This is a genomic window from Nonomuraea sp. NPDC047529 (genome assembly GCF_040642995.1).
Classification (GTDB): domain Bacteria; phylum Actinomycetota; class Actinomycetes; order Streptosporangiales; family Streptosporangiaceae; genus Nonomuraea.
In genome coordinates this window covers 1-54,811 of record NZ_JBEYTJ010000025.1, presented here as the reverse complement: position 1 = coordinate 54,811, position 54,811 = coordinate 1, and the positions used below count along the sequence as shown (strand labels likewise).

Annotated in this window: 58 protein-coding genes and 1 pseudogene; 39 read left to right on the top strand and 20 right to left on the bottom strand. The window is 73.0% G+C overall.

What is annotated here, in order from left to right:
- Positions 1–21 precede the first annotated feature (21 nt).
- Positions 22–957: a GNAT family N-acetyltransferase gene (locus ABZ815_RS32670; RefSeq protein WP_357704740.1), complete on the bottom strand. Its 936-nt coding sequence runs from the start codon at positions 955–957 to the stop codon at positions 22–24.
- A gap of 241 nt (positions 958–1,198) precedes the next feature.
- Between ABZ815_RS32670 and ABZ815_RS32665 the strand changes: the two genes are divergently transcribed.
- Together ABZ815_RS32665 and ABZ815_RS32660 are read left to right on the top strand one after the other, a co-directional pair.
- Positions 1,199–2,224: a hypothetical protein gene (locus ABZ815_RS32665; protein WP_357704738.1), complete on the top strand. Its 1,026-nt coding sequence runs from the start codon at positions 1,199–1,201 to the stop codon at positions 2,222–2,224.
- A gap of 50 nt (positions 2,225–2,274) precedes the next feature.
- Positions 2,275–2,790 (top strand): hypothetical protein, encoded by a 516-nt coding sequence (locus tag ABZ815_RS32660; protein ID WP_357704736.1) that lies wholly within the window; start codon positions 2,275–2,277, stop codon positions 2,788–2,790.
- Between the two features lie 33 nt (positions 2,791–2,823).
- Here the strand turns inward: ABZ815_RS32660 and ABZ815_RS32655 are convergent, their stop codons facing one another.
- Positions 2,824–3,618, bottom strand: a complete 795-nt coding sequence (locus ABZ815_RS32655) for a methyltransferase domain-containing protein (RefSeq protein WP_357704734.1) — start codon at positions 3,616–3,618, stop codon at positions 2,824–2,826.
- A gap of 153 nt (positions 3,619–3,771) precedes the next feature.
- On the opposite strand from ABZ815_RS32655, the gene def reads away from it, so the two are divergent.
- The 5 genes from def (at position 3,772) to ABZ815_RS32630 (ending at position 7,267) form a co-directional block, all read left to right on the top strand.
- Positions 3,772–4,311, top strand: a complete 540-nt coding sequence (def, locus tag ABZ815_RS32650) for a peptide deformylase (RefSeq protein WP_357704732.1) — start codon at positions 3,772–3,774, stop codon at positions 4,309–4,311.
- 7 nt (positions 4,312–4,318) lie between these two features.
- Entirely contained in the window at positions 4,319–4,954 is a 636-nt protein-coding gene (locus tag ABZ815_RS32645; RefSeq protein ID WP_357704730.1) for an XRE family transcriptional regulator, read from the top strand.
- Positions 4,947–6,359 carry an aminotransferase class V-fold PLP-dependent enzyme gene (locus tag ABZ815_RS32640; RefSeq protein WP_357704728.1) on the top strand — a complete coding sequence of 471 codons (1,413 nt, stop codon included), beginning with the start codon at positions 4,947–4,949 and terminating at the stop codon, positions 6,357–6,359. The genes ABZ815_RS32645 and ABZ815_RS32640 overlap by 8 nt, the downstream gene beginning before the upstream one ends.
- 131 nt (positions 6,360–6,490) lie before the next feature.
- Entirely contained in the window at positions 6,491–6,907 is a 417-nt protein-coding gene (locus ABZ815_RS32635; protein WP_357704726.1) for a CBS domain-containing protein, read from the top strand.
- A 9-nt stretch (positions 6,908–6,916) separates the two neighbouring features.
- Entirely contained in the window at positions 6,917–7,267 is a 351-nt protein-coding gene (locus ABZ815_RS32630; protein ID WP_357704724.1) for an MmcQ/YjbR family DNA-binding protein, read from the top strand.
- Between the two features lie 103 nt (positions 7,268–7,370).
- Here the strand turns inward: ABZ815_RS32630 and ABZ815_RS32625 are convergent, their stop codons facing one another.
- A complete protein-coding gene (locus ABZ815_RS32625) occupies positions 7,371–8,225 on the bottom strand; it encodes a hypothetical protein (protein WP_357704722.1) in 855 nt (284 codons plus the stop codon).
- A gap of 108 nt (positions 8,226–8,333) precedes the next feature.
- On the opposite strand from ABZ815_RS32625, the gene ABZ815_RS32620 reads away from it, so the two are divergent.
- From ABZ815_RS32620 to ptsP, 8 genes are read left to right on the top strand one after another with little or no spacing between them, the layout of a single operon-like run.
- A complete protein-coding gene (locus ABZ815_RS32620) occupies positions 8,334–9,095 on the top strand; it encodes a DeoR/GlpR family DNA-binding transcription regulator (RefSeq protein ID WP_357704720.1) in 762 nt (253 codons plus the stop codon).
- Entirely contained in the window at positions 9,092–10,087 is a 996-nt protein-coding gene (pfkB, locus tag ABZ815_RS32615) for a 1-phosphofructokinase (RefSeq protein WP_357704718.1), read from the top strand. Before ABZ815_RS32620 ends, pfkB begins: the two co-directional genes overlap by 4 nt.
- A gap of 32 nt (positions 10,088–10,119) precedes the next feature.
- Positions 10,120–11,313 (top strand): PTS mannitol transporter subunit IICB, encoded by a 1,194-nt coding sequence (locus ABZ815_RS32610; protein ID WP_357704716.1) that lies wholly within the window; start codon positions 10,120–10,122, stop codon positions 11,311–11,313.
- Positions 11,314–11,316: 3 nt separating this feature from the next.
- Positions 11,317–11,625 carry a PTS lactose transporter subunit IIB gene (locus tag ABZ815_RS32605; protein WP_357704714.1) on the top strand — a complete coding sequence of 103 codons (309 nt, stop codon included), beginning with the start codon at positions 11,317–11,319 and terminating at the stop codon, positions 11,623–11,625.
- The gene (locus ABZ815_RS32600; protein ID WP_357704712.1) at positions 11,618–12,043 is read left to right on the top strand and encodes a PTS sugar transporter subunit IIA; all 426 of its coding nucleotides are present in this window, start codon (positions 11,618–11,620) and stop codon (positions 12,041–12,043) included. The genes ABZ815_RS32605 and ABZ815_RS32600 overlap by 8 nt, the downstream gene beginning before the upstream one ends.
- Positions 12,040–13,044 (top strand): zinc-dependent dehydrogenase, encoded by a 1,005-nt coding sequence (locus ABZ815_RS32595; RefSeq protein ID WP_357704710.1) that lies wholly within the window; start codon positions 12,040–12,042, stop codon positions 13,042–13,044. The genes ABZ815_RS32600 and ABZ815_RS32595 overlap by 4 nt, the downstream gene beginning before the upstream one ends.
- 11 nt (positions 13,045–13,055) lie before the next feature.
- Entirely contained in the window at positions 13,056–13,379 is a 324-nt protein-coding gene (locus tag ABZ815_RS32590) for an HPr family phosphocarrier protein (protein ID WP_357704708.1), read from the top strand.
- Entirely contained in the window at positions 13,372–14,961 is a 1,590-nt protein-coding gene (gene ptsP / locus ABZ815_RS32585; protein ID WP_357704706.1) for a phosphoenolpyruvate--protein phosphotransferase, read from the top strand. The genes ABZ815_RS32590 and ptsP overlap by 8 nt, the downstream gene beginning before the upstream one ends.
- 18 nt (positions 14,962–14,979) lie before the next feature.
- On the opposite strand, the gene ABZ815_RS32580 is transcribed toward ptsP, so the two are convergent.
- Together ABZ815_RS32580 and ABZ815_RS32575 are read right to left on the bottom strand one after the other, a co-directional pair.
- Positions 14,980–17,484: an ATP-dependent Clp protease ATP-binding subunit gene (locus tag ABZ815_RS32580; RefSeq protein ID WP_357704704.1), complete on the bottom strand. Its 2,505-nt coding sequence runs from the start codon at positions 17,482–17,484 to the stop codon at positions 14,980–14,982.
- 81 nt (positions 17,485–17,565) lie between these two features.
- Positions 17,566–18,210, bottom strand: coding sequence for an SDR family oxidoreductase (locus ABZ815_RS32575; RefSeq protein WP_357704702.1), 645 nt, complete (start codon positions 18,208–18,210; stop codon positions 17,566–17,568).
- 24 nt (positions 18,211–18,234) lie between these two features.
- Between ABZ815_RS32575 and ABZ815_RS32570 the strand changes: the two genes are divergently transcribed.
- Together ABZ815_RS32570 and gndA are read left to right on the top strand one after the other, a co-directional pair.
- On the top strand, positions 18,235–18,927 hold the full coding sequence (locus ABZ815_RS32570) for an HAD family hydrolase (protein ID WP_357704948.1): 693 nt from the start codon (positions 18,235–18,237) through the stop codon (positions 18,925–18,927).
- Between the two features lie 68 nt (positions 18,928–18,995).
- Entirely contained in the window at positions 18,996–20,420 is a 1,425-nt protein-coding gene (gndA, locus tag ABZ815_RS32565) for an NADP-dependent phosphogluconate dehydrogenase (protein WP_357704700.1), read from the top strand.
- Between the two features lie 39 nt (positions 20,421–20,459).
- Here gndA and ABZ815_RS32560 read toward each other — a convergent pair whose 3' ends face one another.
- Positions 20,460–21,233 (bottom strand): acyl-CoA thioesterase domain-containing protein, encoded by a 774-nt coding sequence (locus ABZ815_RS32560; RefSeq protein ID WP_357704698.1) that lies wholly within the window; start codon positions 21,231–21,233, stop codon positions 20,460–20,462.
- A 7-nt stretch (positions 21,234–21,240) separates the two neighbouring features.
- Positions 21,241–22,185 carry a YafY family protein gene (locus ABZ815_RS32555; protein ID WP_357704945.1) on the bottom strand — a complete coding sequence of 315 codons (945 nt, stop codon included), beginning with the start codon at positions 22,183–22,185 and terminating at the stop codon, positions 21,241–21,243.
- A gap of 51 nt (positions 22,186–22,236) precedes the next feature.
- Here ABZ815_RS32555 and ABZ815_RS32550 point away from each other — a divergent pair, with 51 nt between their 5' ends.
- The gene (locus ABZ815_RS32550) at positions 22,237–23,313 is read left to right on the top strand and encodes an epoxide hydrolase family protein (RefSeq protein WP_357704696.1); all 1,077 of its coding nucleotides are present in this window, start codon (positions 22,237–22,239) and stop codon (positions 23,311–23,313) included.
- On the opposite strand, the gene ABZ815_RS32545 is transcribed toward ABZ815_RS32550, so the two are convergent.
- A complete protein-coding gene (locus tag ABZ815_RS32545; RefSeq protein ID WP_357704694.1) occupies positions 23,310–23,660 on the bottom strand; it encodes a VOC family protein in 351 nt (116 codons plus the stop codon). The genes ABZ815_RS32550 and ABZ815_RS32545 overlap by 4 nt on opposite strands.
- 263 nt (positions 23,661–23,923) lie before the next feature.
- Here ABZ815_RS32545 and ABZ815_RS32540 point away from each other — a divergent pair, with 263 nt between their 5' ends.
- The 4 genes from ABZ815_RS32540 (at position 23,924) to ABZ815_RS32525 (ending at position 27,700) form a co-directional block, all read left to right on the top strand.
- A complete protein-coding gene (locus ABZ815_RS32540) occupies positions 23,924–24,793 on the top strand; it encodes a helix-turn-helix transcriptional regulator (RefSeq protein ID WP_357704692.1) in 870 nt (289 codons plus the stop codon).
- A 43-nt stretch (positions 24,794–24,836) separates the two neighbouring features.
- Positions 24,837–25,265 carry a type II toxin-antitoxin system PemK/MazF family toxin gene (locus ABZ815_RS32535; RefSeq protein WP_357704690.1) on the top strand — a complete coding sequence of 143 codons (429 nt, stop codon included), beginning with the start codon at positions 24,837–24,839 and terminating at the stop codon, positions 25,263–25,265.
- 109 nt (positions 25,266–25,374) lie between these two features.
- Positions 25,375–26,781 carry an FAD-dependent oxidoreductase gene (locus ABZ815_RS32530; protein ID WP_357704688.1) on the top strand — a complete coding sequence of 469 codons (1,407 nt, stop codon included), beginning with the start codon at positions 25,375–25,377 and terminating at the stop codon, positions 26,779–26,781.
- Between the two features lie 184 nt (positions 26,782–26,965).
- Entirely contained in the window at positions 26,966–27,700 is a 735-nt protein-coding gene (locus ABZ815_RS32525; protein WP_357704686.1) for a DUF3152 domain-containing protein, read from the top strand.
- A 132-nt stretch (positions 27,701–27,832) separates the two neighbouring features.
- Here the strand turns inward: ABZ815_RS32525 and ABZ815_RS32520 are convergent, their stop codons facing one another.
- Positions 27,833–28,525, bottom strand: coding sequence for a helix-turn-helix domain-containing protein (locus ABZ815_RS32520; RefSeq protein WP_357704684.1), 693 nt, complete (start codon positions 28,523–28,525; stop codon positions 27,833–27,835).
- Between the two features lie 105 nt (positions 28,526–28,630).
- Here ABZ815_RS32520 and ABZ815_RS32515 point away from each other — a divergent pair, with 105 nt between their 5' ends.
- The 3 genes from ABZ815_RS32515 to ABZ815_RS32505 all read left to right on the top strand — a co-directional run bounded on the left by ABZ815_RS32515 (position 28,631) and on the right by ABZ815_RS32505 (position 31,619).
- A complete protein-coding gene (locus ABZ815_RS32515; protein WP_357704682.1) occupies positions 28,631–29,419 on the top strand; it encodes an SDR family oxidoreductase in 789 nt (262 codons plus the stop codon).
- A gap of 87 nt (positions 29,420–29,506) precedes the next feature.
- On the top strand, positions 29,507–30,628 hold the full coding sequence (locus tag ABZ815_RS32510; protein ID WP_357704680.1) for an MBL fold metallo-hydrolase: 1,122 nt from the start codon (positions 29,507–29,509) through the stop codon (positions 30,626–30,628).
- 55 nt (positions 30,629–30,683) lie between these two features.
- Entirely contained in the window at positions 30,684–31,619 is a 936-nt protein-coding gene (locus ABZ815_RS32505; RefSeq protein ID WP_357704943.1) for a pirin family protein, read from the top strand.
- A 58-nt stretch (positions 31,620–31,677) separates the two neighbouring features.
- Here the strand turns inward: ABZ815_RS32505 and ABZ815_RS32500 are convergent, their stop codons facing one another.
- Both ABZ815_RS32500 and ABZ815_RS32495 read right to left on the bottom strand, forming a co-directional pair.
- Positions 31,678–32,673 (bottom strand): hypothetical protein, encoded by a 996-nt coding sequence (locus ABZ815_RS32500; RefSeq protein ID WP_357704678.1) that lies wholly within the window; start codon positions 32,671–32,673, stop codon positions 31,678–31,680.
- 111 nt (positions 32,674–32,784) lie between these two features.
- Positions 32,785–34,518, bottom strand: a complete 1,734-nt coding sequence (locus ABZ815_RS32495) for a protein kinase (RefSeq protein WP_357704676.1) — start codon at positions 34,516–34,518, stop codon at positions 32,785–32,787.
- A 136-nt stretch (positions 34,519–34,654) separates the two neighbouring features.
- Here ABZ815_RS32495 and ABZ815_RS32490 point away from each other — a divergent pair, with 136 nt between their 5' ends.
- Positions 34,655–35,293, top strand: coding sequence for a GNAT family N-acetyltransferase (locus ABZ815_RS32490; protein WP_357704674.1), 639 nt, complete (start codon positions 34,655–34,657; stop codon positions 35,291–35,293).
- Between the two features lie 84 nt (positions 35,294–35,377).
- Here the strand turns inward: ABZ815_RS32490 and ABZ815_RS32485 are convergent, their stop codons facing one another.
- The 4 genes from ABZ815_RS32485 to ABZ815_RS32470 are packed head-to-tail and all read right to left on the bottom strand — an operon-like array spanning position 35,378 to position 38,839.
- Positions 35,378–36,442 carry an FAD-dependent oxidoreductase gene (locus tag ABZ815_RS32485; RefSeq protein WP_357704672.1) on the bottom strand — a complete coding sequence of 355 codons (1,065 nt, stop codon included), beginning with the start codon at positions 36,440–36,442 and terminating at the stop codon, positions 35,378–35,380.
- Between the two features lie 59 nt (positions 36,443–36,501).
- Positions 36,502–37,296 carry an aminoglycoside phosphotransferase family protein gene (locus tag ABZ815_RS32480; RefSeq protein ID WP_357704670.1) on the bottom strand — a complete coding sequence of 265 codons (795 nt, stop codon included), beginning with the start codon at positions 37,294–37,296 and terminating at the stop codon, positions 36,502–36,504.
- Between the two features lie 44 nt (positions 37,297–37,340).
- Positions 37,341–38,069, bottom strand: coding sequence for a hypothetical protein (locus ABZ815_RS32475; RefSeq protein WP_357704668.1), 729 nt, complete (start codon positions 38,067–38,069; stop codon positions 37,341–37,343).
- 2 nt (positions 38,070–38,071) lie between these two features.
- Positions 38,072–38,839 carry a hypothetical protein gene (locus ABZ815_RS32470; RefSeq protein WP_357704666.1) on the bottom strand — a complete coding sequence of 256 codons (768 nt, stop codon included), beginning with the start codon at positions 38,837–38,839 and terminating at the stop codon, positions 38,072–38,074.
- Positions 38,840–39,096: 257 nt separating this feature from the next.
- On the opposite strand from ABZ815_RS32470, the gene ABZ815_RS32465 reads away from it, so the two are divergent.
- The gene (locus ABZ815_RS32465; RefSeq protein WP_357704664.1) at positions 39,097–39,438 is read left to right on the top strand and encodes a hypothetical protein; all 342 of its coding nucleotides are present in this window, start codon (positions 39,097–39,099) and stop codon (positions 39,436–39,438) included.
- Positions 39,439–39,462: 24 nt separating this feature from the next.
- Here ABZ815_RS32465 and ABZ815_RS32460 read toward each other — a convergent pair whose 3' ends face one another.
- On the bottom strand, positions 39,463–40,014 hold the full coding sequence (locus ABZ815_RS32460; RefSeq protein WP_357704662.1) for an Lrp/AsnC family transcriptional regulator: 552 nt from the start codon (positions 40,012–40,014) through the stop codon (positions 39,463–39,465).
- Between ABZ815_RS32460 and ABZ815_RS32455 the strand changes: the two genes are divergently transcribed.
- The 9 genes from ABZ815_RS32455 (at position 40,015) to ABZ815_RS32415 (ending at position 48,717) form a co-directional block, all read left to right on the top strand.
- Positions 40,015–40,143, top strand: coding sequence for a hypothetical protein (locus tag ABZ815_RS32455; protein ID WP_357704660.1), 129 nt, complete (start codon positions 40,015–40,017; stop codon positions 40,141–40,143). It abuts the gene before it with no gap.
- A gap of 63 nt (positions 40,144–40,206) precedes the next feature.
- Positions 40,207–41,787 carry an ABC transporter substrate-binding protein gene (locus ABZ815_RS32450; RefSeq protein ID WP_357704658.1) on the top strand — a complete coding sequence of 527 codons (1,581 nt, stop codon included), beginning with the start codon at positions 40,207–40,209 and terminating at the stop codon, positions 41,785–41,787.
- Between the two features lie 12 nt (positions 41,788–41,799).
- On the top strand, positions 41,800–42,930 hold the full coding sequence (locus ABZ815_RS32445; protein WP_357704656.1) for an ABC transporter permease: 1,131 nt from the start codon (positions 41,800–41,802) through the stop codon (positions 42,928–42,930).
- Complete coding sequence (locus tag ABZ815_RS32440; protein ID WP_352328927.1) at positions 42,927–43,787, top strand: ABC transporter permease; 861 nt, start codon at positions 42,927–42,929, stop codon at positions 43,785–43,787. Before ABZ815_RS32445 ends, ABZ815_RS32440 begins: the two co-directional genes overlap by 4 nt.
- Complete coding sequence (locus ABZ815_RS32435; RefSeq protein WP_357704654.1) at positions 43,784–44,566, top strand: ABC transporter ATP-binding protein; 783 nt, start codon at positions 43,784–43,786, stop codon at positions 44,564–44,566. The genes ABZ815_RS32440 and ABZ815_RS32435 overlap by 4 nt, the downstream gene beginning before the upstream one ends.
- The gene (locus ABZ815_RS32430; protein WP_357704652.1) at positions 44,566–45,468 is read left to right on the top strand and encodes an ABC transporter ATP-binding protein; all 903 of its coding nucleotides are present in this window, start codon (positions 44,566–44,568) and stop codon (positions 45,466–45,468) included. The genes ABZ815_RS32435 and ABZ815_RS32430 overlap by 1 nt, the downstream gene beginning before the upstream one ends.
- Positions 45,465–46,469, top strand: a complete 1,005-nt coding sequence (locus tag ABZ815_RS32425) for a M24 family metallopeptidase (RefSeq protein WP_357704650.1) — start codon at positions 45,465–45,467, stop codon at positions 46,467–46,469. The genes ABZ815_RS32430 and ABZ815_RS32425 overlap by 4 nt, the downstream gene beginning before the upstream one ends.
- Positions 46,470–46,514: 45 nt before the next feature.
- A complete protein-coding gene (locus tag ABZ815_RS32420; RefSeq protein ID WP_357704648.1) occupies positions 46,515–48,092 on the top strand; it encodes a Na+/H+ antiporter in 1,578 nt (525 codons plus the stop codon).
- Positions 48,093–48,162: 70 nt separating this feature from the next.
- Entirely contained in the window at positions 48,163–48,717 is a 555-nt protein-coding gene (locus ABZ815_RS32415) for an acyclic terpene utilization AtuA family protein (RefSeq protein WP_357704940.1), read from the top strand.
- Between the two features lie 194 nt (positions 48,718–48,911).
- On the opposite strand, the gene ABZ815_RS32410 is transcribed toward ABZ815_RS32415, so the two are convergent.
- Positions 48,912–49,292, bottom strand: coding sequence for a heavy metal-binding domain-containing protein (locus ABZ815_RS32410; RefSeq protein ID WP_357704646.1), 381 nt, complete (start codon positions 49,290–49,292; stop codon positions 48,912–48,914).
- Between the two features lie 627 nt (positions 49,293–49,919).
- Positions 49,920–50,141, bottom strand: a pseudogene (locus tag ABZ815_RS32405) (leucine-rich repeat domain-containing protein); the annotation flags it as partial.
- A gap of 71 nt (positions 50,142–50,212) precedes the next feature.
- On the opposite strand from ABZ815_RS32405, the gene ABZ815_RS32400 reads away from it, so the two are divergent.
- Positions 50,213–51,970, top strand: coding sequence for a tetratricopeptide repeat protein (locus ABZ815_RS32400; RefSeq protein ID WP_357704644.1), 1,758 nt, complete (start codon positions 50,213–50,215; stop codon positions 51,968–51,970).
- Between the two features lie 15 nt (positions 51,971–51,985).
- Here the strand turns inward: ABZ815_RS32400 and ABZ815_RS32395 are convergent, their stop codons facing one another.
- Positions 51,986–52,144, bottom strand: a complete 159-nt coding sequence (locus ABZ815_RS32395) for a hypothetical protein (RefSeq protein ID WP_357704643.1) — start codon at positions 52,142–52,144, stop codon at positions 51,986–51,988.
- Between the two features lie 463 nt (positions 52,145–52,607).
- Positions 52,608–53,531 (bottom strand): NADP-dependent oxidoreductase, encoded by a 924-nt coding sequence (locus tag ABZ815_RS32390; RefSeq protein ID WP_357704641.1) that lies wholly within the window; start codon positions 53,529–53,531, stop codon positions 52,608–52,610.
- A 92-nt stretch (positions 53,532–53,623) separates the two neighbouring features.
- Here ABZ815_RS32390 and ABZ815_RS32385 point away from each other — a divergent pair, with 92 nt between their 5' ends.
- Both ABZ815_RS32385 and ABZ815_RS32380 read left to right on the top strand, forming a co-directional pair.
- Positions 53,624–54,241, top strand: coding sequence for a TetR family transcriptional regulator (locus ABZ815_RS32385; protein WP_357704639.1), 618 nt, complete (start codon positions 53,624–53,626; stop codon positions 54,239–54,241).
- A gap of 359 nt (positions 54,242–54,600) precedes the next feature.
- The gene (locus ABZ815_RS32380) at positions 54,601–54,738 is read left to right on the top strand and encodes a hypothetical protein (protein WP_357704637.1); all 138 of its coding nucleotides are present in this window, start codon (positions 54,601–54,603) and stop codon (positions 54,736–54,738) included.
- The last annotated feature ends 73 nt before the right edge of the window (positions 54,739–54,811 follow it).

Sequence of the window (54,811 nt, the reverse complement as noted above, 5' to 3'; positions counted from 1 at the left end):
CGTCAGGGACGGGCCGGAGGGTCAGGCGGCGGCGGGATCGGCCGACAGGACGAGCCGGACCGAGACGTTCTCGTACCCGGCGCGTTCGAACGCCCGCGCCATCGGGACGTTGCCCGCGTCGGTGTCGGCCATGATGCCCGGCACGCCACGCTCGGCGTGGAAGCGGGTGATCTCGCCGAGCAGCTCGTCGACGTAGCCGCGGCCCCGGTGCGCGGGCACCACGCCGAGGTAGCCGACCACGGGCCCGGCGTCGTTGGCGGAGGGCAGCGCGACGCCGACCAGGTCGCCGCTCTTGTCGTAGGCCAGTCGCCACCAGGACCGCTCGCCCCGCATCGAGCGGTTGTCGCGGACGTCCTCGCGGGCCTGTTCCACGGGGTCCATGGTCATCAGGGCCTGGCGGGTGTGGAAGTCGAGGGTGCCCTCGGCGACCTGGCGGAAGGCGTCCACGAACACCTCGTCGTCGTCATCGCCGCGGAAGACCAGCCGGTCGGACGGCTCGGGCACCGGCGAGCCGGGCGTCCAGGCGTAGCGCAGGCGTTCCAGCTCCTCGGTCAGCCCGGCGCGGCCGGCGGCCTCCCAGCGCCAGGCGATGGCCGCCGACGCCTTCGGGTCCTCACGCCAGCCGTTGGAGACGAAGACGTGGTACTCCGGCGTCCGGCCGAACGCGGCGTGCGCGTGGCGCAGCAGCTCGGCGGCCAGGCCCACACGGTCCTCGACCGAGGGGTGGACGTAGACGCAGTCGAGGGCGAGCGGTCGCTCCTCGCCGGCGAAGCCCCACCAGACGGCGCGGGCCAGGATCTCGCCGTTCTCCTCGGCGACCCAGATGCGGTCGTAGCGGTAGTTACGGCTCTCCAGGAAAGAGAGCAGCCGGTCGGGATGGGCCCAGCTGATGGATTCGTCGACGACGCAGCTGAGCAGACGGTCGAGGTCAGCCTCGACCGCGGGACGGAAAAGCACAGTTCCTCCGAGAAATGAAAATCACACTTTCACTGCCAAACATCTCAGTGCCTCCCTTCTCCCGACATTTCGCAGCACTCTAGCCCAGCTTGCCGTCGCCCGCTCACCGTTTTCCCGGACGTGATCTTTCCCTCGTGGCCGGAGGACGACGTGAGTACGCTGGACCGCGTCCAGTTTCCGGCGTTTCGCGATCCGGCGGGACGATTCCGATCCGGCCGACGATGAGGACAGGATGGGCTCCGTGAGGTCCTACGACGACGACACGCTGCCGCTGCAACCGCCGATCCGGCTCCCCGACGCCGCCACCCTGGCCGCCGCGGTCCGCGCCGCCCCGCTCTCGGGCGAGCTGAAGGCGCTGCTCGACAGGCAAGACGAGCGCGCGGACGGGAGCGAGGGCGGGAGCGAGGGCGGGAGCGAGGGCGGGAGCGAGGGCGGGAGCGAGGGCGGGAGCGGCGACGACGCCCGGGTGCTGGAGGCGTGGGCCGAGGTGTGCCGGGCGCGGCTGGCCGCCGACCAGCGGCTGCTGCTGGAGCTCATCCGCATGTTCCTGTCCAGGGAGCCGGTCGCCGGGCGGGTGCCGCGGGCGCTGACCGATCTGGGGCTGGTCCGGCAGGCGGAGCCGTACACGCTGAGCTGGCTCGGGCTGTGGGTGGCGCGGCTGATCATCGCCGAGACCGCCGGGCAGGAGATCCCCGTCATGGGGACGCTCGCCGACGCCGACGCCGCCACGCTGCTGCACGGCCTGCGCTCCTACCCCGAGGCCGAGCGCGGCGAGGAGCTCGCGGGCTGGCTGGCCGGACGCGACCGCGAGCGGGCCGCGGCCGAGATCGCCGGGGCGCTGCCCGATGTGAGCCCGCTGAGCAGGGCGGTCGGCGTGGAGCTGCTGTCGTCGGGCCTCGGTGAGGAGGGCCGCCGGGCGCTGCGCGGGCTGCTGGAGGAACCCCGCCTGGGCGCGGTGGTCGCGGCCAGGACGGGCCGCGAGGAACGGCGTCCCTCTCCCGACGAGATCGCCTGGGTGCTGGTGGACATGGCGGCGGCGCTGCTGGAGTTCGGCGGCGGCGAGGCGGGTGAGGTGATCGAGTCGATCGCCATGGGGATGGACGCCGAGGAGCAGGCGGGCACGATCGCGATCCTGGCCTTCGGCGACCACCCGTGGACGGGACGGGTGCTGCGGGTCATCATCGACCACCACCCGGACGAACGCGTCACGGCGTCCGCCCGCAAGGCCCTGCGCCGCCTGCACGGGCTCGCCGACGTCCGTGCCTGACGGGACGCGGGCCCGCGGAAGGGGCGGCCGGGGCCGGTAGAGTCGGCTTGATGACGAAGCATACGATCTCGCCGCAGAGCGGCATGCTGGGCGACGGCTTCGGCTGCGACTGCGGCGCGGTGCTGGCCGGACGGATGGCGGCCGAGCTGCACGCCGCCGAGAACGGCCAGTGCTCGGCCTGTCTCGGCTCGGCGGTGGAGCAGGTGGCCCCGGGCCTGACGCGGGGCTGCACGGTCTGCGCGGCGACCGGGGGCCGTAAGGAGCAGATCACCTGGCAGCTCGCCCACACCGAGGCCGAGGAACTGATCACGATGACCGTGGTGCGCGGCATCGTGGCGGGCCTCGACGGGCCGTTCCACCTGTCGGAGATCGCCGACACGGTGCGGGCCGGGTTCGGGCTGCCCGCCGGGCGGCTGCCGGTGGGGCCGCGGGTGCGCGACCTGCTGCTGCAGCTCCAGGCCGCGGGCGAGATCGCCATGCTGTCGGCCCCCGACGAACTGCTGGGCACCGACCAGGTGCTCTACCGCGACCCCCAGTGGCAGCGCACCCGCACCCTCGGCCTCTGACCTGACGCCCCGCCCGGTGGCCCGTCCGGCGGGTCAGGGGCGGCAGAGGATCTCGCCGTGCAGGACCGAGAGCCAGGCGTCGTCGTCGGCGGCCCATTCCCGCCAGCCGTCGGCCATGCGCCGCAGGTCGGACTCGGTGGCCGCGCCCGTGGCGAGCGCCTGCCGCGCCATGGCCGACTCCCGGACGCGGTCGGCCCACATGCCGCCCCACCACGCGCGGTCCTCGGGGGTGGCGAAGCACCAGGTGGAGGAGGTGGCGGTGACGTCCTGGAAGCCGGCGGCGCGGGCCCAGGACAGCAGGCGCCGCCCGGCGTCCGGCTCGCCGCCGTTCTCGCGGGCGAGCCTCTGGTAGAGGGCCATCCAGTCGTCCAGGGCGGGCAGGCGGGGGTACCAGGCGAAGGCCGCGTAGTCGCTGTCCCTGACCGCGACGTACCCGCCCTGCCTGGTCACCCGGCGCATCTCGCGCAGCGCCCGCACCGGGTCGCCGACGTGCTGGAGCACCTGGTGGGCGTGGACCACGCAGAAGGTGTCGTCGGGGAAGTCGAGGGCGTGCGCGTCGGCGACGGCGAAGTCCACGTTCCCCAGCCCCCGCGCGGCGATCTCGGCCCTGGCCAGCGCCAGCGCCTCCTCGGTCACCTCCGACGCCGTCACGTGCGCCACCCGCGCGGCCAGGTCCGCGGTGATCGTGCCGGGCCCGCTGCCCACGTCGAGGACCTTCATCACGGGCTTGAGGTGCGGCAGCAGGTAAGCGGCCGAGTTCTCCGCGGTGCGCCACCGGTGCGAGCGCAGGACGGACTCGTGATGCCCATGGGTGTAGACGGCGTCCATCGAAAGACTCCTTCACGACGATGTGTACTCCGCACATTAGCGCGCATCTCATCTTTCGAGAGGATATGTCTTGTTATATGAGACTGGATCGACCGGCGCGGCGTCGCTCATAGACTGGTCGCGGCAAAGTCAGGTCAAAAGGAAGGCGTGGTCGTGGGAGAGGTCCGGCCGATCGTGCACGTGGGCGATCCGGTGCTGCACAATCCGTGCGAGCCGGTGACCCGGTTCGACGGCGAGCTGGCGGCGCTGGTCGACGACATGTTCGCGAGCATGTACGCGGCCGACGGCGTGGGCCTGGCCGCCAACCAGATCGGCGTGCCGCTGCGCGTGTTCGTCTACGACTGCCCCGACGCCGAGGGCGTCCACCACAAGGGCGTCGTGGTCAACCCCGCCCTGGAGCTGCCCGCTCTCGGCGAGCGCCGTCTCGACCCCGACGAGGAGGGCTGCCTGTCGGTCCCCGGGCAGTTCGCCCCGCTCCCCCGTCCCGACCACGCCGCCGTCCACGGCTTCGACGCCGAGGGCGCGCCCGTCACGGTCGAGGGCACCGGCCTGCTGGCCCGCTGCCTCCAGCACGAGACCGACCACCTCGACGGCTACCTGTACATCGACCGCCTGTCGGCCAAACGCCGCAAGCAAGTTCTCGCAGGCTACGAGGCAATGAAGGCCGCTAAAGAGGACGTTTCTCCGCTATAGTGGAGGAATGCAAGGTGAAGGCATCCTGTCCGGCGGCCTGTCCCTGGCCGAACTGGGCGGGCGCATCCGCGCCGAGCGGCGCGGGCGCGGGCTGTCCGTCGAGCGGCTGGCCGAGCTGAGCGGCATCAGCCGGAGCATGGTCTCCGACGTCGAGCGCGGCGCCAAGTCGCCGACCGTGCTGGTGCTCGACCGCCTGGCCACGGCCCTCGGCACGTCGATCTCCCGGCTCCTCGACGAACCGGCGCACGAGGCCGTGCGCGTGCTGCGGCACGACCGGCAGCGGGTGCTGCGCGACCCGTCGGGCTGGGAGCGGCGGGTGTTGTCGCCGGTGCTGGCCGACGTGGAGTTCGAGTTCATGCGGACCACGATCGGCCCCGGCGTGGACGCGGGCGAGTTCGCGCCGCATGCCCGGGGCTCGCGCGAGTACCTGGCCGTCGAGCGCGGCACGCTACGCCTGACGATCGACGACCGCCCGTACGAGCTGGAGGCCGGCGACTCGGCCTCCTACCCCGGCGACCACCGGCACGCCTTCGCCAACGACGGGACCGCCGACTGCGTCTTCTACCTGGCCATGGAGCTGAGTGGCGGCGGCCACCACGAGACCTGGCACCACGAGACCCGGAGGGAATCCCCGCATGGATGAGCTGCGCCGCGCCGGCGTCAGGGCGGCCGAGATCGCGGCCGCTCACCTGGAGGGAGTCGCGGCCGGGCCGGTCTGGCAACCGGTGCCCGCCGCCGAACGCGCCTGGCTGGGCGAGCTGCCGCTGCCCGCCGCCGGGCGTCCGCTCGACGCGCTGCTCGACGACGTGCGCGCCCACGTGCTGCCGTACCCGATGGGCAACGGGCACCCGCGCTTCTTCGGCTGGGTGAACTCGCCGCCCTCCCCCGCCGGCGTGGTGGTCGAGCCGCTGGCCGCCGCGCTCAACCCGAGCTGCGCGGGCGGCGACCACGCGGGCCCGCTGCTGGAGCGTACGGTGGTGCGCTGGCTGGCCGAGCTGGTCGGCTTCCCCCATCCGCCCGGCGGCGGCCTGCTGACCAGCGGCGCGTCGATGGCCACCATCGTCTGCCTGGCCACGGCCCGCCAGCACGCCGCGCTCGCCGACGGCTGGGACGCCCGCGAGGACGGCCTGCACGGCCGCCCGCCCATGATCCTGTACGTCACCGAGGAGGGCCACAGCTGCCTGCACAAGGCGGCCCAGCTCCTCGGCCTCGGCGCCCGGAACGTCCGCAAGGTCCCGGTGGACGCCTCCTTCCGCATGGACGTCGGCGCCCTGCGCACGATGATCGCCGACGACCTGGCGGCGGGCCTGCGGCCGTTCTGCGTGGCGGGCAGCGCGGGCACGGTCAACTCCGGCGCGGTGGACCCGCTCGACGCCATCGCCGACGTGGCCGCCGAGCACGGGCTCTGGTTCCACGTGGACGGCGCCTACGGCGCGCTCGGCGTGCTGGACGCGGTGTCGGCGCCCGCCTACGCGGGGCTGGACCGGGCCGACTCGCTGGCCCTCGACCCGCACAAGTGGCTCGGCGTGCCGGTCGGCTGCGGCTGCGCGCTGCTGCGCGACCCGGCCGCCGCACGGGCCGCCTTCAGCCTGGTGCCGTCGTACCTGGTGGACGACAGCGCCGACGACCTGGGCTGGTTCGCCGAGTACGGGCCCGAGCAGACCCGGCCGTTCCGGGCGCTGAAGACGTGGGCGACGATGTCGTACCTGGGCAGGGAGGGCGTCACGCGGCTGGTGGAGCACACCAGCGGGCTGGCCCGCACGCTCGCCGCCATGGTCGAGGAGGCCGCGGACTTCGAGCTGCTCGCGCCGGTCGCCACCTCCATCACCGCCTTCCGGCACACGCCCACGACGACCGGGCCCGGCGGGCTCGACGCGCTCAACCGGGCCCTGCCGGGCGCGGTCCAGGCGCGCGGCAACGCCTTCCTCACCGGCACCCGTCTCGGCGGCCGGGACGCCCTGCGAGCCTGCTTCCTGCACCCGGACACCACCGAGGACGACCTCGCGATCCTGCTGGAGGAGATCCGCCTGGCGGCGAAGACGCTCTGAGGTCCGGTAAAGGGGTCCTCCACGGACGTACCGGACACGCATGGCCGGACGCCGGAATCCGACAAAACCCTGTGAATGGTTCACCGGCCGGGGTAGGTAGCCGCCGGGACGTGAGCATTCAGGAGGACCCCATGGCAGAGACCGTGGCAGACGTCATGACTTCCCACCCGGCGACGGTCGAGTGCGACCAGGCCGTTTCGGTCGCCGCGGCGCTCATGCGCGACAACGACGCGGGGGCGGTGATCGTCAACGAGAACGGGCGCATGAAGGGCATCGTCACCGACCGGGACATCACGATCCGCGTGGTGGCCGACGAGCGGGGGCCGGACACGCCGGTCAGGGAGGCGTGCAGCCCGTCGGTCGAGGCGGTCGGGCCCGACACGAGCATCGACCAGGCCGTGCAGATCATGCGGTCGCACGCGGTACGCCGCCTCCCGGTCGTCGAGGACGGGCGTCCGGTCGGCATCGTGAGCCTGGGCGACCTGGCGGTGGAGCGCGACCCGGACTCCGCTCTCGCCGACATCTCGGCCGCGGAGGGCAACCGCTAACGTGGCCGTGTGATCACCGTCGAGGACGTCCGGCGCTTCGCGCGCACCCTTCCGCGCTCGTCCGAGCATCTGATCCGGGACCGGGTCAAGTTCCGCGTGGGAAAGATCGTCTACGTGGCGTTCTCGCGGGACGAGACGCTGATGGGCTTCGGGTTCCCCAAGGAGGAACGCCAGGCCCTGGTGGCGGCCGAGCCCGGCAAGTTCCTCATGCCCGGCGAGTCCGACCTGCGCTTCAACTGGGTGGTCGCCCGCATGGACGCCCTCGACGCGGCGGAGATGCGGGAGCTGGTGCTGGAGGCGTGGCGCATGTGCGTGCCCAAGAAGGTCCGCCTGGAGCAGCAGCTCCAGACCGGCCCCTGAGCACCGGCCCCTGAGCCTCGGCCACTGAGCCTCGGCCACTGAGCACCGGCCCCCGCGGGCCGAGCCCACGCGGGCCGAGCCCACGCAGGCAGAGCCTTCGCGGCTACGACACCGAGCGGTGGAGCGCGGCCGTCAGGTCGGTGACGCGCTTGACCGAGCCGCTCCACGCGCTGCCCGCCGGGTGGGCGGTGAGCACCGCCATGACCAGGCGGTCGCCGGCGCCGGCCAGGCCCGTCGTGTGCAGCACGGGCCGCCCGTAGTCGGGCACGCCCGAACCGGTCGCCCGCTGCGCGATCCACGAGACGGGGGCGGCCACGCTCTTGGCGTCGCACTTGCCCGGCGGCGTCGTGCCGAATCCCGACCAGCCCTGCTTGACCGCCCACGGCCTCGGGACCGCGCGCGGGATGCCGAAGGTCTGGTCGAAGCCGTCGGTGCCGCACGGCGTGGAGGCGCGCAGGTGGCCGAGGACGAGGTCGCGCACCCGGGCGTCGGCGGTGTCGAGCAGGTAGCGGTAGGTCCTGACGACGTCGTACGCGCTGAGCGAGGTGTAGCCCCAGAAGCCGGGCTTGGAGGCGGGCGGCGGCGTGGTGTCGGACAGGCCGAGCCTGCGCGCCGTCCGGACGATGATCTGCCCCTTGCCGCCGCGGTCCCAGAACGCCGACGCCGCGTCGTCGTCGCTGGAGCGCAGCATGATCTTCAGCAGCCGGGCGTCGGCCGCCGGGACGCTCTTGCGCCGTTCCAGGTAGTCGATCGCGATGAGGATCTTCACGACCGACGCCGAGCGGAACTTCCGATGGGCGTTCCGGACGGCGACGATCTTGCCCGCCTTGCGGTCGAACACCACCCAGGCCGCCGTGGTGCCCGCGGGCACACGGATCGGCCGCGCGGCGGCGGCGTGGGCCGGCGTGGCCAGGGCGACGACGGGGACGACCGCCGCCACGGCGGCCAGAGGCTTCATTCGCACCCGCCTATAACTACCAGATTGTGCCGTCCCCCTCTTGACCGTCCCACGAAAGCGGGTATAAACACAGGAGAAACCAACCAGAAACGGCGGTGAACCAACATCATGTACGCCGAGGAGCGGCAGCAGGAGATCCTCCGCAGGGCGCGGAACGCGGGCCGCGTCGACGTGGTGACGCTGGCCGCCGAGCTCGACGTGACCACCGAGACGATCCGCCGCGACCTGACCGCGCTGGAGCGGGCGGGCGTGCTGCGCCGGGTGCACGGCGGCGCGATCCCCGTGGAACGGCTGGGGTTCGAGCCCGCGCTCGCCGCCCGCGACGAGGTGATGACCGCGGAGAAGGAGCGCATCGCCAAGGCGGCCCTGGCCGAGCTGCCCGAGGACGGCTCGGTCATCATCGACGCCGGCACCACCACGGGCCGCCTGGTCCAGGCGCTGCCCGCCGACCGCGAGCTCACCGTGATCGTGAACTCGCCGCCGCTGGCCACCGTCCTGGCCTCGCGGTCCAATCTGCAGGTGATCGTGCTGGGCGGGCGGCTGCGCGGCAAGACGCTGGCCACGGTCGACGACTGGGCGCTGCGCCCGCTGGCGCACCTCAACGTCGACGTCGCCTTCATGGGCGCCAACGGCTGCTCGCCCGCCCGGGGCCTGACCACGCCCGACCCGGCCGAGGCGGCGATCAAGCGGGCCATGGTCCGGGCCGCGCAGCGCAGCGTGCTGCTGGCCGACCACACCAAGTTCGGCAACACCTACCTGGCCACGTTCGCCGAGCTGGGCGAGATCGACGTGGTCATCACCGACGCCGGGCTCGACCCCGCCCTGGCCGCCGACATCGCCGCCGCCGGGCCGGAGGTGATCCGCGCGTGATCCTCACGCTGACGCTTAACCCGAGCCTCGACCGCACGATCGAGATCGCCGCCCTGGCCCGGGGAGCGGTGATCCGCGCCGCACGGGCCCGGCTCGACCCGGGCGGCAAGGGCGTCAACGTCTCGCGGGCGCTGCTGGCCAACGGCGTCGCCGCCCGCGCGGTGGTGCCCTTCGCCGGGGACGAGGGCGCGCAGCTCGTCCGCCTGCTGGCCGCCGAGGGGCTGGACATGGTCACCGTCCCCGTGGCGGGCACGACCCGGTCCAACGTCACGCTCGCCGAGCCCGACGGAACCGTCACCAAGATCAACGAGCCGGGTCCGGCGCTGTCGGCGGCCGAGCTGGACACGATCGCCGAGACCGTGCTGGCCGCGGCGCACGAGGCGAACCGGGTGGCGGACTGGGTGGTGGCCTCGGGCAGCCTGCCGCCCGGGGTGCCCGCCGACGTCTACGCCCGGCTGTGCCGCCGCTTCGCCGCCGCGGGCCTGCACGTCGCCGTGGACACCAGCGGCCCGGCCCTCGCCCGCGCGCTCGGAGCCGGTCCGGCCCTGGTCAAGCCCAACCTCGACGAGCTGGCCGCGGTGACCGGCGTGCCGCTCGTCCGGGTGGGCGACGTGGTCGAGGCGGCGGCCGAACTGCGCGCCGCGGGCGCCCGTACGGTGCTGGCCAGCCTCGGCCCCGACGGCGCCGTCCTGGTCGAGGACGGTGGCGTCTGGTACGGCGAGGCCCCGGTCACCGGGCCGCGCAGCTCCGTCGGCGCCGGCGACGCCATGCTGGCCGGATTCCTGGCCGCCGGCGGGCACGGCGTCACCGCCCTGGCCGAGGCGCTGGCCTGGGGCGCGGCGGCGGTCCGGCTGCCCGGCAGCAGGATGCCCGGCCCCGCCGACATCGACCGCGCCAGGGTGCGGACGGGAGTCCCCGACCCGGCCCGGCCGCTCACCGTCCCGCAGGCGCCGCCCGTCCCGGAGCCGGTCGCCCCCTCACCGCACGGCTGATCCACTGCTCATCCCCCCGAAGGAGCACGTCCATGGCCGACAGCTACACCCCTCCGGTCTACGGCACCGGAGTCAAGGCCACCATCCAGCGTTTAGGCGGCCACCTGGCCGGGATGATCATGCCGAACATCGGCGCGTTCATCGCCTGGGGCCTGGTCACCGCGCTGTTCATCCCCACCGGCTGGCTGCCGAACAAGGAACTGGCCGCGCTGGTCGACCCGGTCATCAAGTCCCTGCTGCCGATCCTCATCGCCTACACCGGCGGCCGCATGGTCCACGGCCAGCGCGGCGCGGTCGTCGGCGCGGTGGCGGCGATGGGCGTCGTCGTGGGCTCGGACATCCCGATGTTCCTCGGCGCGATGATCGTCGGCCCGCTCGCCGCCGTAATCCTGAAATATGTGGACAAGTTCACTGAGCAGCGGACCAGGGCCGGGTTCGAGATGCTCGTGGACAACTTCACCGCCGGCATCGTGGGCGCCGCGATGGCCGTGGCCGGGGTGCTGGGCATCGGGCCGGTCGTCCGCGTCGTCACCGACGCGGCGGGCGGCGCGGTCGAGTGGCTGATCACCAACAACCTGCTGCCGGTGGCCTCGGTGCTGATCGAGCCGGCCAAGGTGCTGTTCCTGAACAACGCGGTCAACCACGGCGTGCTGGGGCCGCTGGGGGTGGCCGAGGCGGTGCGGCAGGGCAAGTCGATCCTGTTCATGCTGGAGTCGAACCCGGGGCCGGGGCTCGGGCTGCTGGTGGCGTACCTGCTGTTCGGGCCGCGTCCGCTGCGGCCGAGCACGCCCGCCGCGATGATCATCCACTTCTTCGGCGGCATCCACGAGATCTACTTCCCGTACGTGCTGATGAAGCCGCGGCTCATCCTGGCCGTCATCGCGGGCGGGGCGGCCGGCGTCTTCACGTTCATGATCACCGGGGCGGGCCTGGTCGCCACGCCCTCGCCGGGCAGCATCTTCGCCTACCTCGCGGTGACGCCGCGCGGCGGCTGGCTCGGCTCGATCGCCGGGATCGCGGTGGCCACGGCCGTGTCGTTCGCCGTCGCCGCCGTGCTGCTCGGCTTCGGCCGGGGCGAGAAGGACGAGGAGCCGGACGCCCTCGGCCCGCAGGACACCGTCGCGGACCCGGCGGCCCCGGTCCCCGCGAGCAGCCCCGACCCCGCGACCAGTGACCCCGCGAGCAGCGAACCCGTCAGGACCGAACCCGTCAGCAAGGAGGCGTGAGCCGTGGCCGGCATCGACAGCAAGGACATCCACAAGATCGTCGTGGCCTGCGACGCGGGCATGGGCAGCAGCGTCATGCTCGCCTCCCAGCTCCGCAAGCAGCTCAAGGAGAGCGGCGTCACCGTCGAGCACACCCCGGTGAACTCCATCCCCGGCGACGCGGACGTCGTCGTGTGCCACTCCGGGCTGGCCGCCAGGGCCAGGGCCGCCGCGCCCGGCAAGCCGCTGGTGTCCTTCCAGGTCTTCCTCGGCGACCCGGCGGTGACCAGGCTGGTGAACACCATCAGGAACGGCGGCACCGTCGATGCGTGAGGGGCTGCTCGACCGGCGGGCGATCCTGCTGCACGAGAGCGCGTCCTCGCGGGAGGAGGCCGTGCGCAGGTGCGGGCAGGTTCTGGTGGACGTGGGCGCGGTCGCGCAGCCGTACGTCGAGGCGATGCTCGAACGCGAGCGCACGATCTCCACCTACGTCGGCGAGGAGGTGGCCATCCCGCACGGCACGGCCGCCTCCAAGCAGGACGTCGCGCGCGACGCGATCTGCGTCGTGCGCTTCCCCGGCGGGATCGACTGGGACGGCGAGCGGGTCACGCTGTGCGTGGGCATCGCCGCGGCCGGCGACGGGCACGTGCCGCTGCTGGCGGCGCTGGCCGAGATCCTGCTCGACCCCGACCGGGCCAGGGCGTTGCGCGAGGCGACGGACCCTGCCCAGGTGCTGAAGGAGCTCACGTGAAGGTAGCCAGGTTCCATGCCCCCGGCGACATCAGGATCGAGGACGCGCCGGAGCCGCAGGCCGGGCCGGGCGAGCTGAAGATCCGGGTGCGCAACTGCTCGACCTGCGGCACGGACGCCAAGATCTTCCGGTACGGCCACCACCACATCAGGCCGCCGCGGGTGATGGGCCACGAGATCGCCGGCGAGGTCGTGGGCACGGGCGCGCGGGTCCAGGTGATCGCCGCCATCCCGTGCGGGACGTGCGCCGAGTGCCGCCGGGGCCGCCTGACCGTCTGCGCGAACCAGGAGTCGATGGGCTACCACTACGACGGCGGCTTCGCCGAGTACCTGATCGTCCCGGCCAAGGTGCTGGCCGTGAAGGGGGTCAACACGATTCCCGACGGTGTCGGGTTCGCCGAGGCGTCGGTGGCCGAGCCGCTGGCCTGCGTGCTCAACGGCCAGTCGCTGGCCGGGGTGGGCGCGGGCGACGACGTGGTGGTGATGGGCGCGGGCCCGATCGGCTGCCTGCACGTACGGCTGGCGCGGGCGCGCGGCGCGTCCCGGGTCTTCCTCGTGGACGTCAACGCCGAGCGGCTGGCGATGGCGGCCGAGCTGGTGCGTCCCGACGCGGTGATCGACTCCGACGCCGTCGGGCAGGTGCTCAAGCTGACCGGCGGCCGCGGCGCCGACGTCGTGATCACGGCGGCGGCCTCCGGCGCGGCCCAGGAGCAGGCGGTGCGGATGGCCGCCCGGCAGGGGCGCGTGAGCTTCTTCGGCGGGCTGCCGAAGGACGACCCGGTCATCGCGCTCGACGCCAACCTGGTCCACTACCGGGAGCTGACCATCGTGGGCGCGAACGGCTCCAGCCCCGCGCACAACGCCGAGGCGCTGCGCCTGGTGGCCGAGGGCGCCGTCGTGGTGTCCGACCTGATCACGCACCGGCTGCCGCTGCCCCGGGTGCTCGACGGGATCGATCTCGTCAGCACGGGCACGGCCATCAAGGTGACGATAGAACCCTGAGGAGGTTCGGGATGGCGAGTCGAACGGTGGCCGTGGCCTCTGCCAGTGGCCTGCACGCGCGTCCGGCGAAGGTGTTCGTGCGGGAGGCGGCCCGGCTCGGGGTGCCGGTGCGGGTGCGGCTCGGGGAGAAGTCGGTGCCGGCCGGCAGCATGCTGGGGGTGCTGTCGCTGGGCGCGGTGCGAGGCACGGTGGTGACGCTGGAGGCCGACGGCGCGGGGGCCGAGGAGGCGCTCGACACGCTGGCCGCCCTCCTCTCCCGCGACCTCGACGCCCCCGACGTCCCCGACGCGGCGGGGGCGGCTGGGCCTGCGGACGGTGGGGCGCTCGATGCCTGAGGCGACGCTGAAGGGGCTGGGGGTCAGCCAGGGCCGGGCCGCCGGGCCCGTGGTGCGGATGGCGGCCCCGCCCGTGCTGCCCGCCCCCCGCCGGGTGACCGATCCCGGCGCCGAGGCGGCCGTCACCGCCGAGGCCCTGGACGCCCTGGCCGCCGACCTCGGACGCCGCGCCGCCCACGCCACCGCCGAAGGGGCCGAGATCCTGGAGGCGCTGGCCATGATGGCCGCCGACCCGGTGCTGCGTGAGCAGGCCGAGACGCACGTGCGCGACGACGGCCTGGACGCCGCCCACGCCCTGGACGCCGCCTTCACCGCGCACCGGGAGGCCCTGGCCGCGCTGGGCGGCTACCTGGCCGAACGGGCCGCCGACCTCGACGACCTCAGGTCCCGGGCGGTGGCCGCCGCCCTGGGCCTGCCCATGCCGGGCGTCCCCGACCCCGGGCATCCGTTCGTGCTGGTGGCCGAGGACCTGTCCCCCGCCGACACCGTCGGCCTGGGCCCGCGGGTGCTGGCGCTGGTCACCGAGCGCGGCGGGCCCACCAGCCACACCGCGATCCTGGCCCGCGGCCGGGGCCTGCCCGCCGTCGTGGCGTGCGCGGGCGTCCTGGACGTCCCCGACGGGACGCTGGTCGGCGTGGACGGCGTCACCGGCGAGGTCACGATCAGCCTCACCGGCGAGGAGGCCGACGGCGTACGGGAGTCCGACCGGCGCGACCGGGCCAGGCTGGCGGCGAGCACCGGTCCCGGCCGGACCGCCGACGGCCACCCGGTCAGGCTGCTGCACAACATCGGCTCGGCCGCGGACCTGCGTCCGGGTGCGGAGGGCGTGGGGCTGTTCCGCACCGAGTTCCTGTTCCTCGACCGCAGGCAGCCGCCCTCCCACGAGGAGCAGGTGGCCGCGTACGCGGAGGTGTTCGCCGCGGCGGGGCCGGTGACCGTCCGCACCCTCGACGCCGGCACCGACAAGCCGCTGCCCTTCCTCGGCCTGCCGCCCGAGCCCAACCCGGCGCTGGGCGTGCGCGGCCTGCGCGTCGACCGCGTGCTGCCCGGCGTCCTGGACGCCCAGCTCGACGCCATCGCCGAGGCCGCCCGCGCCACGGGCGCCGACGTGCTGGTGATGGCCCCGATGGTGACCACCGCGCGGGAGGCGGCCGACTTCGCCCGCCGCGTCCGCGAGCGCGGCCTCCCCCGCGCGGGCGTGATGGTCGAGGTGCCCGCCGCCGCCCTCCAGGCCGACGAGCTGCTGGCCGAGGTGGACTTCCTCAGCGTCGGCACCAACGACCTGGCCCAGTACACCTTCGCCGCCGACCGGCAGCATCACGGCCTGGCCGACCTGCTCGACCCGGCCCACCCCGCGCTGCTCCGGCTGGTCGGCATGTGCGCCGAGGCCGGGCTGCGGGCGGGCAAGCCGGTCGGGGTGTGCGGCGAGTCGGCCGGCGACCCGGCGGTCGCGCCGCTGCTGGTGGGGCTTGGGGTGTCGAGCCTGTCGATGGCCCCGGTGTGCGTGCCCGTCGTCCGCGAGGCCCTGGCGGCCCTCACCTTGGAGGAGTGCCGCGAGGCCGCCCGCCCGCCGCGGCCTTGACGGCGGGCCCTCGTGTTCTCAGCCGACCGGCTCCGGGTTGTGGGCCCTGAGCCGGAGTTCGTCGCCCTCGACGTCCACGGTGACCTTGCCGCCCTCGCCCACCTCGCCGGTCAGCAGCATCGTGGACAGGCGGTTGTCCAGTTCCCGCTGCACGGTGCGGCGCAGCGGGCGGGCGCCGAACTCGGGCTGGTAGCCGCGCCGGGCCAGCCAGTCCTTGGCCTCGTCGCTGACCTCCAGGGTGACGTCCTGGCCGCGCAGCCGCTGACGGGTGCGCTCCAGCAGCAGGTCCACGATCTGGCGGAGCTGCTCGCGCTCCAGCCGCTTGAAGACGATCACCTCGTCGATGCGGTTGAGCAGCTCGGGGCGCAGGGAGTGGCGCAGCAGGTCCATGAGCTGGTCCTGGAGCTGCGCGGAGTCGCCCTCGGCGTCCAGGATGAGCTGGGCGCCGATGTTGCTGGTCATGATGACGATGGTGTTGGTGAAGTCCACCGTGCGGCCCTGGCCGTCGGTCAGGCGGCCGTCGTCGAGCATCTGGAGCAGGATGTTCATGACGTCGGGGTGGGCCTTCTCGATCTCGTCGAGCAGGATGACGCCGTGCGGGCGGCGGCGTACGGCCTCGGTGAGCTGGCCGGCCTCCTCGTAGCCGACGTACCCGGGGGGCGCGCCGATCAGCCGAGAGACGGTGTGCCGCTCCTGGAACTCGCTCATGTCGATGCGCACCATGTGGTCCTCGCCGCCGAACAGCGCGGCGGCCAGTGCCCTGGCCAGCTCGGTCTTGCCGACGCCGGTCGGGCCGAGGAACAGGAAGCTGCCGATGGGCCGGTTCGGGTCCGACAGGCCCGCCCTGGCCCTGCGCACCGCCTCGGCGATGGCGACGACGGCCTCGTCCTGGCCGATCACCCGCTCGTGCAGGTGCTCCTCCAGCCGCATCAGGCGCTCGCGCTCCTGCTCGGTGAGCTGGGTGACGGGGATGCCGGTACGCCGGGAGACGACCTCGGCGATGTCCTCCACCATGACCTGCGGGACGGCGTCGTGGCCCTGCCGGGCGCGGTCCAGCTCGGGGCGGAGTTTGTCGATCTGGACCGTGAGCTCCTTGGCGCGGTCGAAGTCGTCGGAGGTGACCGCCTGGTCCTTGTCGCGGCGCAGCGCGTCGAGGCGTTCCTCCAGCTCGCGCACGTCGCTGCCGGGGGTGCGCGAGCGCAGCCGGACCCGGGCCGAGGCCTGGTCCATCAGGTCGATGGCCTTGTCGGGCAGGAAACGGTCGGAGATGTAGCGGGCCGAGAGGTTGGCGGCGGCGTCCAGGGCCTCGTCGGTGATGCGCACCTGGTGGTGGGCCTCGTACGCGTCGCGCAGCCCGGCCAGGATCTCCACCGTCTGCTCGACGGTGGGCTCGCTGACCAGGATCGGCTGGAAGCGGCGTTCGAGCGCGGCGTCCTTCTCGATGTTCTTGCGGTACTCGTCGATGGTGGTGGCGGCGATGACGTGCAGCTCGCCGCGGGCCAGGGCGGGCTTGAGGATGTTGGCGGCGTCCATGCCGCCCTCGGCCGAGCCGGCGCCGACCAGGGTGTGCACCTCGTCGATGAAGACGATGGTCTCGTCGGCGTGCGCGCGCACCTCGTCGATGACCTTCTTGATGCGCTCCTCGAACTCGCCCCGGTACTTCGACCCGGCGACCATGCCGGTCAGGTCCAGCGCGACGACGCGGCGGTCCTTGAGCGTGTCGGGCACGCTGCCGTTGACGATGCGCTGGGCGATGCCCTCGACGATGGCGGTCTTGCCGACGCCGGGCTCGCCGATCAGGCACGGGTTGTTCTTGGTGCGGCGCGAGAGCACCTCGATGGCCTGCTCGATCTCGTCCTCGCGGCCGACGACCGGGTCGATCCTGCCCTGCCTGGCCTCCTCGGTCAGGTCGCGGCCGTACTCGTCGAGCGCGGGGGTATCGGTGGGCTGCCGCCCGTCGCCGTGCTGCTGGCGGGAGGCGCCGGACATGATGGCCTGCTGCAGCTCGTTGGCCGAGACGCCCTGCTCCTGGAGCAGGCGGGCGGCGCCGGAGTCGGGGTTGGCGGCCACGGCGAGCAGCAGGTGCTCGGGGCCGATGTAGGACGACTGGAGGGCCCGGGAGATGCGCTGGGCGTCCAGGACGGCGCGTTTGGCCGCCGGGGAGAGCGTGGTCGGCGGCTCGGTCCCCGTGCCGGGCCCGGTCAGGGCGTCGATGCGGTCGCGCAGCCTGCCGAGGTCGATGCCCGCCGCCTGCATCAGCGGGCGGGTGGCGTCGGACTCGGTCAGCGCGTCGAGGATGTCGAGGACGTCCATGTCCTGCGCGCCGCGCTGCCCGGCCACCTCCAGCGCCCGGCTGAGCACTTCCCTCGCCGAGGCGCTGAGCAGCTTGCCCACGTCGACCCGCTGCACGCCGGGACGCGACGGCGGCCAGCCTTCCATCCCGCCGAACACCCGCCCGGTGAGCTCCTCGAACCCCCTGAACGGATCTCCCCCGAAGAACGACCTGAACGGCATGTCCGACATTTGATCTCCCCCTAGTGCATCAGGGGGACATCTAGCCGAAGAAGCCGCAAGTCATAGCCAGCAATCGGCAAAAGGGACGCATTACTCAGTGGCCACCAGATCGATGACAGGAGTTTCGCCCGAAACAAGCTCCAGCGTCCGATGCGCGGTGCCCGGATTGTCCAGGAGCGCGAGGACGACGGCGGCCACGTCGTCGCGGGGCACCGAGCCGGGCGGCACCTCGGGGGCCAGCCGGACCAGGCCCGTGCCCGGCTCGTCGGTCAGGCGGCCGGGGCGCAGGATCGTCCAGGCCAGGCCGTCGCGGGCGCGCAGGTCGTCCTCGGCGGCGGTCTTGGCCTCGATGTAGGCGGCCCAGACCGCGTCGCTGCCCGGCGCGGGCGGGCGGCCGGCGCCCATGGAGGAGATCTGGATGAAGCGCCGCGCGCCCGCACGCTCGGCGGCGTCGGCCATCAGCACGGACGCGGCCCGGTCGACGGTGTCCTTGCGGGCCGCGCCGCTGCCGGGGCCCGCGCCGGCCGCGAAGATCACGGCGTCGCCGCCGCGCAGGATCTCCGTCACCTCGTCGGCCGTGGCCCTCTCCAGGTCGCACAGCACGGCCTCGGCCCCCGTGGCCTCGACGTCGGCCACGTGCGCGGGGTTGCGCACCAGGCCGACCGCGCCGGACCCGAGCCGCTCGGCCAGCCTCAACGCGATCTTCCCGTGCCCACCCGCGATGATGATCCGCATGCCTCACATGGTGTCATGGACGTCATGAACGACTTCCCGCAGGCCCCCACGCCCGCGTTCCTGTTCGACCTGGACGGCACCCTGATCGACAGCGTCTACCAGCACGTCATCGCCTGGCGGCAGGCGCTGTCCGGGATGGGGATCGACCTGTCGGTGTGGCGCATCCACCGGCGCATCGGCATGAGCGGCGGCCTGTTCGTCAGCGCGCTGCTGCGCGAGACCGGGTTGAAGCTGACTCCGGAGCAGATCGACGAGCTGCAGGTCACCCACGCCGAGGCGTACGAGCAGCAGGTGGAGTCCGTGCGGCCGCTGCCGGGGGCCGCCGAGCTGCTCGGCGAGCTGAGCTCGCGCGGCGTGCCGTGGGCCATCGCGACCAGCGGCTACGCCCGTACGGCCCGGCTCGCGCTGGGCATGCTCGGCCTGCCGGAGGACACCCCGATGGTCACCCGCGACCTGGTGCGGCGGGCCAAGCCGGACCCGGATCTGTTCCTGGCCGGTGCGGCGCTCGTCCAGGTGGACCCGCTGCATGCGATGGTGGTGGGCGACAGCGTCTGGGACCTGCTGGCCGCCCGCCGGGCGGGCGCGCTCGGCATCGGGCTGCTGTCCGGTGGATATGGCAGGGACGAGCTCGAACGCGCCGGGGCCTTCCGCGTGTACGCCGACCCGGCGGACATGCTCGACAGGCTGGACGAGCTCGGCGTGCGCTCCCCCTCCTGAGCGACGGGGGAATATCTCGCCGAGCCTCCCAGCTTGATCGTGCGTATCCCCCACAGAGGAGCATTGAGATGGATTTGGCAGACATCGGCGTCACCGGCCTGGCCACCATGGGGCGGAACCTGGCCAGGAACCTGGCCAGGCACGGGTACGCCGTCGCCGTGCACAACCGCACGACGGCCCGTACCCAGCAGTTGGTCAGGGAGTTCGGCGGGGAGGGCACGTTCCTGCCGGCCGAGGAGCTGGCCGCGTTCGTGGCGTCGCTGAAGCGGCCGCGGCGGGCGATCATCATGGTGAAGGCCGGTCCGGGCACCGACGCGGTGATCGACCAGCTCGCCGAGCTGATGGAGCCGGGCGACATGATCGTCGACGGCGGCAACGCGCATTTCCAGGACACCCGGCGGCGTGAGGCGGCGCTGCGCGAGCGTGGCATCCATTTCGTCGGCACCGGCATCTCCGGCGGCGAGGAGGGCGCGCTGCTCGGCCCGAGCATCATGCCGGGCGGCTCGAAGGAGTCGTGGGAGGCGCTGGGCCCGATCCTGCAGGACATCTCGGCCAAGGTGGACGGGGTGCCGTGTGCGGTGCACGTCGGCCCCGACGGCGCCGGGCACTTCGTGAAGATGGTGCACAACGGCATCGAGTACTCGGACATGCAGCTCATCGCCGAGTCCTACGACCTGCTGCGCCAGGCCCTGGGCGCGACGCCGGCCGAGCTGGCCGAGGTGTTCAGGGAGTGGAACCGGGGTGAGCTGGACTCGTACCTGATCGAGATCACCGCCGAGGTGCTGGAGCAGGTGGACGCGGCCACGGGCAAGCCGTTCGTGGACGTCGTGGTGGACCAGGCCGAGCAGAAGGGCACCGGCCGCTGGACCGTGCAGAGCGCGCTCGACCTGGGCGTCCCGGTGACCGGCATCGCCGAGGCGGTCTTCGCCCGCGCGCTGTCGGGCCACCCCGAGCAGCGCGCCGCCGCCGCGTCGCTGGAGGGCCCGAAGCTGTCCGGCGTCGGCGGGCGCGAGCTGATCGAGGACGTCCGCCAGGCCCTGTACGCGTCCAAGATCGTCGCCTACGCGCAGGGCTTCGACCAGATCGCCGCCGCCTCCAAGGAGTACGGCTGGGACGTCGACCCCGGCGCCATGGCCACCATCTGGCGCGGCGGCTGCATCATCCGGGCCAAGTTCCTCGACCGCATCCGCACCGCGTACGACGCCGACCGGCAGCTCCCGACGCTGCTGGCCGACCCCACCTTCGCCGCCGCGCTGAACGCCGCGCAGGAGGCGTGGCGGCGCGTGGTGACCACGGCCGTGCGGATCGGCGTGCCGACGCCGGGCTTCTCCTCCGCGCTGGCCTACTACGACGGGCTGCGCCGCGACCGCCTGCCGGCCGCGCTGGTGCAGGGACTGCGCGACTACTTCGGCGCGCACACCTACCACCGGGTCGACCGGGAGGGCGCCTTCCACACCGACTGGTCGGGCGACCGCACCGAGAGCCCCGCCTGACCTCGCTCGCCGGGAGGTCGCCGGGTGGTCGCCGGGAGGTCAGCGGCCGGTCAGGGCGACCGGGTTGGCGACCGCCGTGACCACGCAGAACCCGATCGGGCCCGTCGTGTCGTGCAGGGTGACCTGGCCGGTCGCCACACCTTCCGCGCTGAGGTGGCCGCCGGCCTCGACGCCGATCAGCTCGCCCTCGGGCAGGCGGGCCAGCGTCAGCGTGTAGTCGGCGTTGATGAAGCTGACGCCCGCCGAGCCGACGTTGGCCAGCGGGCTGGCGAAGTCGGCGGCCAGGGCGGCGCGGGTGAGCGGCGTCAGCGGCTCGTCGTCCACCAGGGGGTGCGTCTCCCGCAGCCACACCCGGTCGCGCCCGCCCTGGCCCCAGTCGGTCAGCCGCCACAGGTCGAACGGCGGATTCCAGCCCTGCCCCTCGGCCGGGGCGCCGGCGGGCGGCGGCTCGTCCCAGGCGGGCGTGTGCGGCAGCCTGCCGCCGGGCTGCTCGCCCTGCCGGAGCAGCACGGCCGAGGCCCGGCCGATCACGCCCTGCGCGGTGGAGAGCACGGCGTCGGCGACCCGGATCCGCCGCCCGTCCCTGACCAGGGTGGTCTCCACCGTCACCGGCAGCATCGGGCTGTTGCGGAACAGGTCGACGGTCAGCCTGGCGAAGTGCAGGCCGGGCTCGGCGTGCCGCTCCTCCAGGGCGCTCGCGGCCAGGCCGCCGAGCAGACGGCCGTGGAGCATGTCGGGGGACCAGGGGCTGCGCGCGTGCGGGGCGGGCACGAACTCGCCCTCCTTGCGCGTGAAGAACGCTGACGTCGCCATCACCGAATCATATTCTAGAAGAGAGCAGCCGCCGTCCCAGTGCGCGCAGGCGCTCCTTCAGCTCGGCCGGTTCGAGCACCTCGAAGTCGACGTCGAGGAAGGCCACGGCCACGGCCATCAGGTGCAGGTCGTCGCCGCGCATGGTGAGCACGCAGCGGGCCTCGTCCATGGGCTCGACCTGGCCGGCGACGCGGCCGGCCAGGTGTGCGGCGGGCGCGTGGATGAGGAAACGGGCCTGGACCGGCCACATCTCGTGGCCGAGCCGGTGCCGCACCCAGGCGGCGACGTCGGCCTCCGGCGGCTCGCGCGGGGCGAAGCGCGGGCCGTTCGGCGTGCGCACCTCGATCCGGTCGGCCCGGTACGTGCGCCAGTCCTGGCGGTCGACGTCCCAGCCGACCAGGTACCAGCGGTTGCCCTTGCTGACCAGGCTGTGCGGCTCGGCCTTCCGCAGCGTGACGGCGCCCTCGTGGTCGGTGTAGTCGAAGCGGAGCTGCTCGCGGTCGCGGCAGGCGGCGGTGATGCGGATCAGCAGCTCGGGATCGACCGTCGGGCCCTGCCCGCCGACGCGCACGGTGTGCGTCTGCAGGGCGTTCACGCGCTGCCGCAGGCGGGCGGGCAGCACCTGTTCGAGCTTGGCCAGGGCGCGCAGCGAGGTCTCCTCGATGCCGGTCACCGTGCCGCCCGCGGCCGTGCGCAGGCCGACCGCGACGGCCACCGCCTCCTCGTCGTCGAGTAGCAGCGGCGGCAGCTCCGCGCCCGGACCGAGCCGGTAGCCGCCGGCCACCCCCGGCGTGGAGCCCACCGGGTAGCCGAGGCCGCGCAGCCGTTCGATGTCGCGGCGCAGCGTGCGCGGGGCCACGCCGAGCCGGTTCGACAGCTCCGCGCCGGGCCACTCGCGCCGGGTCTGCAGGAGGGAGAGCAGGCGCAGGAGCCGCGCCGAGGTGTCGAGCACACTGTCCATTGTGGCCCGTTCCTGACCGCAATGGTGCCTAGCGTGGGTGGCATGAACCGATTCGTCATCGACGTCCCACAGTCCGCGATCGACGACCTGCGGGCGCGGCTGGACCGTACGCGCTGGCCGGACGCCCTGGACGGGGTCGGCTGGTCCTACGGCGTGCCGCCCGAGGCCGTGCGCGAGCTGGCCGCGTACTGGCTGGACGGCTACGACTGGCGGGCGCACGAGGCGCGGCTCAACGAGCTGCCGCAGTACACGACCGAGATCGACGGCCAGCGCGTGCACTTCGCCCACGTACGCTCGCCGCGCCCGGACGCGCTGCCGCTGCTGCTGACGCACGGCTGGCCCAGCACGTTCGCCGACTTCTCCCGGGTGGCCGAGCCGCTCGCCCGGGACTTCCACCTCGTCATCCCGTCCGTGCCCGGCTTCGCCTTCTCCGGCCCCACCACCGAGACCGGCTGGGGCGTGCGCCGCGTCGCCGCCGCCTGGATCGAGCTCATGGACCGCCTCGGCTACGACCGGTACGGCCTCCAGGGCGGCGACTTCGGCTCGCTCGTCTCCCCCGCGCTGGCCCGGACGGTCCCCGACCGGGTGGTGGGCGTGCACCTGAACGCGCTCACGGCCTTCGTCTCCGACGACCTGTCCGGACTGACCGAGGCCGAGACCGAGCGCGCGCGGCGGATCGAGCGCTGGCACCGCGAGTTCTCCGGCTACGCCGCCGTCCAGGGCACCAGGCCGCAGACCCTGGCCTACGCCCTGGCCGACTCACCCGCCGGCCAGCTCGCCTGGCACCTGGACGCGTTCGCGAGCTGGGGCCAGGACGTCGGCGGGGTCGCCCCCGACGACGTCCTGACCGATGTCACCATCACCTGGCTGACCGGCACCGCCGGCTCCTCGGCGCGCCTGTACCGCGAGAGCGGCGGCGACTGGGCGCCGCCCGCCGAGCCCGGCAGGACGCCGACGGCCGTGGCCGTCTTCCCGGGCGACAGCACGGTCCGCCGTTACGCCGAGCGCTCCCACAACGTGGTGCGCTGGTCGGAGCCGGCGCGCGGCGGTCACTACGCCGCCCTCCAGGCCCCCGATCTGCTGGCCGAGGACGTCAGGGCGTTCTTCGCCGGGCTCTAGCCGGCCATCACGCAGAACGGGTGACCCTCGGGGTCGAGCACCACCGTCCACTCGTCACCGCCCGGCTGCTGGTCGGGCAGGGTGGCGCCCAGGGCGACCAACGTCCGCTTCGCCTCCGCGACGTCGGGGACGGTGAGGTCGAGATGCAGGTGCTTGCCGTCGTTCGGCCAGCCCGGGCCCTGGTAGCCGTCGATCCGCTGGAAGGCCAGCTGCACGGGGCCGCCGGTGACGGTGGCGTACTCGGGGTCGGAGCCGGCGACCTGCCAGCCGGTCGCCTTGGCGTAGAAGGCCGCCAGGGCGACGGGGTCGGCGCAGTCGACGACTATGGAGGAAATCATCGTTGTCATGTCGCCCACCTTGCCGGTGACGACGACACCGGGTCTTGAACATCCTTGCACCCCGCCCGCCCCCTACCGCCGCACACTCGCCCGCCCCACCACACCTCCGCTCCACGCCCTTTCCGGAGTTGCCTCGCCCGATCCACCCCACGCCTCCACCCCTCACCTCCACCCCTCCACCCCGTATCTCCGCCGATGCCATGCCCCCAGGCGCCACAGGCCCCGGGCCGTGGCGGGGGAGATTGTCGGAGGCGGCGCGTAACGTTCGGCGGGTGCGATCCTCCAGACAGCTGGCCCGTGGGAAGGGCTTCACCCTCGACCTGGTGACCTGCGTCGACGACCACCGAGGCTGGTCACGGCCCGAGGTCGGCCGCGCCCACCGCATGGTGCTGGTCCACCGCGGCGCGTTCCGCCGCATGGCCGACGGCCGCCCGGCCGCCGTGGACCCGACGATGGCCTACCTGGGCGCGCCCGGCGAGGAGGAGCGCTTCGCCCACCCGGCGGGCGGCGACGTCTGCACCTCCCTGTCCTTGTCCCCCGCGCTCTGGCGCACGCTGGCGGGCGACGGCACCCGGCTCGCCCGCCCGACCGTCTACGTCGACGCCCGCTTCGAGCTCGCGCACCGGCGCCTGCTGGCCGCCGCCCGCGCGGGAGACCCCGACTTCGCGCTGGTCGAGTCCCTCCTGTCACTGACCAGCGCCACCCTCACCCAGCTGGCCGGGCCCGCCACCCCGGCCGCCGCGCCCACGCCCGCCCCCGGCCCTGCCGGCTCCCCCGCCCGTTCCCCTGTCCGTTCCCCTGTCCGCTCCCCCGCCGCCATCGCCGAGGCCGCCCGCGAGGCGATCTCGGCCGATCATCCGGCGGCCGCCGGGCTGTTGCCGCTGGCGGAGCTCCTGGCCGTCTCCCCCTACCGGCTCAGCCGGGCCTTCACCCGCGAGCTGGGCGTCTCGCTGACCCACTACCGCAACCGGGTGCGCGTGAGCCGGGCGCTCGACCGGCTGGAGAGCGGCGAGACCGGCCTGGCCGCGCTCGCCGCCGACCTCGGGTTCGCCGACCAGGCCCACCTGACCCGCACGGTTCGCCGCCACGTCGGCCACACCCCGGCGGCCTTACGCCGTCTGCTGGCCTCCCCCGTTCCCTGAGGCCGGGTGGATTTCGGGCGGCCCGCCGCCGTAGGCTCCCACAATGCGTGATCTAGGTGAGGACCCCCGGCCCGACCGGGGCGTCGTACGCGAGGTCCACTCGCTCAACGGGCCCGTCACTCTGGCCTACTCCCCCGACCTCGACGGCCTGGCCGATCCGGGGGAGATCGTGTGGGCGTGGGTGCCGTACGAGGAGGATCCGTCGCGGGGCAAGGACAGGCCGCTGCTGGTCGTGGGCCGTACCGGGCGCAGGCTGCTCGGCATGATGTTGTCCAGCAAGGGCGACGACGGCCCCGACTGGCTGGAGGTCGGCGCGTGGGGCCGCGACGGGCGGGTGTCGTACCTGCGGCTCGACCGGGTCTTCGTGCTCGACGAGGCCGACATCCGCCGCGAGGGCGCGGTGCTCGACGGCGACCGGTTCGCGCGGGTGGCGTCCGTCCTCATGCAGACGCACGGGTGGGGCGTGGGCTGACCGCGCCGCCGGGTCCCTGACCCCATGGATGGGCGTGAGGGAGTATCCGGATGGTAAGCGCACGATCCGGTCATCGTCCGAGGTCACCCACGCCTGCGATCATGGGTCCATGCGTGTTGTGGTGATCGGCAGCGGGATCGTCGGAGCGAGCGCGGCCTACTACCTGAGCGGCCGTGGCGTGGCCGTGACCGTGGTGGACCGCGGTTCCCAGGGGCAGGCGACCCAGGCGGGCGCGGGCATCGTGTGCCCCTGGGTGGACCATCCGGAGGACGACGCCTGGTACCGGCTGACCAAGGAGGGCGCCCGCCACTACCCGGCGCTGGTCGAGGCCCTGGGCGAGGACATCGGCTACGCCAAGGTCGGGGCCCTGCTCGTGGCGGAGGACCCGGTCGATCTCGAACCGGTGCGCGCGCTGCTGCGCCGCCGCTACGCCGACGCGCCCGAGATGGGCGAGGTCACCGACGTGCTCACGCCGTCCGACCTGTTCCCGCCGCTGTCCGACGACCTCAGCGCGCTGCTCGTGCCCGGCGCCGCCCGGGTGGACGGCGGCGCCGTGCGTGACGCGCTGTTGCGCGCCGCCGTCGCCCAGGGCGCCGAGGTGCTGAGGGGCGACGCCGTCCTCACCCCCGACGGGCGGGTACGCCTGCACGCCGCCGACGAGGAGCCCCCGGCGGGCGACGGGCGGCAGTGGACCGGCCCCGGTGCCGAGGCGGCGGGCGGCGAGACCGCCTCCTGGCGGCAGGCCGCCCCTCTCACGCCGTCCTCCACCGGGGACCTGACCGAGAGCCCCCTTGAGGCGTCCGCCGAGGGGCCGGTCGCAGCGGCGGGCGACGCCCCCTTCGGCGGTCCCCCTGACGGCTCCCCGGAGGGCCCCGCGCCGATCCCGCCCGCGCCCGCCGAATCCGTCCAGCCTGCCGCGCCCGTCCGGCCCGCCCGTCCGGCCGAGCCCGCCGGGTTTCCCGCGGCCGATCGGGCGCCCGCCGACGAGGGCGTCCCGCTGGAGGCGGACGTCGTGATCGTGGCCGCGGGGGCGTGGACCGGCGAGGTGTGCCGTCCGCTCGGGGTGGAGCTCCCGGTGTTCCCCCGGCGGGGGCAGATCCTGCACGCCACGCTCGACGGCGTGGACACCGCGTTCTGGCCCATCGTGCTGCCCAGGAGCGGGCCGTACCTGCTGGGGTTCCCCGGCTCGCGGGTCGTGATCGGCGCGACCGTGGAGGACGTCGGGTTCGCGCCGCGGGTCACGATGGGCGGGCTCGACGAGGTGATCGCGGCGGGGTTGCGGGTGGCGCCCGGCCTGTTCGGGGCGACGGTGTCGGAGACCAGGGTCGGCCTGCGCCCGGTCAACGCCCCCGGCCCCGCCCTCATCGGCCGGCTCACCCCCCGGGTGGTGGTGGCGACGGGGCTGAGCGCGTACGGCCTGACGGCCGGCCCGTTCACCGGCGAGCTCGTGGCCAGGCTGGCCCTCGACGAACAGTCTCCCATCGACCTCACCCCCTACGCGCCGCCCGCCGTCTGACCCGCCCGCGAGTGACCGGCCGGACGCCGCATGAAGGACGGCCGGGAGGCCATCCGTGGCTGGGCCGCGTCCGGAAGGGGGTGTAGGCGGGTAGGCCGGCGTTGGCCGGACCCCGGCATGATCCATGCAGCACTGCGCGGATATGGTGGATTCCTCCCCATCGTGATCTCGTGGGGAGGCCGCGTTGCCGCTGCTCGCGCTGCTGATCATTGTGCTGCTGGCGGCCGGATGCGCCTCCGCCCCGGAACGAGCGGACGGGCCCGAGGGCTCTGGAAAGCGGATCACTCCCGCGCCGTCCGTCACGCCTCCGCCCCGTCCCTCCGTCCCCGCGCCGACTCCGCTTCCCGCGGAGCACGTCAAGGTGCCGTACGCCGCTTCGGGCTCGTACGCCGTGGTGCCCGGCGGCGCGGCCGCCCGGCCCGGAGAGGGTGAGGTGGTGCGCTACCTGGTGGAGGTCGAACGCGGCCTGCCGATCGACGGGGCCGTGTTCGCGGCGGCCGTGCACCGGACACTCAACGACCCGCGCGGATGGGCCCGCTTCCAGCGCGTCGACCACGGTCCGGTACGGGTCCGGGTGGCGTTGTCCAGCCCGGAGCTGACCGTCCGCCAGTGCCTGCCGCTGCGCACCGGCGGCACGTTGTCGTGCTGGAACGGGACCCGCTCGGTCATCAACGCGGTCCGCTGGGCGGACGGCGTCCCCCAGTACGACGGCGACCTGGCCGCCTACCGCGACTACGTCATCAGCCACGAGGTCGGCCACAGCCTGGGACACGGCCACCGCGCCTGCCCCGGCCCGGGCCGGCCGGCTCCGGTGATGGTCCAGCAGTCCAAGTCGCTGGGCCGCTGCCGTCCGAACCCATGGCCCCACCCCGAACGCCGGCCGGAGGAACGCCGCGACGCCCTGACCCGCAAACCCTGAGCGAAGCACGGCGGGCGACACGAGCACCGGGTCGACGGGCCACTCTCGGACGGGCTCGAAGCTCCCGCCAGCGGAAGGGCCAGGAGCCGCCCGGCCCGCCGGGCAGGCTCACCGCGGAGGAAGGGGGCGGAGTCAGGGGGCGGGCGCGGTGGGGTCGGGCGCAGGGGGCGCGGTCGGGGTGGGCGCGGTCGGGGTGGGCGCGGTCGGGGTGGGCGCGGGAACAGAGGGCACGGTGGGGGCGGGTGGGAGGCCGGGGCCTGGGCCCAGGCCCCGGAGCATGGTGTCCACCAGCCGCGCGGCCAGCGCCTCCGGCTCTCCGTCCCGGCTCTGCGCCGCCTCGTGGATCAGCGCGTAGTAGACCCGCCGGGCCCACTCCGGCTCCACGTCCTCCCGCAGCACCCCGGTGGTCCGCGCCTGCCGGAACAGCTGGTCGCACCTCGCCTCGACCTCGGAGTGCACCCGGGCCACCTCCGTCCCCACCACTCCGGCCACCGACGCGCGGCTCATCGCGAACCCCCAGTCGATCTTCACCCGCAGCACGTTCGCCGTCACCTGGTAGAGCGCCACCAGCGGCGGCGCCTGCTCGGGACGGGCGGCGTCCACGGCGGCGGCGAACTGCCGGGTCGCCCACTCCGTCATCGCCTCCACCAGTGCGTCCCTGGAGGCGAAGCGCCGGTGGACGGTGGTGCGCGCCACCCCGGCCGCCTCGGCGATCTGCTCCATGCTGGCCGCCGGGTTCCTGCTGAGCACCCGTTCGGCGGCCTCCAGGATCGTCCTGACCGTCCGCTCCGCGTCGGACCGCAGGGCCCGCGTCGTCCCACTCACAGCCCAGAGGGTACAGGACAGTTCCCTTTCCAGCCGAAGTTGCGTCATCAGTGTTGCAAGTTCTAGAGTCATCGCATCACCGCTGATGCAAGAAAGGCGTTTCTCATGGACATGCGACTCACCGGCAAGACCGCCGTCGTCACCGGGGCGAGCAGGGGGCTGGGGCTGGCGATCGTCGAGGCGCTGAGCGCCGAGGGCATGCGGGTCGTGGCCGCGGCCCGCACGATCTCCCCCGAGCTGGAGCGCACCGGCGCGACCGTCGTGACCGCCGACCTGTCCACCGCGGCGGGCCCGGCCGAGCTGGTCGAACGGGCGCTGGCCGAGCTCGACGAGATCGACCTCCTGGTCAACAACGTGGGCGGCGGCGACAGCGGCCAGGGGCAGCTCGGCGGCTTCCTCGGCTTCGACGACGACGCCTGGCGCCAGGCCTACGACCTGAACTTCCTCAGCGCCGTGCGGGCCACCAGGGCCGCGATGCCCAGCCTGCTGCGCCGGCGCGGCACTGTGATCAACATCTCTTCCAACGGCGCCCGCGCGCCGCACATGGGGCCGATGGTCTACACCGTCGCCAAATCCGCGCTGACGGCGTTCGGCAAGGCCCTGGCCGAGGAGTTCGGCCCGCAGGGGGTGCGCGTCGCCACCGTCTCCCCCGGCGCCGCGCGCACCGCCCTGTGGGAGGCCCCCGACGGGTACGGCGCCGCCCTGGCCGCCTCGCTCGGCATGGAGCACGAGCAGTTGCTCGCGGGGCTGCCGTCGGTCACCGGAATGACGACCGGTAGGTTCGTCGAACCGGAAGAAGTCGCCACCTTGGTGACGTACCTGGCCTCGCCGCACGCCGGAAGCGTGAACGGCGCCGACTACGTCATCGACGGCGGAGCGATCAAGACGGTTTGAACTATCGCGATATATCGTAGAACGGGAACACCGGGGAATCCCGTCCGGTTGGGCGGGATGGACATCATCTCCAGGGGAGCGTGGGCAATGGCAGGAATGCGGACCGCACGGCGGATCCTCGCGGGCGGCGCGGTGGCCGCCGCGGCCGGATGGGCGTTGCGCGGGATACCGGCCGAGCTGGGTGTGCGGCCTTTGACGTCAGGGCCGGACCGGGCGGGCAGGATGCGGCGCTCGCCGCAGTTCAGGGGCGACACCTTCGTCAACCCCATGCCCGAGCCGACCACCTTGATGACCACGCCGCCCGTGGGGCTGCTCGCCGAGCTGGGCAGGAACAAGGAGCAGCGGCATCCGGCCGGGCCCATCCCGCTGCGCCTGCCCCCGTCCGGCCCGCCGCCCGCCGACGGCCTGCGCGCGGTCTGGTACGGCCACGCCTCCACGCTGGTGGAGATCGAGGGCAAGCGGGTGCTGTTCGACCCGGTGTGGAGCAACCGGGTCTCCCCCTCCCAGCTCGTCGGCCCCAAGCGGCACCACCCGCTGCCGGTCGACCTCGGCGAGCTGCCGCAGGTAGATGCGATCGCGATCTCGCACGACCACTACGACCACCTGGACATGGCCACCGTACGCTCGCTCACGCGCACCCAGAAGGCGCCGTTCCTGGTCCCGCTGGGCATCGGGGCGCACCTTGAGCGGTGGGGCGTGCCGCTGTACCGGATCATCGAGCTCGACTGGGACGAGGAGGCCGAGGTGGCGGGCCTGCGCTTCGTCGCCACCGCCGCCCGGCACTTCTCCGGACGCACCTTCACCAGGAACGACACCCTGTGGGGCTCGTGGGTGGTGGCCGGGGCGAACAAGCGGGTGTTCTACGCCGGCGACTCCGGATACTTCCAGGGCTACCGGGGCATCGGCGCCGCTCACGGGCCGTTCGACCTGACGCTGATGCCGATCGGCGCCTACAGCCCGGCCTGGCCCGACATCCACATGAACCCGGAGGAGGCGGTCAACGCCCACCTCGACCTGGGCGGCTCGCTGCTGCTGCCGGTCCACTGGGCGACGTTCACGCTGGCGCTGCACCCGTGGGCCGAGCCGGTCGACCGGCTGTGGCGGGAGGCGAAGGCACGAGACGTCGAGATCGTGGTGCCCCGGCCGGGCGAGGGCGTCGACGTGACCGCCGTCCAGGCCGTTGACGGCTGGTGGGAGACCCTGGGGTAACGGTCCGGGACGCGTAGGGGGTTGTACGGCCCCCTACAGTCATGGGGTGAGCAACATGGAACGCGACCCCCAGGAACTCCGCTGCGCCGCCGAAGCCGACGGCCGCGGCGAGGTGCTGACCGGGCGCGAGGTGCCCCTGGGCGGCCCCCGCGCGATGCGGGTCAGCAGGACGCTGCCCGGCGTGCACCGCCGGATGATCGGCGCCTGGTGCTTCGTCGATGCCTACGGCCCCGAACCGGCGCTGATGCGCGTGCCGCCCCACCCGCACACCGGCCTGCAGACGGTGACCTGGCTGGTCGCGGGCGAGGTGCTCCACCGCGACAGCGTGGGCAGCCTGCGCCGGGTGCGCCCCGGCCGGCTCAACCTGATGACGGCCGGGCGCGGCATCTCGCACTCGGAGGAGTCGCCGGGCACGACCCTGCACGGCGTGCAGCTCTGGGTGGCCCTGCCCGACGCCCACCGTCGGACGGCCCCCGCCTTCGAGCACCACGCCACCCTGCCCGTGCTGTCCGGCCCCGGCTTCGAGGCCACTGTGATCATGGGCGAGCTCGGCGGCGTGACCTCGCCCGCCACCGCCCACAGCCCCCTGGTGAGCGCCGAGATCGCGGTGGACGGCACGGGCGAGGTGCCCCTCGACCCCGGCTTCGAGCACGGGCTGCTGCTGCTCGACGGCGAGGTCGAGCAGGCCGTGCCGGGCGCGCTGCGCTACCTGCCGCCGGGCCCCGGCACGCTGCGGCTGTCCGGGCGCGGACGGGTGCTGCTGATCGGCGGCGAGCCGTTCGGCGAGGAGATCGTCATGTGGTGGAACTTCGTGGGACGCTCCCACGAGGAGATCGCCGCCTTCCGCGAGGAGTGGATGGAGGGCGAGGGCTTCGGCTCGGTCGAGGGCTTCGACGGCGACCCGCTCCCCGCCCCGGCGCTCCCCTCCATCCGGCTCAAGCCCCGCGGCCGAGTCCGCGCCGAGCACCCAGCCGGCCCCCAGAATCAGTAGACCCGAGCGCCCAGCCACCCTCGGAGAATCAGTGGGCCGAGCCCCCGGCCCCCGCGGATCAATACACCGAGATGTGCGGGTGGTCGAAGTGGTTGGCTGTCGTGCCGCCGCGGTTGGACATCGTGCGCCAGGTGCCGGTCCTGGAGTGCCAGATGCGCTGCCGGTAGATGATGTACATGATGCCCAGGCGCCGGGAGTTCTTGATCGCCCAGTTCGCGATCTCGTAGCCGCGCTTGACCTCGGCCGGCGAGGGCATCGCGCCTCCGTGGCTGAGCATGAAGTCGCAGGCCCGGCCGAGGGGGTGCTCGCCGCCGTCCTGGATCGTCCGGTAGCAGCCGATCCCCATCGGCACCGCGAACCGTTCCTTGATCAACGTCTTGACCAGGCGCATGCGCGGCGTGATGTTCTCGGAGCCGTCCGGGAGCTGCGGCACCCACGTACCGTCCGGACGTCGCACCCCCGGCGCCGTGTACAGCTCGTCGATCCGGTCCCTGATCCGCTCGATCAGCTTCTCGGCCTTCTCCTTGCGCCGTTCCAGGTCGGCCACCGCCGTCCCGAGCTCCTCGGAGCGGGCCGCGGCCTCCTCCTCGGCCTTGCGGCGCTCGTCCCTGACCTGGGCGTAGCCGCGCAGACGGGCGTCCTGGACGTCGATGAGGTGACGGCTGAGCGCCAGGCGGCGCAACAACCCGTCCGGGTCCTCGCTGGCGGTGAACAGGGCGACCTGGTTGGGTTCGCCGCCGATGTACTGGGCCACGGCCAGCGTCCTGAGCTGGAGCGACTCCCGGTCGTAGACCTCCTGGGCGGCGGCCAGCCGCTCGCGCGCGGCCTTCTCCGTCTTCTCGGCCTGCTGCTGGGCGCGGCGGCCGTTGTAGTACTCCTCGATCAGCCGGTCCGACTCCTTGCTCATCGCGGCCAGCTCCTTCTTGAGCTGCTTCACGGAGGGCTTGGGGGCCGCGAGCCCCGCTGAGGCGTTGCCCGCCATCAGGACCAGCCCGGTCAGGACGGCGACCGTGGCCCGCGCGACGTGACCCACGGCGGGGGAGGCGACCGCCACTGTCCTCCTTAGCCTGAGCCGCAGGGCAGGTTCCGGTCAGGAGCTAATCAGACTCCGGGACGCCCTCTATCCGACGCTGATAGTAGGGGATCAAGCATCCTTCCCCGCAACTTATGACTTTTCCTGACTACGGGATTTTCGTATGCGTCTGACCGCCATACGCCCTCCGACCAGCGCCGATCCGGGCACCACGAGCATGCCGAGCAGGCTGGACCCGAGCCCGACGTCGAGGTCGGCGTCCAGCAGCCCGCCTCCGCCACCGCCGAGCAGGGAGCCGCCGAGCGACAACCCGACCGAGACGGACAGGAGCGGCTTGTGGGTCTTGGCGGGAGGCGGCTCGGGAGCGGGCGCGCTCGTGGCGGCCGGCCTGGGCGCGGGGGCGCTCGTGGCGGGGCCGCCGGTGGCGGGCGGACGGGTCGAGGCCGGGTCACCGGCGGGCTGACGGGTGACGGGCGGCCGGGTGGACGGCGGCGCCGAGCGCGTGGGCGGCGACCCGGTCTCCGTCCGCCTGCCGGTCGGCCTGCCGGACGGACCCGGCGGCCGGTCACCGGCGGTCGCCGAGGCGGGAGGCGTAGCAGGCGCGGACGAAGCCGGCGCGGACGACGCGGGCCCCGCCGTGGCGGGCGGCCCGGTCGGCTGCCCGCTGGGCCCGGCGGTGACGATCACCGGCGGCGAGACCGTCCCGGACCCGCTGGGCACGGGCGTCACCGGGGTCACCGGCTCCGGCGAGACGGGCGCCGTCATCGAGGCGGTCCCCGTGGACACGGGCGGCAGCGCGGTGCCGCTGTCGGTCGAGGGCGAGGGCGACCCGCTCCAGATCACGAACGTCGACGCCACCGCCGCCGCCGTCGCCAGCACCAGCCCGCCGGTCACCGCCGACTTGGCCGGCGCCCCCAGCGAGCTGCGCACCACGCCGGTGGCCGTAGAGGCCCCGCTCGCCGCACCGCTGTCCACGCCGCCTTCCAAGATGCCGCCCGCGCCGGTCCCGGCCGACGGGAGCAACGCGGCGAACGGCATCGCCAGCACGGCCAGCCCCGACCGCCCGCGCAGCTCCCACCCCGCACCGTACGTCCCGTGCGCCACCTCCTCCAGCTCGGCCAGGAACGCCTCGGCCGAGGCCGGCCGGTCGGCGGGGTCCTTGGCCAGGCCGTGCTCGATCAGCCCGCGCAGCCGTCCGTCCACCTTCTCCAGCGGGGGCGGCATGTGCTGGTGCTGGAAGGCCAGGGCGGCCAGGTTCGCGGCGGTGAACGGGCGGCGGCCGGTGAGGCATTCGTAGCAGACCAGGGTGGCGGCGTACACGTCGGTGGCCGGGCCGGCCGGGGCGTCGTCCCACTGCTCGGGGGCCATGTAGGCGGGGGTGCCGGCCAGGGCGCCTGTCTCGCCGAAGCGGGCCGCCACGCCGAAGTCGACCAGCTTGCTGTCGCCGTTCGTGGTGACGATGACGTTCTCGGGCTTGAAGTCGCGGTGCACCACCCCGCGCCGGTGCGCCTCGGCCAGGCCGAGCAGCGCCCCCTTCAGCACGGTGAGCGCGGCCTCCACGCCGGTGCCGCCCTCCCCGGCGATCAGGCGGCGCAGCGTGACGCCGTCGACCAGCTCCATCACGATGGCGGACGCGCCCCCGGCCTCGACGTAGTCCAGCAGGCGGGCGGTGTGGGGGCTGTCGATCTCGCCGATGACCCGGGCCTCGGCGCGGAAGCGGGCGGCGAACTCGCCGTCCTCGCGCAGGGTCTCAGACAGGTGCTTGATCGCGACCGGTAAGCCGTCGGAGTCGCGGACGGCGAGCATGACGCGGCCGGTCCCTCCGTGACCGAGTTCCCGGATCTCCGTGTAACCGGGAACAGCCATGTCGGGCCCTCCTGACCGGATATAGATCCTTATGTCAGGACGCTAGCCGAATGTAACACGCCGTGTCGAGCCCCTTCGCGGGAGTAACCAGACCCCTATCTCAATCGGTATTTTTCCTACTTCCTATAGTAGATCCGTGGCTCTTACCGATCATCTGCGCGAATGGCTCGGGGCCTGGCCCCCCACGGGAAACCTCGACGTCACAGGCTCGCCGCTGCGTACGCTGCCCGCCTGGGACGGCCGCGTGCACCCCGCCCTCGGCGTCGGCACCCCGGAGGGGGCGGTGTTGTCGGTGCCGCCCGAGCACGTCGCCCGGGTGAGCGCCGTACGCACGCTCCGGGAGATCCCCGCGCTGATCGGATATGGGGATCGCGGCTGGTTCGACGCCGTCTTCCGGTGGACCACCGAGCCCGCTCCCCTGCCCGACGCCGGGCAGTGGATCCCCGCGACGGACGACACCGTCCCCGGATGGCTGCGCGTGTTCGGCGGCGAGGTGCTGGTGGCCGTGGACCCCGAGACCGGCGATCACCTGGCCGGGGTGGGCATCAAGCGGCACGACCGCTTCGGACGGGAACTGTCGGTGGTCACCGCTCCTGAGGCCCGGGGGCGCGGCCTGGCCAGACGGCTGGTGGCGCAGGCGGCGCGGCGGGTGCTGGACGAGGGTGCGGTGCCGACGTACATGCACGGGGTCGGCAACACCGCCTCGGCCGCCGTCGCCAAGGCGGCGGGCTTCCCCGACCTCGGCTGGACCGCCTTCGGCGTCGCCGAGAACTGATCCCCGCGCCAGAGGGAGCGAGGGTGGGGCCGACGCATCCGATGACCAGCCCCCAACCGATCCCCGCGCCTGAGGGAGCGAGGTTCAGGCCGCCGGGAGGGCGGGGCGGGAGGCCAGCAGCGCGCGAATGTTGCGGGCGGCGGTGCGGCCGGCGCGGTTGGCGCCGACCGTGCTGGCCGACGGCCCGTAGCCGACGAGCTGCAGCCGCGGCTCCCTGACGACCCGCGTCCCGTCCACCTTGACGCCGCCGCCCGGCTCCCGCAGGCGCAGCGGCGCGAGGTGGTCGAGCGCCGACCGGAAGCCGGTGGCCCACACGACGACGTCCGCCGCCTGCTGCCGCCCGTCCGCCCACTCCACGCCGTACGGGGTGAGGCGGCCGAACATCGGCAGCCGCTCCAGCGCCCCCTTGGCCAGCGCCTGGCGCACGACGACGCTGTAGCCGAGCCCGGTGACGCCGACCACGCTCTGCGGCGGCAACCCGGCCCGTACCCGCGCCTCCACCAGGGCGACGGCCTCCCGGCGGGCGTCCTCGCCGAAGTCGCCGTCCCTGAAGACCGGCGGGCGGCGGGTGACCCAGACGGTCTGCGCCGCGACGTCGGCCACCTCCGACAGCACGTGCATCGCCGAGGCCCCGCCCCCGACCACGACCACCCGCCGGCCCGCGAACGCCTCCGGCCCGCGATAGCCCGCGTAGTGCAGCTGCTCGCCCAGGAAGCCCGCGGCCCCCGGGTAGTACGGCCAGTACGGCCGGGTCCAGGTGCCGGTCGCGTTGACCACGGCCCCGGCCGCCCACTCCCCCGCGTCCGCCGCCACGACCAGCCGCCCGCCCTCACCCTCCCGTACGGCCGTCACCTTGACCGGCCGCAGGACCTCCAGCCCCACCCGCCGCTCGTAGTCGCCGTAGTACTCCGGGACGACCTCCGCCGCGGGCCGGTCACCGGCCGCCTCCAGGCCGCCCGGCGCGCCGGGCAGGTCGAAGACGCCGTGCACCTTGCCCATGGTCAGCGACGGCGACCGGTGCCGCCACGCTCCCCCGGGCCCCTGCGCCGCGTCGAGCACCAGCGTCTCGATCCCGAACCGCCGCAGGAAGTACGCACTGGACAGACCCGCCTGCCCGGCGCCGATCACCACAACCTCGGTCGTCTCCACGATCGACTGCAACCCCGCGCGACGCCCCGCTCTTCCCACCCCGGCCCGGGAGCCGGCGCCTACCGGGGACGCGGCTCCGTGAGCGCTTCGGCGAACAGGGCGCGGTGGCGCAGGACGTGCTCGCGGTCCACGCCGTACAGGACGTCGTCGCCGCGGGCGAGGTGCGCGGCGAAGGCCCGGTCGCCCGCCGCCGCCCGTTCGCGCATGTGCCGGACGAGGTGGTCCAGCCGTTCGGCGGCGACGGCGGGCAGCGCCGGACGGTCGCCCTCGGCCAGGCCGTAGGCGTCGGCGAACAGCCGCAGCCGGCGCGCCTGCTCAGCCACCGGACCGGCCCCTTCGTGCCGCGGGTCGCCCAGCGGGACGAAGCGGTAGGCGGCGTAGGCCACGTCCCACAGGCGCGGCCCCGGATGGGCGGTGTCGAAGTCGATCAGGGTCACCGGCCGCCCGTCGCGGAACACGCAGTTGTACGGCGCGACGTCACCGTGGCAGATCACCTCGGCGGGTTCGCGCGGCGGGAAGTACCAGGTGGCCGCGCCGTCGAGCGGGAAGTCCTCGGTGGCGTCGTGGTAGCCGCGCAGCAGCCGGGCGACGGCGCCGAGTGCCGCGTCGGACCGGGCGTAGCCGGGCAACGGATCATTGGGCACCTCGCCGGGGACGAAGTCGACCACCTCCCGGCCCTGGGCGTCGATCCCGTGCCCGGCCGGCGCGCCCGTGAAGCCGCGGGCGGCCAGGTGGCCGAGCAGCGCGTGCACGGCCGGTGTCCAGGGACCGGTCGGGCGGCGCACGGTGGCGCCCACCCGCACCACCAGGTTGACGCCGCCGCCGGTCAGCAACTCCTCGTCGCGCTCGCTCACGCCCGCCAGTCTCGCACCCCGGCGACGACGCCCGGCGTGACCGGTCAGCGCACCCTGAACGCGACCGCGGTCGTGGAGGCGATCGCCGTGACGAGGACCACCATGATCAGGACCGTGCCGAGCGGGTTCTTGCGTCGCGGCACAGCCTGGATCTGCGCGATCCGCCTGCGCGCCGCGACCCTCGGGGTCGGCGTGGGCGTCGGCGTCACCTTCGGGGAGGGCACCGGCACCATGCGTACCGGCCGAGGGGTGTGCCGAGGCACCGGACGCGGCGTGGAAGGCGGCACCGGCCGCGACGACCGAGGCGGCGGCGAAGGGGACGGCGGCGGGGGCGGCTTCGGGGACGGCGGCGGCGGGGACGGGCGCACATGGCAGTCGCCCACCTCCACACCGCCGCCCGGCCCGGACACACACACCGAGTCGGGGCCGATCGACACGTGCGGCACGGAGACGCCGGTCGTCGGCGCAGGACCGCCGGACCGCGTCGACGCCGACCCCCGTGGCCTCGGACCGTCGCCGATGCGCACGCCCGGCACCGACACCACCGGTCGCGGATCGTCCCAGATCGCCACGCCCGGCACCGACACCACCGGCTCGGGACGCTCGTCGCTCACCGGCGACCCGTGGATCGTGATCCCCGGCTCCGGGACGTGCGGCGGACGTGCGTGCACGGTGCCGGGGGCCGGGGGTTGCAGGTCGGCCGCCGCCGGGCCGGCCGCGCCGGCGGCGAGCAGAGCGGCGGCCAGCAGCAGCGGCGCGCGCCTGGCGCCCACGGTCACATTCCCCCGGCGATGCGGGAGAACTCCTGCAGCGCGCCCTGGAACGCCTGCGGCCCGACCGCCAGCGGCCCGGCGAAGGCGTGGGCGATGTCCCAGGTCAGGTAGGTGCCGAAGCCGAGCATCGCGGCCATCGCCAGCAGCGGGAGCACCGCCAGGCCACGCGGCCGGGCGCCGGCCAGGTAGGGGAAGACGATGACCAGCAGGCCGGTGAGCACGGTCAGGAACAGCAGCCCTTGGGGCGGGGTGGCGGCGGCGTCCATGGAGCGCTGGGACCGGGCTGCGGCGATCGCGGCGACGCGTTCGAGCACGGCGTCACGGGCATCCTTGTCGTCGTCGGTCTTGGTGACGACGGCGCTGACCCGGCTGCGCATGGCGTCGAGTCTGGCGGCGCCGACCGGGTCCATCCGGCCCTCGGCCATCAGCGGCCACTCGTCCCTGACCACGAAGGTGACGTAGTCGCGCAGCGCGGTGCGGACCGTCTGGGGGGCCGTGCCGGGCAGGTCGGCCGCGGCCCAGTAGGCGTCGATCGCGGCCTGGCCCTCGGCCTGGGCGTTCTGGCGGGCGGCGTCGGCGGTGGTCCAGGGCACGATGATCGCGATCGCGAACACCAGCAGGAACAGCGCCGACAACATGGACCCCGCATGACCGGCCGAGACCCCGTCGGGCTCGGCGTCGTCGCTGCCCTTCTTCGTGAGCCGGAACACCAGCGCGGTGAGCGCCACCACGCCCACGGCCGCCACGATCGAGAGCGTGTACGCCAGCATGAAGATCTCCCAAACCTTCTCGAATACACAGTGTTACATGACTATCACACTATGCAACGCTGGCGTCAGCTACCGGCAGGTAAAGTCGCGGGCGGGCGCGCGAGGCCGCCACCGTACGCCGCCGGAGGTCGAGAACCTGCTCGCACGGCGGTCCCGGGCAGGGCCGACGCTGGACGGATCGTTGATCATGACCGGCCGTTCTGACCAAACGTCCAGCCGGTCGGTGATGATCCGGGAAAACGGTGACTATGGACGGCGTGAATCTCAACGGCCGTAAATTCGTGATGGTGAGCTCGACGGCGAGCGCGGTGGACCCCGACAGCCCGACGGAGTTCCTGTACTGGGAGGCCGACGGCGTGGTGTGGGGCAGCTACACGGGCGACACCGTGACCCACGGCCGCTTCGTCGGGACGCGCGACGGCGCCGACGTCTCCATCTCCTACGCGCACGCGCTCAGGGCCGGCGGCAAGGCCGGCGGCCAGAGCAGCAGCCGCGTCGAGCAGGGCGAGGACGGGCTGCTGCGTCTGGTGGAGGAGTTCCGGTTCGACGGCGACGACACGCTGCACGTCAGCGTGTGCGCCGAGGTCGCGTCCTCCTGACGCCTCCTGGGGGGCGGGCGGGTCTCAGCCGTCCTTGCGCAGGGCGGCGCGTCCCTCGGCGGCTCCGACGAACCGCATCTTGCCGAGCGGAACGTCGCCCTGCGTCTCCTGCGGCGTCCGCCGGACGGGACGGGAGGCGTCCCGGTCGGACGGCAGCACGTACGGCCGTCTGAGCACTTCGTCCAGGATGAACACGGTCTCGGTGGCCTTGACCGCCGGGATGTTGGCCAGGCGGTCGGTCACCATGCTGTGCACGGCGGCCACGTCGGAGACCCGTACCTGGATCATGGCGTCGTGCTGGCCGGTGGTGATCGCGCAGTACTCGACCTCGGGCATCCGGGCCAGTTCGGCCCTGAACTGCTTCCACATCTGCTGGCGCACGGTCACGAAGATCAGCGCGGTGATGCCGAGCCCGGCCCGCACGTGGTCGATCTCCGCGGTGAAGCGCTTGATCGCGCCGTCGGCGCGCAGCGCCTCGAAACGCGTGTAGGCGTTCGCGCGGGAGATGCCCACCCGTTCGGCCAGCGCGGCGACCGAGATCCTGCCGTTCTCGCGCAGGACCTCAAGGATCTTCATGTGGACGTCGTCCAGTTCGAGACCGATGCCGATCCGTCCAGGCTGACCGCTGCCGCTGGCACCATTTCTGGAAATATCACTCATCATTACACCTCGACCATTTATATCCGTCTCACGGACCGCACATGACCTGGACGTTCTGCCGGACAATCCTCGACATCCTTCTCCCGAACGTCCAATTTGGAGGACCCCATGGCGACCCGCTCGCAGACGGCGGCAGTGCTGCTCGCCGGTGCGCTCGCCCTTGCCGCCTGCGGAAGCGGCGGCACCTCGCAGACCCCGGCGGCCTCCGGTGGCGGTGGGAAGACGCTCGTCATCGACACGTCGTTCGACCTCAAGACGGCCGACCCCGGCCGCACCTACGAGCCGACCGGGCTCATCGTCGGCAAGGCCGTCTACGAGACGCTGCTGACCTTCGACGGCGCCGACGTGACCAAGCCGGTCCCGGCGCTGGCCGAGTCCTACGAGCTGAGCGAGGACGGCAAGACGCTGACGCTCAAGCTCAAGAAGGGCCCCACCTTCGCCGACGGCTCGCCGATCACCGCCGACGACGTGGTGTTCTCGCTCAACCGCGTGCGCGACATGAAGGGCACCCCGTCGTTCCTGCTGGACGGCGTCGAGGTGGCCAAGACCGACGACTCGACGATCACGCTGACGTCGAAGGCGCCGAACCCGGCGCTGCCCTACATCCTGCCGAACCCGGCGCTGGGCATCCTCAACAGCAAGGTCGCCAAGGAGCACGGCGCGACGGCCGACGCCCAGGACAAGGCCGAGCAGTACCTGAACTCGTCCTCGGCGGGCTCCGGGCCGTACACGATCGAGGCGTTCAACGTGAGCAGCCAGGTCACGCTCAAGGCGAACCCGAAGTACTACGGCACCAAGCCGGCCTACGACAAGGTCGTGATCCGCAACGTCGAGGCCGCCACGCAGAAGCTGAACGTGCAGCGCGGCGACAGCCAGGTGGCGCTGAACCTGTCCGGTGACCAGGTCACCAACATGCCCTCCACCCTGCAGGTCAAGAAGACCGCCTCGGCGAACGTCATCTTCCTGCTGGCCAACCAGGACTCGGGCGTCAGCAAGACCACGCCGAACGCCAAGTTCGTCGAGGCCGTGCGCAAGGGCGTGGACTACGCGGGCCTGCTGGAGCTGGCCGGCGAGGGCTCGACGCAGGCGCCGGGCATCATCCCGTCGCAGCTGCTCGGCGCGCTGCCGCCGGAGCAGGCCCCCAAGCGGGACGTCGAGGGCGCCAAGGCGGCCCTGGCGGCCAGCGGCGTGTCGAACCCGACCGTCAAGCTGGAGTTCCCGAGCGAGCTGACCGTCAACGGCCTGTCGTTCCAGCCGCTGGCCGAGCGCATCCAGGCCAACCTCAAGGAGGTCGGCATCACGGTGGACCTCCAGCCCGCGCCGGTGACGACCGCGCTGGACAACTACCGCAACGGCAAGGAGGAAATGGGCCTGTGGTACTGGGGCCCCGACTACCCGGACCCGAGCGACTACCTGGCGTTCGCGCCGGGCAAGACCGTGGGCCTGCGGGCCGGCTGGAAGGAAGGCGCGGCCAAGGAGATCGAGGCCGCCGCTGACAAGGCCGCGACCGCGATCGGCGACGAGCCGCGCAAGACGGCCTACGCCGACCTGCAGACCAAGCTCAACGCCTCCGGTCCGTTCGTGCCGCTGATCCAGCCGAGCCAGAACATCGTGTCGGCCGCGTCCGTGACGGGCCTGGAGTACCACCCGGTCTGGACCGTGGACGTCGCCGACCTCGGCACGAAGTAAGGAGACCGGCAGGTGTCCGACAACCAGGGCGCGGCGGGCTCGCCGCCGCGCCCCGGCGCCGGCTCCCCGGGCGGCTCTCCGGCAGGGACGGCCGCCACGGCGGCGCCGCGGCGGCGGGGAGTGCCTCCGCTGGCGCGCTTCCTCGTCCGGCGCATCCTCATCGCCGTGCTGCTGGCCTGGGGCATCACGCTCGTCACGTTCCTGCTGACCAACCTGGTGCCCGGCGACCCCGTGGCCGCCAACCTGGGCCAGCGGGCGCTGGGCGACCCGGCCATCGTGGCGCAGTGGCGGTCCGAGCACGGCCTGGACAAGCCGCTGTGGCAGCAGTACGGGCTCTATCTGCAGGGCCTGGTCCAGGGCGACCTGGGCACCAGCCAGCAGAGCCACCGTCCGGTCAGCCAGGACCTGGCCGAGTTCGTCCCGGCGACGCTGGAGCTGGCGGGCGCGGCGATCCTGATCTCGCTGGTGCTGGGCGTGGCCTTCGGCGTGATCGCCGCGCTGCGCCGGGACCGGCTGTCCGACCACGTGCTGCGGCTGGTCAGCCTGATCGGCATCTCGGTGCCGACGTTCTGGCTGGCGCTGGTGGCGTTCTACGTGTTCTTCTTCCGGCTGCAGATCACGCCGGGCAGCGGGCGCGTGGACGCGGCGCTCGGCTCGGCGCCGGCGGTGACCGGGCTGCAGACGATCGACGCGCTGCTGGCGGGCCGGTGGGACATCTTCACCTCGGCCGTCGGCCATCTGATCACGCCGGCGCTGGTGCTGGCGCTGTACACGATCGGCCTGCTGACCCGCTTCACCCGTTCGGCGGTGCTGGAGGTGCTGGGTCAGGACTACGTCCGCGCGGCCCGCGCCAAGGGGCTGCCGGGCCGGGTGATCCTGTTCCGGTACGTGCTGCGTTCGGCGCTGGTGCCGATCATCACCGTGGCCGGTCTGGCCTTCGGCAGCCTGCTGTCGGGCACCGTCCTGGTCGAGGCGATCTTCGCCTGGCCCGGTGTCGGCCAGTACGCCTACAAGAGCGCCACCAGCCTCGACCTGCCCGCCGTGATGGGCGTCGGCCTGGTCGTGGGCGTGGTCTACCTGGTCATCAACCTGATCGTGGACGTGCTGTACGGCGTCATCGATCCCCGAGTGAGGCTGCAATGAGAGGCAAGGGGCTGCTGGGCAGGCTGCCCGAGGCGTGGCGGCAGCCGCTGGCCGTCGCGGGCGCCGTCCTGGCCGTGGCCTGGCTGGTGATCGCGCTGGCCGCGCCGTGGCTGGCGCCGCACGACCCGCTGGCCCAGGACCTGCCGCGGCTGGCGCCTCCGGGCCCCGGCCACTGGTTCGGCACCGACCAGCTCGGGCGCGACATCCTGAGCCGCGTCATGTACGGCGCGCGGGTGTCGATCCCGCTGACGTTGCTGCTGGTCGTGCTGTCGGTGCTGGTCGGCGGCCTGCTGGGGGCGTGCGCCGGGTACTTCGGCAAGTGGGTCGGCGAGACGATCATGCGGATCGCGGATCTGGTGTTCGCGTTCCCGACCGTGATCCTGGCCATGGTGGTGGCCGCGGCGCTGGGCGCGAGCCTGGGCAACGCGGTGCTGGCCGTGCTGGTGGTGGCCTGGCCCGCCTACGCCCGCGTCACCCGCGGGCTGGTGCTGGGCGTGCGCGAGCGGGAGTTCGTGCTGAGCGGGCGGCTGCTGGGCTTCTCGGTGTGGCGTTCGCTGCGGGTGGACGTGCTGCCGAACGTGACCGGCCCGATCCTGGTGCTGGCCACGCTCGACATCGGCACGGCGCTGCTGCTGCTGTCCGGCCTGTCGTTCCTGGGCCTGGGGGCCAAGCCGCCCTCGCCCGAGTGGGGCGCGATGGTGGCCTCCGGCGTCGAGGTGTTCGACAGCTGGTGGGTGGCGACGTTCCCGGGCCTGGCGATCCTGACCGTGGTGCTGGCGTTCAACTTCCTCGGCGACACGCTGCGGGACGCGCTCGACCCGCGGACGGCCCGCGCGATCAAGGAGCGTGCGTTGTGACGCTGGACATCACCGACCTGAAGGTGTCGATCGGCGGCAAGGAGATCCTGCGCGGCGTCGACCTGAAGCTGGCCGCCGGGCGCGTGCACGGCCTGGCCGGCGAGAGCGGGTCGGGCAAGACGATGACGGGCCTGGCCGTCCTGGGGCTGCTGCCGCACGGCGCGCGGGTCTCGGGCCGGATCGGGCTCGGCGAGCGGGACCTGCTCACGCTGCCGCCCAAGGAGCTCAACCAGGTGCGCGGCGGCGAGGTCGCCATGGTGTTCCAGGACCCGGCGACCAGCCTGCACCCGATGCTCACGATCGGCCGGCAGCTCACCGAGCACATGCGGCACCACCTCGGCCTGGGCAAGGCCGAGGCGAAGGCGCGGGCGGTCGAGCTGCTGGGCAAGGTGCGCATCCCGGGCGCCGAGGAGGCGTACGGGCGTTTCCCGCACCAGTTCTCCGGCGGCATGCGGCAGCGCATCGCGATCGCCGTCGCGCTGGCCTGCTCGCCGAAGGTGCTGATCGCCGACGAGCCGACGACGGCGCTGGACGTGACCGTGCAGGCGGGCGTGCTGCGGCTGCTGCGCGGGCTCTGCGACGAGCTGGGCCTGGCCGTGCTGCTGGTCACGCACGACCTGGGCGTGATGTCGGCGGTCGCGGACGAGGTGAGCGTGATGAAGGACGGCCTGGTCGTGGAGACCGGGCCGCGCGGGCGGGTGCTGCGCGACCCCGAGCACCCCTACACGCGCGCGCTGCTGGACTCGCTTCCTGATTCTGCTTCGGACGTGGAGGGCTGATGCTGGACATCGAGGACCTGGTCGTCGAGCACCGCTCCCCCGGGCGTCCGGTCGTGCGGGCGGTGGCCGGGGCGAGCCTGTCCGTACGGGCGGGCGAGGTCGTGGGCCTGGTCGGCGAGTCGGGGTGCGGCAAGTCCACCCTGGCGCGGGCGGTCTGCGGGCTGAACCCGGTCACGCACGGGTCGATCGCGTTCGAGGGGCAGCAGGTCACGCCGCTCGGCCTGCGGCGCAGGAAGCTGACCGACATCCAGATGGTGTTCCAGGACCCGTACGCGTCGCTGAACCCGCGGCGCCGGGTGGGCGACCAGATCGCCGACGGCCTGCGCACCGCGAACGACACCGCCACCGACCCGGCCGACCTGCTGGAACGGGTGGGCCTGCCGCGCGCCTTCGCGGGGCGGCATCCGCACGAGTTCTCCGGCGGCCAGCGGCAGCGCATCGCGATCGCCAGGGCGCTGGCGGCCCGGCCGCGGCTGCTCATCGGCGACGAGCCGATCTCGGCGCTGGACGCCTCCGCGCAGGCGCAGGTGGCCCGGCTGATGCGCGACCTCGCGGTGGACTCGGGGGCCGGGCTGCTGTTCATCAGCCACGACCTGTCGGTGGTGCGGCTGATCGCCGACCGGATCGCCGTCATGTACCTCGGCAAGATCGTCGAGGTGGGCGCGACGGCCGAGGTGTGGGACGACCCGAAGCACCCGTACACCAGGGCGTTGCTGGGGGCCATCCCCAAGCCGGACGGGATGGGCGTGCTGCCCGCCGAGCTGGCCGGGGACGTGCCGGACCCGGCGAACCCGCCGGGCGGCTGCCGGTTCAACCCGCGTTGCCCGCTGGTGATGGAGGTGTGCCGCGAGAAGGAGCCGGACTTCGGTCCGGTCGCCTGCTGGCTGCACGAGCCGGCGTGAGCCGGGGCCACGCCGCGCGGGTGGCGGCCGTGCGGCGGGCGATGGCCGCGGAGGGCATCGACGTGCTGGTGCTGCGGCCGTCGCCGGACTTCCGGTTCCTCAGCGCCTCCCGCGCCTGGCCGGACGGCGGCGCCGGGGAGGGCGTGTTCCTCGTGGTGACGGCCGACGCGATCGTCGAGACCCGCGATCCGGCGGGGCTGGTGCCCGCCTCCGCGCGCCGGGTGGGGGTGGACCCGGAGATGCGGGCGGGCGAGCTGTTCCGGCTGGCGATCGCCGCCGAGCTGGTGCCCGCCTCCGCGGTGCTGGCGCCGCTGCGGCTGCGCAAGGACCCCGCCGAACTGGCGGCGCTCGGCCGGGCGGTCGCGGCGGCGGAGTCGGTGCTCGCACAGGCGGGCGAGCTGGCCTGGTTCGGCGCGACCGAGCGGGCGATGGCGCGCCGGCTGCGGCTGCTGGCGCTGGAGTCGGGCTGCGAGGAGGTGATCTCGCTGCGCGTGTCGGCGGGCGAGCACACCGCGCGGCCCGCGCACGTCCCGGGCGGGCGGGTGATCAATCCGGGTGACGCGCTGCTGGTGTCGCTGTGCGGGCGCTGGGACGGCTACTGCGCCGAGGTCGGCCGGGTGTTCGCGGTGGCCGAGCCGCCGGAGGACTACGAGGCGATGTACTCGGTGGTGCTGGCCGCCCACCGCGCGGCCCTGTCGGCGCTGCGGCCGTCGGTCCCGTTCGCGGAGCTGGCCAGGACGGTGAACGAGGTCATCGACGCCAGCGGGTACGGCCGCTTCGCCTCCCTGCACGTGGGCCGCGGGGTGGGCCTGGGGCACGACGAGGGGCCGCGGGCGGGCGAGGAGGCGGTGTTCGCCCCGGGGATGACGTTCTGCCTGGAACCTGCCATCTACGTGCCCGACCTGTTCGGCGCCCGGGTGGCCGACGTGGTGGCCTGCACGGCCGCCGAGCCGGTGGCGCTGGGCACGAGCCCGCACACCCTGCACGTCCTCGACCGCTGAGGCGGCCCCGCATACGTTGGGTGACGACGATCACCGGGGGGCGTCGTGGACCAGTTCGTGCTGCTCATGCTGGTGCTGCTGGGCGCGCTGATCACGGTTCCGCTGGGTGAGCGGCTGGGGCTGCCCGCGCCGGTGCTGATGACGCTGCTGGGCATCGTCATGGCGGTGCTGCCGTTCGTGCCGAACGTGGACATCCCGCCGGGCATCGTGCTGCCGTTGCTGCTGCCGCCGTTGTTGTACGCGGCGGTGCGGCGTACGTCGTGGCGGCAGTTCGCGGCGAACTGGCAGCCGATCTTCCTGCTCGCGGTGGCACTCGTGTTCGTGACGACGGCGGCCGTGGCGGCCACGGCGCACGCGCTCGTCCCCGGCCTGCCGCTGGCGGCGGCGGCGGCGCTGGGCGCGCTGGTCGCGCCGCCCGATCCGGTGGCGGCCACGGCGGTGGCCGGGCGGCTGGGCCTGCCGCGGCGCATGGTGTCGCTGCTGGAGGGCGAGGGCCTGTTCAACGACGTGACCGCGATCGTGCTCTACCACGTGGCGGTCGCGGCGGTCGTCACCGGCGTGTTCTCCTGGCCGGGCGCGCTGGGCGAGTTCGTGCTGTCGGCGGTGGTGGCCGTGGCGGCGGGGTTCGCGCTGGGCTGGGCGGCCGGGCGGCTGATGGCGCTGCTGGGCGACGCGACGTTGCAGGTGGGGTTGTCGCTGGTGGTGCCGTTCGTGAGCTACGCGGTGGCCGACGAGCTGGGCGGGTCGGGCGTGCTGGCCGTGCTGACCACCGCCTTCTACCTCAGCGACCGCATGTCGGACGCCGACGACGTGTTCGGCCGCTTCGCCTCGGCGACGTTCTGGCAGGTGGTGGACACGCTGGTGACGGGGATCGCGTTCGGGCTGATCGGGCTGGAGCTGCACACCGTGTTCGGCACGGTCCACGGGCGGTTCGGGGAGGTGCTGTGGTGGAGCGCCGCCGTGGTGGTCGTCGTCGTGGGCGTGCGGCTGCTGTGGCTGCTGCCGGCGGCGTGGGTGGCCAAGAAGGGGCGGCGCGAGGACACCGAGGTGCCGATGAGCTGGCGCGAGACCGTCGTGATGTGGTGGGCCGGCATGCGCGGCGTGGCGTCGGTGGCGCTGGCGCTGGCCATCCCGCTGCGGACCCACGACGGTCAGCCGTTCCCGCAGCGGCCGGTGATCGTGTTCATCGCGTTCGCGGTCATCCTGGTGACGCTGGTGGTGCAGGGGCTGTCGCTGCCGTGGCTGGTGACGCGGCTCGGCGTCAAGGCCGACACGGCGGCCGAACGCGACCTGGAGAAGCGCCTGGCCGTCCGGGCCGCCCACGCGGCCAAGCGGCGGCTGCGGGAGATCGACGAGGCCGAGGACCTGCCCGAGGACGTCGTCGAGCTGCTGGGCAGGCGCATGATGGACCTCGGGCTGCGGATCAGTCCCGAGGCCGCCGACGACGAGCGGCGCGAGGCGTTCGAGCAGCGGGCGCAGCGGGCGCGGCTGGTCCGGCGGGTGCAGGAGGAGATGATGTCGGCCGCCCGACAGGCCGTGCTGGACGCCCGCCGCGACCCGCGGGCCGACCCCCAGGTGGTCTCCCGGGTGCTGCGCGCCCTCGACGCCAGGAGCCTGCGCTGACCAGCGCGGATCCGTCCCGGACGACGTTGACGGTGTGTGATCGGGGGGCGCGGAGGGTAGTCATGTGGATATGCTGCGGATCGGCACGCTGGGCTCCGCCCCGTCGGTCGGCGTCGTCGCCTGTGGATGGCACGACAGCGATCCGGGTCCTTTCATCACCGGCATCAAGCTGATCTACACCCTCGGCGGCCCGCTGCCGGAGCTGCCCGGGCTGCGGATCACGCCCGTGGCCCTGCGGGGCGCCGAGCAGATCGCCACCGCCCTGCTCCAGGGGCTCGACGTGGTGATCACCGAGCCCGCCTGCCCGGCCGCGCCCGTGGTGGCGGCCGGCATGTGGCACTACGGCTGGACCAGACGCGACGTGTCGGCCCTGGCCGGGGCGACGGTCGCCGGTCTGGCGCTGGCCACGCAGCCGGGCGCGTGCGTGGCGGAGATCGGGCGTGACGGCACCAGCGCGATCGACGGCCAGATCCCGGCCGCGTCCGTCCGGGCCCGCCTGGCGGCGGCGTTCTCCGGCGGCCGGTACCGCACGCCGGAGGTCACGGTGCCGCTGGAGGCGGTGCGGCTCAGTGAGGACACGCCGTGCCGGATCCGGATCGCCCGTACGCCGGGGATCGTCGTCTGAGGCCGTGGTGACCGCTCCAGGACGGTCCCGGACCGGCTTCTAGAAGGGCCGGCTTTCGAATCGCTATCGATTCGATTCATCCGGGCCAGGTCTGCCCAGCTCTCCGATCATCCGCGCGCTCGCTCCGCCCGCCCCTGATGGGCCGGATCTCATCTCCCCCGGAGGGATCACATCGGTGGTCAGCCGAAAGGGCGTCACGACAGTGGCGGAACCCTCCCGGCTTCGGCCATCTTGCCGTACTGCTGCCGGGCCCAGAGGCTCACCGGCTGCGCCCACACCGCCGTGCCGTACGCGCAGATGCCCGCCCATCCCTGGACGCCCGCGTGGACGCTCTCGTAACGCATTCCGATGATCGCGTTGGCGCCCAGTTGCCGAGCCTTGTGGACCATCAGTCCGGTCGCCTGGTGCCTGATCAAGTCGAGCTCGCCGGGTATGTCGGGCGGGCGGCCGAGTTCGCTGAGTACGTTCGACCAGTCCTGGATGGTATTGGGGGCGCCCGCGACCAGCCCGGTCACGTGGTCGTAGACCGCCTGGATCTCATAACCCGGCAGGCTCTCAATGGTCACGATCAGCATCGTTGTCCGCCATCCCGATCTCTAAGTGCCTGTTAGCAGACGGTTTGGGTGGGGTCGCGCGTCGACTCTGGGGTCAGGAAAAGACTTCTGACAGTCGAGGGAACCGGCCACCGCGGTGGTGTTCGCCGGGCGCGAAGCCGACTGCGCACCATACGACTCGGCCAGTGCGGGCGCGGTATATGTGCAGCGGCGACGTCAACTTCTTCGCAGCCGAAGCGAGCGCCGCCGCCTGGGCCGAGACGACCGGACCCTGCTGCGGAGATGGGACGGGGTCGATCGCAATACCTGGCCAGCATTGCCGCGATCAGCTCATCGATGTCGATGCCGCGGACCTCTCATGATCGTCGACTGAACCGCTAAGCGGTACACGTATATCCCCTACCTCGCGCCGTAAAGGCAGAATGAGAACTCGACGTTCGGCAGCGTGACGCGCAGCCGTTCCGTCATGGCGTCACTGAAGACGTGGTGGTCGACACAGTGGACACTCCCGAAGTGGTCCCTGTGAGGGGCGGCGCCCAGGTCGAGTCGCTTGGGGGACGCGAGGACCTGTCCCTTCCTGGGGAGAAACCATGCCCTCGCATATCGGTCGGTGAAGAAGCCGTCACGCTCGGGGTCGTCGCACAGGTAGAGCCGCTTGAGGTGGGTGAGGGGCTGCCCGAGCAGCAACGCCTCCGCGCCCCGGTCAGTGAGTTGGCCCAGGGCCAGGCTCAGCGACTCCAACCGCGCCACGATCGGCGCGACCGCGACCGCTTCGGCGATGTCGTCCTGAAACGAGCTTCTCTCCAGACCAAGGTGACGCAGCGCGGGCAGCCGTTCCCCGGACATCAACGGGGCGAGGTCGTCGAGCGTGACCGTGCAGCCGTTGGCCTCGTAGCCGAGCCACATCCACTCCAGGTACGGATCCCCTGCCCACCCCGGAGGTGCTCGGCCGATTCCTGCGCTCGTTGGGGGTTGCCACCCCGGCGATCCTGGCCGAGCCGGAGGAGACCGTCGCCACCTTTCGCTCGCTGACACATGGGAAGCGCCTGCTGATCCTTTTGGATAATGCGGCGAGCGCCGAGCAGGTACGCCATCTGCTGCCCGGCAGCGGGACGTGCGGCGTGCTCATCACCAGCCGGCGGATGCTGAGCTCGATCGACGCCGCGAGCCATTCTCAGCTCCAGGGGCTGACGCGAGACGAGGCCGGCGCACTTCTCACCCGGTTCCTCGGCGCTGACCGGCTCGACCGCGAAGCCCAGGCGGCGGCCGAGGTCATACCACTATGCGGCGAACTACCGCTGGCGCTGTCCATTGTCGCAGCACGGCTGCTCGGGCGACCGGACATGTCAGTTCGCGCCCTCGCCGACAGGCTCGCCGGCGAGCAGCGGCGGCTGGCCGAGCTCGAGATCGACGACCAGGCGGTACGCGCCAGTTTCATGGTCAGCTACGAGGACCTGGGTGATGGACCGGCGGCCCGGCTGTTCCGGTTGCTCGGCCTTCTAGACGGGCCGGATACCGGCGTTCCCGTCGCCGCAGCGCTCGCGGAGCTACCTGAGCGGCGCACGGCCGCGCTTCTCGATCATTTGCTGGAGAGCCAGCTCGTGGTGTCCGATGTTCCCGGGCGGTATCGCATGCACGACCTCCTGCGGTTGTTCGCCAAGGAGCTCGCGATGAAGCAGGAGAGCGAGAAGGCCCGCGCCCTCGCCGTCCGACGAGCTTTCCATTGTCATCTCGCCACGGCACGACGCGCGGCGTTGTCGGTAGAGCCGCTGATCGCCTGGCGGATCGACTTCGTACCCGAGGTGCTCACCCATTCCGGGGTGCCGCTGGAGTCCGTTGAGGTGGTCAACGCATGGCTCGATGCCGAGATCGATAATCTTGTTGCCATCGCCCGTCAGGCCGTGACGAGTGCTGATCCGGCGATCGCGGCCTACCTGTCCGCATGCTTGAACACGCCGTTGGAACAGCGGGCGCGATGGCGCGAGCAACTGGCCCTGGGACATCTCGCTCTGGAGGCGGCGCGTTCCACCGGTGATCTCCGCCAGGCGGGGCTCGGCAACAATGATCTCGGTTGGGCATCGCACGCGTTGGGAAAGCCCGCAGAGGCTCTGGCGTCCTTCGACCATGCTCTCGATGCCTGGACACCGATCGGCTACGACACCGGCCAAGCCTTGGCCCTGAACGGACGCGGTGCGGCTCTTCGTTCGTTGGGGCGCCACGAGGAGTCGCTTGTTGCCCTGGAACAGGCGAGCGCAATCTGGCACCGATTGGGCCATGCCCGGCACGAGGCGTCGTGCCTGACCGGCATCGGACTGACCCATCAACGACTCGAACGTTACGACGAGGCGATCGCCGCTCACCGAAAGGCGCTGTCTCTGGCAAAAGAGTCGAATGCCAGGGTCACCGAGGTGATGGCGCTGGGCAACCTTGGTGAGGCACACAGACTGAACGGGCAGGCAGATGAGGCGGTGACCTGCTTCCAGGAGGCCCTCCGGCTGGATCGGCAGCGCGGCTTGTCCGGCACCTATTGGGAGGCAGAGCATTTGTGGGGGCTCGGCCGGGCGACGGGTGACCGTGACCACCTGAACAAGTCAGCGGCCATCCTCCACGAGCTGGAGCTGATCACTTACCACGAAGCCCGCGCGATCGAACTCGACCCGGTTCCTGACACCCCCGACGCCATCTCGCAGCAACTCTAGACGCAGGCCGCACGGTCAACCGCCAGGCAGGCGCCGCACCGCCTGCCGTACGGCCACCACGGTACGCCGGCGCACCTCCGGGGTCACCTGGCGACTCCTGCCTGTCACCTCGACCTCGACCACGAGGTTGCTCACCTGAGTCCACAGCGTGATCCGGGCCGGCGAGCCGAACATGGTCTGCCGCTCTTCTCCTGCGTGAACGCGGCCTCGCCCACCGCTTCCACCCGCTTGACCGGCGACACACTCACGTTGGCGCCGGGCTCGTCGGAGGTGCCGGCGGTACGCTCGGTAGCCAAGGCAACGCGTGCCCGGAGGACACCGTTGATCACCAGAAGACAACCGGCCGGACGTGACACGAGTAGCCCATCACCACGTTTCCCTCCTGATGGGCCGCTCGCCGTGAGCGAAGCAGGCGCGGGAAAGCAGGCGGTCGCGGCGGCCCGGGGGCTGAGAAGTCCCGTGGCGATGTCTCGACACACAGGCCCCCCTGCGAGCACCCACGCGACCGCAAGCCGCCCGACCGCGTCCCAACAGCGCCCCGGATGTCAGGCGCGGCGCGGTGTCCGGCGGGGTGCCGGGTAAGAATCGTGCCAAGCGGCATGAGCCGGTGGCAACACCTTGGCCTCAGAAGCAAGTATCAGTCAGGAATGAGCACGAGCTTGCCGCGGACGTGGCCGGTTTCGCTGGCGCGGTGGGCGGCCGCGGAGTCGGCGAGGCGGTAGGAGGTGAGCGGGACCGTGATCGCGCCGGCGGCTGCGAGCCCCGCGACCTCGGCGAGGATCGCCGGCATGTCGCCGGGCTCCTCCGCGATGAACCGGGCGCCGAGCTGCCCGGCCGAGAAGTCGGCGAGCGTTACGACGCGATCGGGGGCGCCGGCCAGGCTGATCAGTTCGGGCAGCGAGCCGTGGCCGGCGGTGTCCAGGACGGCATCGATGCCTCCGGGAGCTGTCGCGGCGATGCGTTCGCCGAGGTTGGTGCCGTAGCGGACCGGTGTGGCTCCGAGCGACCGTAGGTAGTCGTGGTTGGTGTCACTGGCCGTCCCGATCACGGTGGCGCCCCGCCGCCTGGCCAGTTGCACCGCGAGCGTTCCGACCCCGCCTGATGCGCCGTCGATGACCAGCGTCTCGCCGGGGGTGAGGTTGAGCATGTCGAGCGCGTGGTGAGCGGTTGTCGCGGCGACGGGTAGTGCGGCCGCAAGCTCCCAGGCGAGCCCTGTCGGCTTGGCGGCGATCCGGTCCACCCGGGCCAGCGCTTTCTCGCCGTAGCTTCCGGCGAGCGCTTTGCCCAGCACCTCGTCGCCGACGGCGAATCCCTGCGTGTCCTCGCCGACGGCCTCGATCACGCCGGCCACGTCGATGCCGGGTACGTGTGGCAGTTCGACGGGCATCACGTCGGCCAGCGCGCCGGAGCGGATCTTCCAATCGATCGGGTTCACGGCGGCGGCGCGGACGCCGATGCGTACTTGCCCGCGTCCTGGCTCCGGCACGGCGAGTTCGAGGAGGTCAAGGACCTCCGCATCCCCATATCGGGAGAACGCAACTGCTTGATAGCTGTCTGGCATCGGAGTCTTTCGGGATCGAGGCTGCTTCGGACTAGCGAACCGGCGGTTTGTTTCGGCTTCGGTAGCATACGAACCGCCGGTTCGATTTTCAAATGGAGACGATCATGCCGCCGACCAAGAAAGCCCGCGCGGACGCGACGAGAAACCGCGCGGCGATCCTCGCCGCGGCCACGTCCCTGTTCGCGCGAGAAGACATCTCGACCGTCTCGGTGCAGGACATCGCGCACGCGGCGGGTGTCAGCAAGGCGGCGATCTTCCGGCACTTCCGCGACCGCTCGGGCCTCATCCAGGAAATCCTCGAGCCCCGCGCCGCGCAACTGCGCGCAGCGGTTGAGAGCGGTCCCCCACCCCTCGGGCCTGGGGCGCCGCCAGCCGAAGCGCTGGCAACCTACGTCGAGGCGCTGCTCGACTTCGTATGGCGCAACCGGGCCCTCATCCGGGCCTTCGAGTACCTCGGACCAGACGCCTACTACGCCAACGACGCCAGCCGCTTCTGGATCGCGGAGCTGACCCGCCGACTCGCCGCGACCGCCCCCGACATCGACGCCGAGTACCTCGCCTACGCCGTGTTCACGGCACTACGCGCCGACGTCATCGACCATCTCCTGACCGTTCCGGGAATGACCCCCGAGCGCATCAGAACAGGCATCCACACCCTTGCGACGGACGTCGCTGGGCAAGTTCGAGGAGCGCCTGACCCTGCCGGATGACGTCGACGATGTCGAAATCGCGCTGCTGAGCTGGTAGGCGCAGCGCGGCCAGGCTGCTCATCCCCCGACGGGGCGCCCCTGATCGCCGTGGGCTCCTCGCGGTGGTGGCGGCAACAGCGGTCCCGCGGCGCTCGTTGGCTACGCGGGTGCAAACGTAGGCAAAGTGGACCGTCCTTCTGGTGCTGGCCGGGTTGGCAGGTGTCTACGCGATAGCCGGGTCACCCCTGGCCCTGGCGGTAGTCGGCTTACAGGTGCTCTTCACCCGGCGCCGGTCCTGGTGGTCGGCGACTGGAACCCGAACGCGCGCGCCGAACTGGACGGCGCGGCAGACCCAAGCCGATCCGCCGGGGCTCGGCCGCATGGGCAACCTGACCACTCGCCTGACCGAGCTGGACGGGCGGCTGGACCTGGCCCGGGACGGCGAGTGGTCCGAGCTGGCCGCGACGGTGCCGACACGCTCCTGGGTCCCCGCCTGGTACTACAGCCAGGCTTTGTGATCTGTAGGCTGTGGTCATGCCTGATGAGTTAACCGCTGATGATCTTCAATCATGGGTGTCAGGGCTGGATGCG

Coding starts and splice junctions, on each gene's coding strand:
- ABZ815_RS32660 (WP_357704736.1), top strand. CDS start 2,275: ATGACGAAGCATACGATCTCGCCGCAGAGCGGCATGCTGGGCGACGGC.
- ABZ815_RS32655 (WP_357704734.1), bottom strand. CDS start 3,618: ATGGACGCCGTCTACACCCATGGGCATCACGAGTCCGTCCTGCGCTCG.
- ABZ815_RS32645 (WP_357704730.1), top strand. CDS start 4,319: ATGCAAGGTGAAGGCATCCTGTCCGGCGGCCTGTCCCTGGCCGAACTG.
- ABZ815_RS32640 (WP_357704728.1), top strand. CDS start 4,947: ATGGATGAGCTGCGCCGCGCCGGCGTCAGGGCGGCCGAGATCGCGGCC.
- ABZ815_RS32635 (WP_357704726.1), top strand. CDS start 6,491: ATGGCAGAGACCGTGGCAGACGTCATGACTTCCCACCCGGCGACGGTC.
- ABZ815_RS32625 (WP_357704722.1), bottom strand. CDS start 8,225: ATGAAGCCTCTGGCCGCCGTGGCGGCGGTCGTCCCCGTCGTCGCCCTG.
- ABZ815_RS32620 (WP_357704720.1), top strand. CDS start 8,334: ATGTACGCCGAGGAGCGGCAGCAGGAGATCCTCCGCAGGGCGCGGAAC.
- ABZ815_RS32610 (WP_357704716.1), top strand. CDS start 10,120: ATGGCCGACAGCTACACCCCTCCGGTCTACGGCACCGGAGTCAAGGCC.
- ABZ815_RS32600 (WP_357704712.1), top strand. CDS start 11,618: ATGCGTGAGGGGCTGCTCGACCGGCGGGCGATCCTGCTGCACGAGAGC.
- ABZ815_RS32590 (WP_357704708.1), top strand. CDS start 13,056: ATGGCGAGTCGAACGGTGGCCGTGGCCTCTGCCAGTGGCCTGCACGCG.
- ptsP (WP_357704706.1), top strand. CDS start 13,372: ATGCCTGAGGCGACGCTGAAGGGGCTGGGGGTCAGCCAGGGCCGGGCC.
- ABZ815_RS32580 (WP_357704704.1), bottom strand. CDS start 17,484: ATGTCGGACATGCCGTTCAGGTCGTTCTTCGGGGGAGATCCGTTCAGG.
- ABZ815_RS32575 (WP_357704702.1), bottom strand. CDS start 18,210: ATGCGGATCATCATCGCGGGTGGGCACGGGAAGATCGCGTTGAGGCTG.
- ABZ815_RS32570 (WP_357704948.1), top strand. CDS start 18,235: ATGAACGACTTCCCGCAGGCCCCCACGCCCGCGTTCCTGTTCGACCTG.
- gndA (WP_357704700.1), top strand. CDS start 18,996: ATGGATTTGGCAGACATCGGCGTCACCGGCCTGGCCACCATGGGGCGG.
- ABZ815_RS32560 (WP_357704698.1), bottom strand. CDS start 21,233: ATGGCGACGTCAGCGTTCTTCACGCGCAAGGAGGGCGAGTTCGTGCCC.
- ABZ815_RS32550 (WP_357704696.1), top strand. CDS start 22,237: ATGAACCGATTCGTCATCGACGTCCCACAGTCCGCGATCGACGACCTG.
- ABZ815_RS32545 (WP_357704694.1), bottom strand. CDS start 23,660: ATGACAACGATGATTTCCTCCATAGTCGTCGACTGCGCCGACCCCGTC.
- ABZ815_RS32535 (WP_357704690.1), top strand. CDS start 24,837: ATGCGTGATCTAGGTGAGGACCCCCGGCCCGACCGGGGCGTCGTACGC.
- ABZ815_RS32530 (WP_357704688.1), top strand. CDS start 25,375: ATGCGTGTTGTGGTGATCGGCAGCGGGATCGTCGGAGCGAGCGCGGCC.
- ABZ815_RS32515 (WP_357704682.1), top strand. CDS start 28,631: ATGGACATGCGACTCACCGGCAAGACCGCCGTCGTCACCGGGGCGAGC.
- ABZ815_RS32510 (WP_357704680.1), top strand. CDS start 29,507: ATGGCAGGAATGCGGACCGCACGGCGGATCCTCGCGGGCGGCGCGGTG.
- ABZ815_RS32505 (WP_357704943.1), top strand. CDS start 30,684: ATGGAACGCGACCCCCAGGAACTCCGCTGCGCCGCCGAAGCCGACGGC.
- ABZ815_RS32495 (WP_357704676.1), bottom strand. CDS start 34,518: ATGGCTGTTCCCGGTTACACGGAGATCCGGGAACTCGGTCACGGAGGG.
- ABZ815_RS32470 (WP_357704666.1), bottom strand. CDS start 38,839: ATGCTGGCGTACACGCTCTCGATCGTGGCGGCCGTGGGCGTGGTGGCG.
- ABZ815_RS32460 (WP_357704662.1), bottom strand. CDS start 40,014: ATGAAGATCCTTGAGGTCCTGCGCGAGAACGGCAGGATCTCGGTCGCC.
- ABZ815_RS32450 (WP_357704658.1), top strand. CDS start 40,207: ATGGCGACCCGCTCGCAGACGGCGGCAGTGCTGCTCGCCGGTGCGCTC.
- ABZ815_RS32440 (WP_352328927.1), top strand. CDS start 42,927: ATGAGAGGCAAGGGGCTGCTGGGCAGGCTGCCCGAGGCGTGGCGGCAG.
- ABZ815_RS32430 (WP_357704652.1), top strand. CDS start 44,566: ATGCTGGACATCGAGGACCTGGTCGTCGAGCACCGCTCCCCCGGGCGT.
- ABZ815_RS32415 (WP_357704940.1), top strand. CDS start 48,163: ATGCTGCGGATCGGCACGCTGGGCTCCGCCCCGTCGGTCGGCGTCGTC.
- ABZ815_RS32410 (WP_357704646.1), bottom strand. CDS start 49,292: ATGCTGATCGTGACCATTGAGAGCCTGCCGGGTTATGAGATCCAGGCG.
- ABZ815_RS32395 (WP_357704643.1), bottom strand. CDS start 52,144: ATGTTCGGCTCGCCGGCCCGGATCACGCTGTGGACTCAGGTGAGCAAC.
- ABZ815_RS32390 (WP_357704641.1), bottom strand. CDS start 53,531: ATGCCAGACAGCTATCAAGCAGTTGCGTTCTCCCGATATGGGGATGCG.
- ABZ815_RS32385 (WP_357704639.1), top strand. CDS start 53,624: ATGGAGACGATCATGCCGCCGACCAAGAAAGCCCGCGCGGACGCGACG.
- ABZ815_RS32380 (WP_357704637.1), top strand. CDS start 54,601: ATGGGCAACCTGACCACTCGCCTGACCGAGCTGGACGGGCGGCTGGAC.